This window comes from Agrilactobacillus fermenti, from assembly GCF_021030645.1.
Lineage (GTDB): Bacteria > Bacillota > Bacilli > Lactobacillales > Lactobacillaceae > Agrilactobacillus > Agrilactobacillus fermenti.
The window spans coordinates 1-57,671 of record NZ_JACGCJ010000013.1 but is presented as its reverse complement, the minus strand read 5'-3'; the positions used below and the strand labels follow the sequence as shown (position 1 = coordinate 57,671).

At 40.8% G+C, this 57,671-nt stretch carries 52 protein-coding genes (1 of these 52 running past the window's edge); 44 read left to right on the top strand and 8 right to left on the bottom strand.

Features of this window, described 5'->3' with window-relative positions; genetic code table 11:
• The 18 genes from comGA to FHQ08_RS06160 all read left to right on the top strand — a co-directional run.
• Positions 1-829 carry the 3' portion of a competence type IV pilus ATPase ComGA gene (gene comGA, locus FHQ08_RS06245; protein ID WP_230913538.1) on the top strand. It extends 149 nt beyond the left edge of the window, so only the last 829 of its 978 coding nucleotides appear in the window; the start codon falls outside the window, past its left edge; its stop codon occupies positions 827-829.
• The gene (locus FHQ08_RS06240; RefSeq protein WP_230913537.1) at positions 783-1,814 is read left to right on the top strand and encodes a type II secretion system F family protein; all 1,032 of its coding nucleotides are present in this window, start codon (positions 783-785) and stop codon (positions 1,812-1,814) included. Before comGA ends, FHQ08_RS06240 begins: the two co-directional genes overlap by 47 nt.
• Positions 1,815-2,168 carry a competence type IV pilus major pilin ComGC gene (locus tag FHQ08_RS06235; RefSeq protein ID WP_230913536.1) on the top strand — a complete coding sequence of 118 codons (354 nt, stop codon included), beginning with the start codon at positions 1,815-1,817 and terminating at the stop codon, positions 2,166-2,168.
• On the top strand, positions 2,165-2,590 hold the full coding sequence (locus FHQ08_RS06230; RefSeq protein ID WP_230913535.1) for a type II secretion system protein: 426 nt from the start codon (positions 2,165-2,167) through the stop codon (positions 2,588-2,590). The genes FHQ08_RS06235 and FHQ08_RS06230 overlap by 4 nt, the downstream gene beginning before the upstream one ends.
• Complete coding sequence (locus tag FHQ08_RS06225) at positions 2,574-2,846, top strand: hypothetical protein (RefSeq protein ID WP_230913534.1); 273 nt, start codon at positions 2,574-2,576, stop codon at positions 2,844-2,846. Before FHQ08_RS06230 ends, FHQ08_RS06225 begins: the two co-directional genes overlap by 17 nt.
• Positions 2,836-3,351, top strand: coding sequence for a ComGF family competence protein (locus FHQ08_RS06220; protein WP_230913533.1), 516 nt, complete (start codon positions 2,836-2,838; stop codon positions 3,349-3,351). The genes FHQ08_RS06225 and FHQ08_RS06220 overlap by 11 nt, the downstream gene beginning before the upstream one ends.
• On the top strand, positions 3,348-3,665 hold the full coding sequence (locus tag FHQ08_RS06215; protein WP_230913532.1) for a hypothetical protein: 318 nt from the start codon (positions 3,348-3,350) through the stop codon (positions 3,663-3,665). The genes FHQ08_RS06220 and FHQ08_RS06215 overlap by 4 nt, the downstream gene beginning before the upstream one ends.
• Positions 3,666-3,782: 117 nt before the next feature.
• Positions 3,783-4,796 (top strand): class I SAM-dependent methyltransferase, encoded by a 1,014-nt coding sequence (locus tag FHQ08_RS06210; RefSeq protein ID WP_230913531.1) that lies wholly within the window; start codon positions 3,783-3,785, stop codon positions 4,794-4,796.
• Positions 4,797-4,817: 21 nt separating this feature from the next.
• Positions 4,818-6,014 (top strand): acetate/propionate family kinase, encoded by a 1,197-nt coding sequence (locus tag FHQ08_RS06205; protein WP_230913530.1) that lies wholly within the window; start codon positions 4,818-4,820, stop codon positions 6,012-6,014.
• 388 nt (positions 6,015-6,402) lie between these two features.
• On the top strand, positions 6,403-7,521 hold the full coding sequence (gene ald, locus FHQ08_RS06200) for an alanine dehydrogenase (protein ID WP_230913529.1): 1,119 nt from the start codon (positions 6,403-6,405) through the stop codon (positions 7,519-7,521).
• A gap of 174 nt (positions 7,522-7,695) precedes the next feature.
• Positions 7,696-8,166 (top strand): hypothetical protein, encoded by a 471-nt coding sequence (locus FHQ08_RS06195; RefSeq protein WP_230913528.1) that lies wholly within the window; start codon positions 7,696-7,698, stop codon positions 8,164-8,166.
• A complete protein-coding gene (locus FHQ08_RS06190) occupies positions 8,156-9,532 on the top strand; it encodes an amino acid permease (RefSeq protein WP_407929191.1) in 1,377 nt (458 codons plus the stop codon). Before FHQ08_RS06195 ends, FHQ08_RS06190 begins: the two co-directional genes overlap by 11 nt.
• Positions 9,533-9,617: 85 nt before the next feature.
• A complete protein-coding gene (locus tag FHQ08_RS06185; RefSeq protein ID WP_230913526.1) occupies positions 9,618-9,902 on the top strand; it encodes a hypothetical protein in 285 nt (94 codons plus the stop codon).
• A 323-nt stretch (positions 9,903-10,225) separates the two neighbouring features.
• Complete coding sequence (locus FHQ08_RS06180) at positions 10,226-10,912, top strand: helix-turn-helix domain-containing protein (RefSeq protein ID WP_230913525.1); 687 nt, start codon at positions 10,226-10,228, stop codon at positions 10,910-10,912.
• A gap of 315 nt (positions 10,913-11,227) precedes the next feature.
• Entirely contained in the window at positions 11,228-12,334 is a 1,107-nt protein-coding gene (locus FHQ08_RS06175) for an efflux RND transporter periplasmic adaptor subunit (RefSeq protein ID WP_230913524.1), read from the top strand.
• The gene (locus tag FHQ08_RS06170; protein ID WP_230913559.1) at positions 12,327-13,010 is read left to right on the top strand and encodes an ABC transporter ATP-binding protein; all 684 of its coding nucleotides are present in this window, start codon (positions 12,327-12,329) and stop codon (positions 13,008-13,010) included. Before FHQ08_RS06175 ends, FHQ08_RS06170 begins: the two co-directional genes overlap by 8 nt.
• Positions 13,007-14,236, top strand: coding sequence for an ABC transporter permease (locus FHQ08_RS06165; protein ID WP_230913523.1), 1,230 nt, complete (start codon positions 13,007-13,009; stop codon positions 14,234-14,236). The genes FHQ08_RS06170 and FHQ08_RS06165 overlap by 4 nt, the downstream gene beginning before the upstream one ends.
• A 29-nt stretch (positions 14,237-14,265) precedes the next feature.
• The gene (locus FHQ08_RS06160; RefSeq protein ID WP_230913522.1) at positions 14,266-14,841 is read left to right on the top strand and encodes a hypothetical protein; all 576 of its coding nucleotides are present in this window, start codon (positions 14,266-14,268) and stop codon (positions 14,839-14,841) included.
• 72 nt (positions 14,842-14,913) lie between these two features.
• Here the strand turns inward: FHQ08_RS06160 and FHQ08_RS06155 are convergent, their stop codons facing one another.
• Positions 14,914-16,740, bottom strand: a complete 1,827-nt coding sequence (locus tag FHQ08_RS06155; protein WP_230913521.1) for a monovalent cation:proton antiporter family protein — start codon at positions 16,738-16,740, stop codon at positions 14,914-14,916.
• Positions 16,741-16,791: 51 nt separating this feature from the next.
• Here FHQ08_RS06155 and FHQ08_RS06150 point away from each other — a divergent pair, with 51 nt between their 5' ends.
• Genes FHQ08_RS06150 through FHQ08_RS06140 form a run of 3 tightly spaced genes read left to right on the top strand, consistent with a single transcriptional unit; the run spans position 16,792 to position 19,340 of the window.
• Positions 16,792-17,892, top strand: coding sequence for a YibE/F family protein (locus tag FHQ08_RS06150; RefSeq protein WP_230913520.1), 1,101 nt, complete (start codon positions 16,792-16,794; stop codon positions 17,890-17,892).
• Positions 17,889-18,662 (top strand): YibE/F family protein, encoded by a 774-nt coding sequence (locus FHQ08_RS06145; protein WP_230913519.1) that lies wholly within the window; start codon positions 17,889-17,891, stop codon positions 18,660-18,662. Before FHQ08_RS06150 ends, FHQ08_RS06145 begins: the two co-directional genes overlap by 4 nt.
• Before the next feature lie 6 nt (positions 18,663-18,668).
• Positions 18,669-19,340 (top strand): type 1 glutamine amidotransferase, encoded by a 672-nt coding sequence (locus FHQ08_RS06140; protein ID WP_230913518.1) that lies wholly within the window; start codon positions 18,669-18,671, stop codon positions 19,338-19,340.
• 121 nt (positions 19,341-19,461) lie between these two features.
• Here the strand turns inward: FHQ08_RS06140 and FHQ08_RS06135 are convergent, their stop codons facing one another.
• Positions 19,462-20,328, bottom strand: a complete 867-nt coding sequence (locus FHQ08_RS06135; protein ID WP_230913517.1) for an aldo/keto reductase — start codon at positions 20,326-20,328, stop codon at positions 19,462-19,464.
• A 100-nt stretch (positions 20,329-20,428) separates the two neighbouring features.
• On the opposite strand from FHQ08_RS06135, the gene FHQ08_RS06130 reads away from it, so the two are divergent.
• The 9 genes from FHQ08_RS06130 (at position 20,429) to pgtP (ending at position 31,432) form a co-directional block, all read left to right on the top strand.
• Complete coding sequence (locus FHQ08_RS06130; protein ID WP_230913516.1) at positions 20,429-21,274, top strand: aldo/keto reductase; 846 nt, start codon at positions 20,429-20,431, stop codon at positions 21,272-21,274.
• Between the two features lie 28 nt (positions 21,275-21,302).
• Positions 21,303-22,331, top strand: coding sequence for a matrixin family metalloprotease (locus tag FHQ08_RS06125; RefSeq protein WP_230913515.1), 1,029 nt, complete (start codon positions 21,303-21,305; stop codon positions 22,329-22,331).
• Positions 22,332-22,663: 332 nt separating this feature from the next.
• Positions 22,664-23,311 carry a LysM peptidoglycan-binding domain-containing protein gene (locus tag FHQ08_RS12980; protein WP_269073884.1) on the top strand — a complete coding sequence of 216 codons (648 nt, stop codon included), beginning with the start codon at positions 22,664-22,666 and terminating at the stop codon, positions 23,309-23,311.
• A gap of 133 nt (positions 23,312-23,444) precedes the next feature.
• Positions 23,445-24,074 (top strand): NAD(P)H-binding protein, encoded by a 630-nt coding sequence (locus FHQ08_RS06110; RefSeq protein WP_230913514.1) that lies wholly within the window; start codon positions 23,445-23,447, stop codon positions 24,072-24,074.
• A 59-nt stretch (positions 24,075-24,133) separates the two neighbouring features.
• Positions 24,134-24,577 carry a CopY/TcrY family copper transport repressor gene (locus FHQ08_RS06105; RefSeq protein WP_230913513.1) on the top strand — a complete coding sequence of 148 codons (444 nt, stop codon included), beginning with the start codon at positions 24,134-24,136 and terminating at the stop codon, positions 24,575-24,577.
• Between the two features lie 353 nt (positions 24,578-24,930).
• Complete coding sequence (locus tag FHQ08_RS06100) at positions 24,931-27,021, top strand: heavy metal translocating P-type ATPase (protein ID WP_407929189.1); 2,091 nt, start codon at positions 24,931-24,933, stop codon at positions 27,019-27,021.
• Positions 27,022-27,120: 99 nt separating this feature from the next.
• Entirely contained in the window at positions 27,121-29,595 is a 2,475-nt protein-coding gene (locus FHQ08_RS06095) for a heavy metal translocating P-type ATPase (protein WP_230913512.1), read from the top strand.
• Between the two features lie 50 nt (positions 29,596-29,645).
• Entirely contained in the window at positions 29,646-29,849 is a 204-nt protein-coding gene (locus FHQ08_RS06090) for a heavy-metal-associated domain-containing protein (RefSeq protein WP_230913511.1), read from the top strand.
• Positions 29,850-30,064: 215 nt separating this feature from the next.
• Positions 30,065-31,432, top strand: coding sequence for a phosphoglycerate transporter protein PgtP (gene pgtP / locus FHQ08_RS06085; RefSeq protein ID WP_230913510.1), 1,368 nt, complete (start codon positions 30,065-30,067; stop codon positions 31,430-31,432).
• Between the two features lie 262 nt (positions 31,433-31,694).
• Here the strand turns inward: pgtP and FHQ08_RS06080 are convergent, their stop codons facing one another.
• A complete protein-coding gene (locus FHQ08_RS06080) occupies positions 31,695-32,654 on the bottom strand; it encodes a zinc-binding dehydrogenase (protein ID WP_230913509.1) in 960 nt (319 codons plus the stop codon).
• A gap of 177 nt (positions 32,655-32,831) precedes the next feature.
• On the opposite strand from FHQ08_RS06080, the gene FHQ08_RS06075 reads away from it, so the two are divergent.
• The 6 genes from FHQ08_RS06075 (at position 32,832) to FHQ08_RS06050 (ending at position 38,534) form a co-directional block, all read left to right on the top strand.
• On the top strand, positions 32,832-33,746 hold the full coding sequence (locus FHQ08_RS06075; RefSeq protein WP_230913508.1) for an ABC transporter ATP-binding protein: 915 nt from the start codon (positions 32,832-32,834) through the stop codon (positions 33,744-33,746).
• A gap of 1 nt (position 33,747) precedes the next feature.
• Positions 33,748-35,358, top strand: coding sequence for an ABC transporter permease (locus tag FHQ08_RS06070; protein ID WP_230913507.1), 1,611 nt, complete (start codon positions 33,748-33,750; stop codon positions 35,356-35,358).
• A 43-nt stretch (positions 35,359-35,401) separates the two neighbouring features.
• Positions 35,402-36,043: a TetR/AcrR family transcriptional regulator gene (locus FHQ08_RS06065; protein WP_230913506.1), complete on the top strand. Its 642-nt coding sequence runs from the start codon at positions 35,402-35,404 to the stop codon at positions 36,041-36,043.
• A gap of 144 nt (positions 36,044-36,187) precedes the next feature.
• The gene (locus FHQ08_RS06060) at positions 36,188-36,448 is read left to right on the top strand and encodes a hypothetical protein (RefSeq protein WP_230913505.1); all 261 of its coding nucleotides are present in this window, start codon (positions 36,188-36,190) and stop codon (positions 36,446-36,448) included.
• 373 nt (positions 36,449-36,821) lie between these two features.
• On the top strand, positions 36,822-37,847 hold the full coding sequence (locus FHQ08_RS06055) for an SLAP domain-containing protein (RefSeq protein ID WP_230913504.1): 1,026 nt from the start codon (positions 36,822-36,824) through the stop codon (positions 37,845-37,847).
• Between the two features lie 42 nt (positions 37,848-37,889).
• Complete coding sequence (locus FHQ08_RS06050) at positions 37,890-38,534, top strand: SDR family oxidoreductase (RefSeq protein ID WP_230913503.1); 645 nt, start codon at positions 37,890-37,892, stop codon at positions 38,532-38,534.
• Between the two features lie 84 nt (positions 38,535-38,618).
• Here the strand turns inward: FHQ08_RS06050 and FHQ08_RS06045 are convergent, their stop codons facing one another.
• The 4 genes from FHQ08_RS06045 to FHQ08_RS06030 form a co-directional block, all read right to left on the bottom strand.
• Positions 38,619-39,356, bottom strand: coding sequence for an amino acid ABC transporter ATP-binding protein (locus FHQ08_RS06045; RefSeq protein WP_230913502.1), 738 nt, complete (start codon positions 39,354-39,356; stop codon positions 38,619-38,621).
• The gene (locus tag FHQ08_RS06040) at positions 39,353-40,039 is read right to left on the bottom strand and encodes an amino acid ABC transporter permease (RefSeq protein ID WP_230913557.1); all 687 of its coding nucleotides are present in this window, start codon (positions 40,037-40,039) and stop codon (positions 39,353-39,355) included. Before FHQ08_RS06040 ends, FHQ08_RS06045 begins: the two co-directional genes overlap by 4 nt.
• A gap of 187 nt (positions 40,040-40,226) precedes the next feature.
• Complete coding sequence (locus tag FHQ08_RS06035) at positions 40,227-41,036, bottom strand: transporter substrate-binding domain-containing protein (protein ID WP_230913501.1); 810 nt, start codon at positions 41,034-41,036, stop codon at positions 40,227-40,229.
• A 157-nt stretch (positions 41,037-41,193) separates the two neighbouring features.
• On the bottom strand, positions 41,194-42,225 hold the full coding sequence (locus FHQ08_RS06030; RefSeq protein ID WP_230913500.1) for a DUF5067 domain-containing protein: 1,032 nt from the start codon (positions 42,223-42,225) through the stop codon (positions 41,194-41,196).
• A 348-nt stretch (positions 42,226-42,573) separates the two neighbouring features.
• Between FHQ08_RS06030 and FHQ08_RS06025 the strand changes: the two genes are divergently transcribed.
• Positions 42,574-45,633: a hypothetical protein gene (locus tag FHQ08_RS06025; protein WP_230913499.1), complete on the top strand. Its 3,060-nt coding sequence runs from the start codon at positions 42,574-42,576 to the stop codon at positions 45,631-45,633.
• 163 nt (positions 45,634-45,796) lie between these two features.
• The gene (locus FHQ08_RS06020; RefSeq protein WP_230913498.1) at positions 45,797-47,272 is read left to right on the top strand and encodes a hypothetical protein; all 1,476 of its coding nucleotides are present in this window, start codon (positions 45,797-45,799) and stop codon (positions 47,270-47,272) included.
• A gap of 185 nt (positions 47,273-47,457) precedes the next feature.
• Here the strand turns inward: FHQ08_RS06020 and FHQ08_RS06015 are convergent, their stop codons facing one another.
• Positions 47,458-48,021 carry an ECF transporter S component gene (locus tag FHQ08_RS06015; RefSeq protein WP_230913497.1) on the bottom strand — a complete coding sequence of 188 codons (564 nt, stop codon included), beginning with the start codon at positions 48,019-48,021 and terminating at the stop codon, positions 47,458-47,460.
• Between the two features lie 262 nt (positions 48,022-48,283).
• Between FHQ08_RS06015 and FHQ08_RS06010 the strand changes: the two genes are divergently transcribed.
• The 6 genes from FHQ08_RS06010 to FHQ08_RS05985 all read left to right on the top strand — a co-directional run bounded on the left by FHQ08_RS06010 (position 48,284) and on the right by FHQ08_RS05985 (position 57,471).
• On the top strand, positions 48,284-49,960 hold the full coding sequence (locus tag FHQ08_RS06010) for a glycerol-3-phosphate dehydrogenase/oxidase (RefSeq protein ID WP_230913496.1): 1,677 nt from the start codon (positions 48,284-48,286) through the stop codon (positions 49,958-49,960).
• 387 nt (positions 49,961-50,347) lie between these two features.
• Positions 50,348-51,190 carry a PRD domain-containing protein gene (locus FHQ08_RS06005; protein ID WP_230913495.1) on the top strand — a complete coding sequence of 281 codons (843 nt, stop codon included), beginning with the start codon at positions 50,348-50,350 and terminating at the stop codon, positions 51,188-51,190.
• Between the two features lie 143 nt (positions 51,191-51,333).
• Positions 51,334-53,349 carry a beta-glucoside-specific PTS transporter subunit IIABC gene (locus tag FHQ08_RS06000; RefSeq protein WP_230913494.1) on the top strand — a complete coding sequence of 672 codons (2,016 nt, stop codon included), beginning with the start codon at positions 51,334-51,336 and terminating at the stop codon, positions 53,347-53,349.
• A gap of 14 nt (positions 53,350-53,363) precedes the next feature.
• Complete coding sequence (locus tag FHQ08_RS05995) at positions 53,364-54,806, top strand: 6-phospho-beta-glucosidase (RefSeq protein WP_230913493.1); 1,443 nt, start codon at positions 53,364-53,366, stop codon at positions 54,804-54,806.
• 366 nt (positions 54,807-55,172) lie between these two features.
• On the top strand, positions 55,173-56,600 hold the full coding sequence (nhaC, locus tag FHQ08_RS05990; protein WP_230913492.1) for a Na+/H+ antiporter NhaC: 1,428 nt from the start codon (positions 55,173-55,175) through the stop codon (positions 56,598-56,600).
• Positions 56,601-56,646: 46 nt separating this feature from the next.
• Complete coding sequence (locus FHQ08_RS05985) at positions 56,647-57,471, top strand: DUF975 family protein (protein WP_230913491.1); 825 nt, start codon at positions 56,647-56,649, stop codon at positions 57,469-57,471.
• The last annotated feature ends 200 nt before the right edge of the window (positions 57,472-57,671 follow it).

The window sequence follows — 57,671 nt, the reverse complement described above, 5'->3', positions numbered from 1 at the left end:
TGAGATTTTAAGTGTGTTGAACTATTTGAAATACCAAGCGCAAATGAATATCAGTGAGAATCGTCGTCCACAGACAGGGGTAATGAGTTATCAATTTCAAAAGCATGTTTATCAATTGAGATTATCTACGATTGGTAATTTTGAAAATCGAGAATCAATGGTCGTTAGAATTTTATATCCCCAACAGAAATCAAGTGAATTCTATGTTGCCAGCCAGGAACAAACGTTATTTGAATTATGTCAGCAGCGGGGATTGGTGGTATTGTCTGGACCAACAGGTTCTGGCAAGACAACGACGCTATACCATTTAGCAACGCAATTAAGTGAGACACAAACCGTCATTGCGGTAGAAGATCCAACTGAAATTAAGGACGAGCGTATTTTACAACTACAAGTCAATGAAGCAGCTGCCATGGATTATGTGACTTTGTTAAGTGGTGTTTTGCGACATCGGCCTGATGTTTTGATTGTTGGCGAAATTCGTAATTCGGCAACAGCCCAAGCCGCCATTACGGCTGCTTTGAGCGGGCATTTAGTCTTAACGACACTGCATGCGCGTTCTACAGGAGGCGTGGTAGAGCGATTACTAGATCTTGGGATTACGCCAGTTTTATTAAAAAATGCGCTGACAGGTATTTGCTACCAACGCTTAATTCCTGATACAGATCGTGAATTAAGGCTGCTTTGTGACATTTTAAAGGACAATGCCTTATCTGAACTGATCCAAAACCCTAGACAAGTATTTGTTCAATGGCACTATCACTTGGATCATCTATTACACAATGGCAAAATCACAACGGCAGTTCACAATCTTTTCTATCAAGGCTAAGCGGCCAAGTTTGAAACAACAAATTCAGCTATTCCAAATTTTAGGACAAATGTTGCGCAATGGGTTTTCAATTGCGATTGCGTTGCAATTTATGATGGATTTTTTGCCGGACCAACGAAATTGGCTGCAAGTCTTAAGGAAGCAGTTGCGACAAGGCGATTCATTGGCAAGAGCTTTTAAAAGAATTGGGATTCATCAGGAAATTTTAGATCAATTAGCTATTGCTGATCAACATGGGCAACTAATCGTCAGTTTACAGCGTGTGACTAATTGGCTGGAAATTAAGCAAAAGCAGACTAAGAAGATTCGGCAACTGTTGAATTATCCAATTTTATTGGTTGTGATGCTGTTAGGCTGTTTCTTAGTAATGCGCTTATTTATCACACCACAGTTACAAGATCTGGGCGGAACACCACTGGTATTACCTAAAATGATCTTTTGGGTGCCAGCATGCATTGGAACGATGCTTGTAGTTTTGATGGGGGTTCTTTATTATCGCTATCGTTATTTGAATGCGTATCAACGGGTTTTGTTTAAAGTTAAATTACCGTTGATTGGTCAGATTTATTTACAATATTATCAATATTTAGTTTGTAGTAATTTAGCAGTTTTGCTTGGGAATGGTCTAAATTTATCAGAGTTACTCTTTGCCTTAAGTCGCCTATCTAAGGAGAGTCTATTTTCTCAAATATCATTAGACATAAAATGTAAATTATCGCAAGGTAAAAAACTAGAAAAGATTGTTGCGTTTAATCCTATTCTACCTAACGATTTAATTATCTTTATGAAACGTGGTACAACTCTGTCTTTATTAGCTGAAGAATTAAATATTTATAGTGAATTATTATTTGAAGCTTTAGTTGCACGTTTGAATCGCCTATTGCTATTAATTCAGCCATTGGCATTTTTGTTTGTGGCTTCGATTGTTGTTTTGATTTATCTGCAGTTATTATTACCAATTTATAAAACGATGGGGAATGTATGAATGTTGAAAAACTTAAGTATCAAAAAAGAGTTATTTAAATCGAAGAAGGCGTTTACATTATTAGAAATGGTTGCTGTTATCTTTATAATTGCTTTACTTTTGATCATATTCTTACCGAATATCAATGCCCAGAGAAATCATGCCAGTAGCCGCGTGGATGCTGCTTTTGAGAAAACCATCCAGACCCAAGTCGATATATATACGGAGGACAATGACGTTGCCAATTTAAAAGTTGATCCTTGGCAAAAACTGAAAGAAGCACAGCTTTTGAATGAGAGTCAGCGTAAGCAAGCTGTCGAAAAAGGATATACCATTGATGCCAATGGGCAAGTTAATCTACCTAAGAAAGAATGAAACATCAAGGTTTTACTTTTGTAGAATCAATTATTGTGATCTTTATTTTAAGTTTAATCGTCGCAATGAGTTTTACAATTGTACCCGCCATTCGCGTTAAGCAAGAGCAACGTTATTTCTTCAAAAATTTTGAAGCGCAATATATGCGTTATCTAAATGAAACCATGTTAACGCACCGGGCTGCCTGGATTAGGGTCGACCCGCACCAAGTGGTCTTTATCATCGAAACTAGACCCAAGCAAGCAATTCCATTACCAAAATCGATCACCAAAGTTAAAATTTCTTCAAAGGATAGGCTAATTGCAATGAGTGATGAAGGTATAACTGCGCCGAGAACGCTATCTTTTACCACAGAATCGGGGCAAATCTATACATACAAGATTCAAATAGGATGGGGTATTTTACATGTACAAAAAACGTAGTGCGATTTTGCTTGCTGAAAATATGGTAAGTCTAAATTTGATATTTCTTGGCTTATTAGTTTTATTAAGCGTCTTTTTAAGTACGCGACACCAATTAAAAATTGCAAATCATCAGGTGACGCGAACTTTTCAAGCAGTGAATATTTTGCGAGGTGCTCAACCCACAATGGATCGTCCAGAACAAATTTACCACAATGATAGCGGCATAAAAATTCAGTGGTCAGATGGTGACCGAGTTGAGTGCTATGTGTTCTAAGCAAGCTGCTTTTACATTAGTGGAAATGGTGCTTAGTCTGTTTGTGCTTTGCTGTTGTGTCATATTGATCCAAACGACACTGTTAGCTAAACATCATATGGAGATTGCAACCTTAAGTACACAAGAATCTTGGCGTGTACGCTTAGCTTGCATCCAACTGGATCACTATCTCGAACGCTGTGAATTTGTATCGATCAATTTGGTTAATGAACAACTAAATACTAAGTATAAAAGTCAAGAATTGCGAATCTGGCATCATGATAAAAACACTGGGGTGGGGGAGTTGCGAGAAGTAGCACCATATTATCCCAAAAATAGTAACGGTAAACTAACGATTTTATTACAAAATTTTGAATCTAAAGGTTACATGCCATTGTTAGAAAACTGCCGCCAGATGCGGTTTGAATATCATCAACCTTATATTTTAATGCGGATACGAATGGCATCTGGACAAGATTATCAATATCAATTGTTTTGTCCGAAAGTAAGGAGCAGTTCAAGTTGAAGTGGAAGCAGCCGGGTTATATTTTCGTAGTTGTTATATTTTTACTGAGTTTGATTGGTTTCATTTGTATCCAATGTTTGAATACCTATCATCAACAGATGATTATGTTACGTCAATTTCAACATCATCAAGAAGCTGTAATCGTTTTTGACTTGACTAGACCAATTTACCAGGATCAGCATGTTTCTAAAATTGAGACAAGTTTGGGTAATGCGATTTTTACTAAAAAGGGGTCGTTTGTTTACTGTGAAGTTCAATTAAAGAATACGAAATCTAGAGAGCGCTTTAAATATATTGATACTGCAAACAAATAAAATGGTTGGGACTCAATGTGGGACATATTTTTTCTAAGTAAAAACATGAAATTAGTTGCCAAATAATTCAGCTATCGGTACAATAAACTAGTATGATTTTAACCTGAGGTGATGAATTTGACTGAGCGACCAGTCAAGCGACTTTTTGATTTACTAGACCAATCTAACGAATTTTTACGAAAAGATTTAAATACGACCTATTTGGATGCTCTGGCTGAAAATTTAGGTAATATTTTAGATCATAAAAACGTAAAGGTAGAAAATGAGCGACCGACAAGTGAGACAATTGCAAAAATTAAAGCGCTTTATCAAAAGCTGGATTTAGATCAATTTGACTTGCAAACACGACGACAAACTTTGCAGTTATTGGCTTTTAAGGGTATACAAACGGATAAAGTCGAACCAAATAAACAAATAACACCAGATGCCATTGGAGCATTAATTGCCTTTTTAGTGGATGAATTAACTGCTCTACCGGATCAAGGACATGTATTTGATATTGCTGTTGGAAGTGGCAATTTGATATTGACAGTTATGCAGCAGTTACAGCAAGATCAAGATATTTCTTTGCAGGGCATTGGTATTGATAATGACGATCTACTTCTTGAATTGGCTGCTGTATTTAGTCAATGGCTGCTGATCAATTTAGATTTATACCATCAAGATGCTATTATGCCAGTTTTGGCGAAAGATGTTGATTTAGTGGTATCGGATTTACCAGTAGGCTATTATCCAATTGATGCAAATACTAAAAACTTTAAAACTCGCGCTAAAAGTGGTCATGCCTATGTTCATCATTTGATGATTGAGCAAAGTATCCATGCACTAAAAGCGGGAGGATTGGGCTTTTTTGTAATTCCAACAACTATTTTTCAAAGTGATGAAGCCAAGCAACTAACTGAGTTTTTAACAACGACAGCTTATTTTCAAGGTTTATTAAATTTGCCAGCCAAGCTGTTTCGTGACGAAGCCAGTCGCAAGTCGATATTGATCGTCCAAAAGCATGGTTCTGACGCGCAACAAGTAGGACAGGTGCTGCTTGGAGATTTGCCAGATTTTAACGATAAAGCGGGTTTGCAAAAGTTCCGTCAAGAATTGATCGCTTGGCGCCAAAAATATTTTAGTAAATAGAGAAAGAATAGAGGGGTTCATATGTCAAAGATCTTAGCTGTCAATGCCGGTAGTTCGACATTAAAATGGAAGTTATTTACCATGCCCGAGGAAACAGTCATTGCTGAAGGAATGGTTGATCGATTAGGTTTATCAAATTCAGTTTTTACCGTTAAATTTAATGGTAAAAAAACTAAAGAGACCGGTGATATTCCTAATCAAGAAATCGCTGTCAAAAAGTTAATGGATACGTTGATCGATCTAGATATTATTAAAGACTTTTCTGAGATCAATGGTGTCGGCCATCGAGTTGTTGCTGGCGGCGAATTTTTCAAATCTTCTGCATTAGTTGATGATGAGAATTTGCAAAAAATTAAGGAACTTGCAGAATATGCCCCGCTACATAATCCAGCTGAAGCTAAGGGTATTGAGGCTTTTCGCAAAATCTTACCAGATGTTCCTGAAGTCGCTGTCTTTGATACATCTTTCCATACAACGATGCCAGAAGAGAACTTTTTATACAGTATCCCTATGGAATATTATAAAAAATATGGGGCTCGTAAGTATGGTGCCCATGGGACGAGCCATCGTTACGTCAGCCAGCATGCTGCTAAATTGTTGAATGTACCTCTAGCATCACAAAAAATGATTACGCTCCACATGGGCAGTGGGGTGTCAGTGACGGCTGTTAAAGATGGTAAATCGCTAGATACTTCGATGGGTTTTACGCCATTAGCTGGAGTTACAATGAGCACGCGTTCCGGTGATATTGATGCTTCTTTAGTTGCCTTTCTGATGCAAAAACTAAACATTACTGATCCCGAAGATATGATCGATATTTTGAATAAAAAATCAGGCCTATTAGGCATTTCCGGTTTATCACCAGATATGCGTGAATTGGAAGAAACTCGTGATGAACGTCCTGAATCAAAACTTGCGATTGATATTTTCGTCAATCGTATCGTTAAATACATTGGTTCCTATGTTGCTATTATGGGTGGCTTAGATACATTGGTATTTACAGCTGGCATGGGTGAAAATGATATTAAGATGCGTGCTAGAATCGTTGATAAACTAGGCTTTATTGGTGCAAAACTCGATGCCGACCGGAACAATATTATGGCCAAAGATCGAATCATCAGCGCTGATGATTCTAAGATCAATATTTTGTTAGTCCCAACTAATGAAGAGTTGATGATTGCTCGGGATACAGTTACTTTAGGAAATATCAAAGCATAGGAGACTTCTAAAATAAACGGAAGTGAGATAAATGCCTTCAGTGATCGGGCAATAACAAGGGTCACACTAATAGTGGCCTTTTCCATTTGAGCGATTCATCGTTAGGTCGCTGCTCTTTAAAACACATTTAAACAACAAATAGTCGTGTGGCTGAGACAAAACTAACGTTTTGTTTTCAGCCACTATTTTTATGATCATGGTATTGAATTTAAACTTAGCTTTAAGATTACGCTCATGAGGTCGAATGCAATATAAAATTCCTTGAGCGTATGTTTTGTAAAATAAAATGGGCTATAATACAATGAATTTGGTTGAAGATTAGAATTATCGTATTATAACTTTTTTGTTGGTTTTGTTGTTGAACAAGCTAGGAGAGGAGTTTGTTATCATGATTATTGGCATTCCCAGAGAAATTAAAAATAATGAAAATCGAGTTGGCATTACGCCAGCCGGTGTCACGAATTTAATTCATGCTGGTCAGGAAGTTTTAGTTGAAACTGGTGCTGGCATTGGCGCTGGGTATTCTGATGATGCTTATAAAGCCGCCGGTGCAAAAATTGTTTCGGCAGCTGATGCTTGGCAGGCGGATATGGTCATCAAGGTCAAAGAACCGTTAGCTGAGGAATATAAGTATTTTCGACCTGGCCTAATTCTCTATACTTATCTACATCTAGCACCTAATCCAACTTTGACAGATGCGTTATTGGCTGCTAAGGTGACTGCTATCGGCTATGAAACGATGGTTGGGCGAGATGGTGGGTTACCAGCCCTGGTCCCTATGAGTGAAGTTGCTGGACGGATGTCGATTTTAATTGGAGCTCAATTCTTACAAGAACAGTATGGTGGTAAGGGTTTGCTACTCTCTGGTGTACCAGGTGTCCGTAACGGACGTGTGACAGTTATTGGGGCTGGTACTGTTGGCTTCAATGCTGCGAAAACAGCTTTAGGCTTAGGCGCGGACGTTACAATTTTGGATATTAATCCTAGTGCTTTAGCGCGCATTGACGATTTGTTTGCCGGTAATATTAAAACATTATTCTCTAATCATGCGAACATTGCCGAAACTGTTAAGCGGTCAGATTTAGTTATTGGGGCTGTTTTAATTCCGGGAGCTAAGGCACCTACGCTAGTAACAGAAGAAATGATTGCAAGCATGGCGCCTGGATCAGTGATCGTAGATATTCCAATTGATCAAGGTGGGATTTTTGAAACTACCGATCATGCTAGTACTTTTGATGATCCTATTTATGTTAAGCATGAGGTGTTACATTACGCGGTTGCCAACATTCCTGGTGCCGTACCTAAAACAGCGACAGATGCTTTAACCAGTGTCACGATTCCGTATGCTGTCCAAATTGCCAAACAGGGTATTGTTGCTGCGGCGCAAAATAATCCAACTATTTTAACCGGGATCAACACCTATGATGGCCACATTACAGATCAAGCTGTGGCTACCAGCCTCGAGCGGTCTTATATTCCTTTTAATGAATCCGCTGTCAAACAATAATCGTAGCATTCTAAAACTGATTTAAGAAACTCTTTTATCTTGCCTTATTATTAAAATTTAATAAAGCAGTAAAAGAGTTTTTTCATTTATACTATTAAATGATTAAAAGTTGCTGTAAAATTACTCTTTGGTATGTTTTTTTAATTTAATTGATTGGATGAGAACATGGGAATATTGGATTATGTTTATTTATTGATGTCAGTTGTTTTACTGGTGATTTTGGGCCTTGATTTGTTGAAATTAAAATTCCGTAGTCGAATGAATTGGCTTAGATTGACAATTGGTATTATAATTGCTGGGCTTTCGTTTGGCTCAATCAAATATTTTAATACTGACCTCATAGATGCTAGCAGCAATATTTTTATCGGCATCGCTTTTTTAGTGTTTGCTTGTTGGCAAAGGGGTTTATCGAATTGGGGCGTCATTGGTGGTCTAAACGCTGTAAAACCCTACCCACTAGTGACCCATATCCAGATCATTCAACTAAAACCGCAAGATACTCAGGTTGTTTGTCAGTTTGGAACTTTGCAGCGAATAAAATTACGCTTCAAAGCTTCACCGCAAATGTTGCAGCAATTCTTAAGGGAACATAGCATTCCAGATAAACGAATTGAAGTGGAAATGATGGAGGAAAATCATGATTGAGCATAAACAAGAGCCAGAGATGGCGCGTAACTTAAAGAATCGGCATGTTCAGTTGATTGCCATTGGCGGGACGATTGGGACTGGCTTGTTCTTAGGTTCTGGTAAAGCAATCAATTATGCTGGGCCCTCGATTGTGCTGGCTTACCTGATCACGGGGATTGCCTGTTTTTTTCTAATGCGGGCATTGGGTGAATTATTACTTTCTAATTTAAACTATCATTCTTATGTTGAATTTATTCGTGAATACTTGGGTGAAACAGCTGGCTTTGTTGCGGGGTGGACTTATTGGTTTTGCTGGGTCGCAATTGCTATGTCCGAAATCACCGCTGTGGGTTTGTATATCAAGTTTTGGTTGCCTCAAGTGCCGCAGTGGTTACCGGGTTTGATTTTACTAGCAATTTTATTGTTGCTGAATCTGATAACCGTAGGCGCTTTTGGGGAGACAGAATTTTGGTTTGCACTGATCAAGATCGTTGCAATTTTACTATTGATTGGCGTGGGTCTATTCATGATTTTTACGCATTATAAAACCAATGCTGGTCATGCCAGTTTTAGTAATATCATCAATTATGGTGGTTTTTTTCCTAAAGGTTTCAAAGGCTTTTTGTTTTCGTTTCAGATGGTAGTATTCAGTTTTGTTGGGATCGAGTTAGTCGGTCTGACTGCTTCTGAAACTCAGGATCCTGATAAGGTATTGCCAGTGGCGATCGATAATATTCCGATAAGAATCATTTTGTTTTATGTTGGTGCTTTATTTGTTATTATTTCGATCTTTCCTTGGAATCGGGTGTTACCAGATCAAAGTCCCTTTGTGCTAGTCTTTCAAAATGTTGGGATTCGAGCTGCGGCTGATATTATTAATTTTGTGGTCATCACCGCGGCTGCTTCTGCTTGCAATAGTGCTGTCTTTAGTACTGGACGGATGCTTTATTCTTTGACTTATGACACCAAGTCTAAGTTGTTAAAACCATTAGGGACATTATCCAAACAAAAGGTGCCTGCTGTTGCCTTAATTTTTTCATCAGTGGTTATTGCGATTTCAGTTTTGTTAAACATTGTAATTCCTGAATCTGTTTTTACTTTTATTACATCGGTGGCGACAACAACTTTCATTTTTATTTGGGGTAGTATTGTTGTCACGCACTTGCGTTACAAACATAGCGCTAATTCAGCTAAAAGTGTTTTCAAATCGCCGCTATTTCCGTTTGCTGATTATTTTGTGCTGATCTTCTTAGCAATTGTCTTAGTCGTTCTCTTGATCAATCGCTCTACTTTGACGGCAGCAATAGCTTCCATTATTTGGCTGTTGATCATGATGCTGCTAGGTATACGACATACCCATATTTTAAAAAGAGAACAGTCTTAATTCGAATTGAAACTTTTAAACTTGCCTTTATTTTAAATATGCCTATAATGCATTTAATAAGTAAATTGCAGGGGGCATATGAATAATGCAAGCATGGTTAGGTTCAGTGGGTTACAAATCAAGTTTTATTTTTAGTGATGATCAGCAAAAAGCAGAAACACAATTAAGAAGTGATTTAGGCGCTAATGTAGTTGATACTAATGAGTATGAAGATTTTAAAATGAAGCATGTTGCGTTTTTAGACGGGGATGAAGCCAAAACACCGACAACAATTCGCGCAAAACTGTTGGCACATGACGTGTTGACTGAGGTAATCGATGAAGTTAATGCCGATGAAAAACATCAGGCATTAAATAAGCCTGTTTATTAATTTAATAATGAAACTTTTGTGAAGCTAGTGTGTTGGTTGATCTGACATACTAGCTTCTTTTCTTGATATTATTAATATAATTTGATGTTTTAAAATTGTACACAACTATATTTTTATATAAAATGTTAAAATATAATATTATTATTGATTTTTTTGGCTAAACTATGTTATTTTAGTATGTGCGTTCAAATTTATATTTTCGGAGGTGAAAATAGAATTTGCAACGGGTGATACAAGTCAAGTATCATTAATGAAGTAATACAAATTAACATCAAGATTTTCTGTGACACAATACAAGAAACATTCATAGGATGTGGAAAACTATGACATTAGGAGAAACACAACAAGTGGATTATAACAATTTAGTAGAATATATCGGTAGAATACAAGGTAGAAATAGTGATATTATTTTAACGGGGCTGAGAACAGGTGATTTTCCAGTTGTTCAGGTGAAAAATGGCAGTATCGTTGATGCGCGTGAAGGTGATAAGACGCCAGATGTCATACTTGACCGTATTCAAGCAGCAGTAAATAGTGGCTTGAAGCAATTCCATGAACAGTTTAATTTGAAACATAAAACTGTTAATTTATCAATTTTATTAATGGGACGAGAGCATTCAGAATTTGCAATTAGTGTGATCACAGATGTATCCCCATTTATGTCACTTTTGCGTGTAAGTACAAATCTGGCTAAACTATATCAATTGGATGCTGAAGTTGTGAATAGCTTGAGCAATGAAGTTGCTATAGGACGTAAAGCCAAAAAGCAAGAAGAGCTTAGTTTTGCAGATAAGGTTCACCAGATGGTTCGCGATAAAATAGATCAAATTGTTTTAAGTTATGGCATTGATCAAGAGAATTTTAAGGCACGTGACCGTCGTAAAATTGTTGCGCAACTGAATAAAGAGGGCGTCTTTAATATGAAGTACTCTGTATCTGATGTTGCCCGTGCTTTACAGGTTTCAGAGCCAACAATCTATCGCTATATTCAAGAATTAAAGAGCAGATAATCAAACATCACTGTGTCAATCCAGCAATAGGCCAAGGGGAAATCCTTTGGCTTATTTTTTTCGTGATGCCCAAAGATGGATCGTTCGATCTTTGATAAGTGAATACTTAAGCAAAGGGTCAGCATTTAGTGATTTTAATGAACATGCATACTTTGACGATAATGACAAAAAAATATTTTTTTGTTGCGATTTGGTGATAAACGTATTTTAAGCCTGAAAAATTCAAAATTATTTCGAAATTCAATGACAGATACTATTTTTTACTGTAATCTAGAACAAGAATACATTGTAGATTAATTTATGGAGGCAACATTGATGAAGTCAGTTTTTAAAAAGCGCGGATTTATTATTGGATTGGTGATTGTGGTGGTACTTATCATTGCAATGATTGGAATTGGTATTGCTCGCAGTCGTTCTAGCAACCACACAAATTATCAAATCGTAACAATCAAGCGTGATTCTCCATTACTACTCAAGGGACAAATCGCCTCAGATAATACGGTGGATGTTACGACACCAGTATCTGGCACTTTAACTTTATCGCAGATCAACGTTCAAGATGGACAGCATGTTGAAGCTGGACAAGTCTTGATGACATTGCATGATAGTTCAGCTGAAGACCAATTATATGAAGCACAAGCTAGTTTAGCCAAAGCACGTTTAGCCATGCAACAGGACCAACAAGCTTTGAACCAGGCACAGCAAGCGACAGCTGGTGCTCAAGATCAGTCAGGCATCCAGCAAGCGCGGAACCAATTATCCCAAGATGAATTAGCCGTTTCACAAGGCGAAACTCAGGTAAGTAATCTCCAAAATCGGTTGAATCCGATTGTAAAAGCTTCTATTTCAGGCACGATTTCACTTGATGATACCGCTAACACAACAACAGGGATGCCATCAATGAAAATTATCAGTGATGGTCAAGTAATTAATGGTCAGATTTCTGAATACGACTATGCCAAAATTCGCCCACAGACACAAGTGACTGTATTGCCAATTAGTTCAGGTGCTAAATTGAAGGGTACGATCTTAAGTGTTGATAACGTGCCAACTCAAAGTGGGGCTGGTTCAAGTGCTACAGCTGCAACTGCCGGTGGTGCGGGTGCCGGGACTTCAAGTAGTAGTGTTTCTTACTATAAATTTACGGTTAAAATTGATCAACGCTTGGTCAATGGCTTCAATGTTCAAATTAAGGTACCACAAAATACCATTCGTATCCCGAGTGCCGCAATTGTTAAAGAAAAAGGTAAGAGTTATGTTTATCGAGTTGTCAAAAATAAGGCAGTCAAAACTGAAGTCCGTGTCAGCAAAGACAATGGTGTCACTTACTTGGATAACGGATTAGATTTGAAAGATAAAATTGTGGCCAATCCTGATAAGAATATGAAATCTGGACAGGAGGTCAACAGTAGTGCTGATTAACCTAAAAAATGTAAATAAATACTACCAAAATGGGGATAGTCAGTTTCATGTGCTCAAAAACATCAATTTGAGTATTGATTCCGGAGAGTTTGTTTCAATTATGGGACCTTCAGGCGCTGGTAAGACGTCGTTGATCAATGTGTTGGGCTTTATTGACCGTTCATTTGAGGGTGAATACCAATTCGATGGTCAGTCATACGATACAATCGATGACCGAACCTTGTCGCGTTTACGTAATCAAAGTGTTGGTTTTGTTTTCCAAAATTTTAAATTGATCCAGAACAATACAATCTTGGAAAACGTTGAATTGCCGTTGCTATATGGCGGCATGTCTAAAAGAGAGGCCAAACCGATTGTTTTAGAAGCTTTAGAAAAGGTTGGATTACCGAATAGTGCCACTAAGATCCCTAATGAATTATCAGGGGGGCAGCAGCAGCGGGTAGCCATTGCACGGGCTATTGTGCATAAACCTAAGTTTGTTTTGGCTGATGAACCCACCGGTGCATTAGATTCAAAAACATCTAGTGAAATCATGGCAATTTTCAAAAAGTTGAATGAAGATGAAGGCACCACAGTTTTGCTTGTAACCCATGATAAACGTGTATCAGAATACGGCGACCGGTTGATCACAATTTTTGACGGTGCAATTACGTCGGATAAGCAGGTGGAAGTATGAGATTTCAAGAAGTATGGGAGACAGCATTACGGTCGATTTTTAAAAATAAGCGGCGTAGTATCCTAACCATGGTCGGCATCGTTATTGGGATCGCAGCTGTTGTCACAATTTTGGCAATTGGCCATGGGTTTTCAAATTGGACGACTAAACAACTGACGAGCAATGCGCGTGGTGAAACTCAAGGCACGATTGTTTTTACGCCTAACAATCAGTCTGATGATGAGGTTAGTTCTTCAATGGTGGGCTTTGATCAGTCTGATGCTATTTTGGTTGAAGGCATCTCTGGTGTTAAAAAGGCAAAGATTGAAAAAGAAACGGATCAGAATATTTTTGAACAGACATATAATGTCAATGGTAAGATGCAGTCGCAAGTTATCGGTTTGGTCAGTAAAAAAGGTACTGCTGTTAAATATGGTCGAGCTTTAAGACCACAGGATGATCTTTTACAACGGCAAGTTGCTGTGATCGATACCGATTTAGCCAAAGGTGTTTTTGGGAATAGCCGTGCTGCTCTTGGCCGGGGGATTGATGTAGATGGAGAACTGTATGAAGTTGTTGGTGTACGGGAACCTGTCAATTTTTCTTTTAATCTAAGTACGTCCACTGAGAGTCAATTGCAGTATGCCAATATTCAGGTGCCAAAACAGACTTATGCTCAGTATAGCCGTGGTAAAGGAAATACGAGCAACACCTTATCCATTACAATTACCAAGGGGCAAAAAACATCTAAAGTACTCAATGAAGCCGTTAAGCAGCTAAAAGCAACAGGGACGCAACGGAATAGTGGTAAGTATGAAGCAAATGATCCTTCACAGGCAACTGATAGTATTGGGAAAGTCTTAGGGGCAGTGACAACGTTTATTGCAGCTATCGCAGGGATCTCACTATTTATTGCCGGTGTTGGGGTCATGAATATGATGTATATTTCTGTTGCTGAACGAACGACTGAAATTGGGATTCGTCGAGCAATGGGTGCGACACAAAGTAATATTAAAATGCAATTTTTATTGGAAAGTGCAACTTTAACAATTATTGGTGGTCTGGTGGGGTACCTATTAGGGTTAGCCATTGCTGCTCTGATAGGATTAGCACTACCATTCCCGATCAGTGTTGATTTTAGTTCCTTCTTACTTGCATTTGGGGTTTCCACGTTCGTTGGGCTTGTATTTGGGGTCATGCCAGCATCTAGTGCCAGCAAGAAAGATTTGATCGATATTATTCGTTAAGATTTACCCAGTACAAAGGAGCGTGTTCCATGAAAAAATGGTTCAACAATGCATCAGTATCAGATACACGTATGTTTATGATCATCATGGCTTTGACAAGTTTGTTGACTTTGTTCTTTTCCTTATTTCTATTTCCCGATCCTAAAGTTCATGAAGCGTTAGGTAAAGTAGGCAGTAATGGTGGAGCAATGATTGCTGTGATTGGTTCAATAAGCGGTGCGATCGGGATTGTCATTGGTTTATTTGTGACCGTGTACTTACAATTCCTACTGTATTATATTGTAATGTCGATCAAAAAAAGGACCATGACTAAAGAAATCAATCAGCTCGCTAAACGTAGCTTTTATATTAGCACCGCCATTTCTTTGATTGTTTCACAATTAATCAATATTATTGCCATGCTGATCGAGCAACATCAAATTGTGGATACTACATTTACAATAGTGGTCACGGTCATTCAAATTTTGGTTACGATTGGTTTATTGTATGGCTTCTTCAAATATTTAGTAAAGGACCTACAAGTTGGCTATTGGATTATCACAGTAGTGTTTGTTGTCCAACTGGTAATTGCTTTAATGCCAATCTTTAGCAAGTATTCACTTTAAAATGACAAAAGAAGCGTTCGGGTACAAGACTAATGCCTTGTTTCCAGACGCTTCTTTTTTAGCTGGAGAAATTTAATTTTCAATCTCTAATTGTTGTCGAATATTACGAATTATAGTTTTGTTACCGGTAAAAATCAGATGATCGCCTTGTTGAAGTTCTGTATCACCATGAGGTGCAAAGAACTCATGATTGCGATAAATTCGGGCAATGGTAATATCATTAATAAATGGTAAATTCTTGATCTCCAGACCTGTGAAGCGTCGGTTATTAACGGTGACTTCAAAGAGACCTGAATCGGTATCCGTAATGATTTTAAAGGTCGCAGGGGCTTCGATCATGCTTCGTAACATGGAAATATTAGCTTCAAAAGTATTGAAAACTTCCACGCCTTGTTCTGTTAAGCGATCATATTGATCATTTGCGACATTTTTAGTTTCGAAGCGGGCGATGATACGAGGGACATTTTCATCTAGAGCCCATTGCGAGAGCTCATAATTTCGTTCATGATCGGCATAAGCCATCACAATAACATCGGTATCAAAAGCCTGGTGTTCAATCAACGCGGCTTGAGTTAAGTTGTCTAAGAAAACAATATTGGCTTCAGAATTGTAAGTCCGGTAATTATCTTCACGGTCGGTGAATAACGTAACATCATACCAACCCTTGATCAATTGCTGAGCAATCGGCACGGTAATCAAATTGGCACCAATAAAATTAACCTTTGTCTTCTTAAGGTCCTCTGGTTCTGGTTGATGAAATTTGTTAAACAAAACTGGAAATAGGACACAGACAATAATTGCAGCTAACGTGAAGGCACCAGACTGGGCTTCGGTGATTACTTTTAAATTCCGACCTACTTGTAAAGCAGGCAAGACGATCGTAATCGTCGTGGTACTTAGAAAAGTACCCGCCCAGGCGTTACTATTTTTAAAGCGCCGTCGTAAAATCCAATAAATCGGTAGCTTAGCTAACATGAACCCCAGTAGGAAAACTGGAATCAACGTCAAAGCTTGCGGATCAGCAAATAGGGCGCGAATATTTAACTTGACGCCAGTCATAATGAAAAAAATTGGAATGAAAAAGCCATAGCCTAACGAAGTCAGTTTGTTTTGCGTTTCCTCCTTTGGTCGTAAAAGTTTCATCACGATCCCAGCTAAAAAGGCTCCCAGGATATTTTCAGCACCCACACCTTCAGCAATAGAAACTAATGCAATGATCAAGAAAAATGCCAGTCGAATATCTAATTGTGTCGTCGATTTATCAATAGCTTCAAAGAAATGGTAAATTCGACGCGAACGGGCCAGCAGAAAAATCGCGGCCAAAAAAATTAAGGCGATCAGCCAGACACGTTCTGCGTGGGCACTGTGCAGGGAAGCGTAAATCGTGAGGGCTGTCAGGGGAATCACTTCACCTAGGGCAGCAATCAAAAGCAGCGTCTGTCCTAGCGGTTTACTTAATAGTTCTTGTTCCTTCAAAGCGGCAATCACAATACCAAGGGCAATCGTGGCAAAAATAATGGCCGCTAATGGCAATTCTGTAAACAGGCCCAAAAGTTTTAAGATGTATGCTAGACCAGTGGCTAGGACAACAATGATTATAAAGCTGCTGCTGGCGATTTTAAGTGGCGTCCAAAATTGTTTATCTTTACCGACTTGCGGTTTAAATAAGGTAAAGTCGATTTCCATACCGCTTAAAAATAATAGAATTATGACACCTAATGATGATAATTGATTTAAGGTGCTGTTCACGTGTATGATATTTAGTAGACTTTTACCGAGAATAATCCCAACAAGAATCTCGGCAACAGCCGTGGGTAAATTTGAAATGTGGAATTTAGCTAACAACAATGGGGTGGCTAAAGCCGTAAAAATAACGATTAGAAATGATAGATCTTCCAAAATGAGCCTCCTTTAGGTATGCAATTAAATATTTCGGAAAGAAGCGAAGCAATGAAGCAGACAAAAAAACAAATCAATCTTTGGATCATTGCACTTGTTTTAGTAATGGGCATTGGCCTGACGATTTTTATGCGCCATAACGCTTTTTTATACAAATATACAGTTGCCCAAGTCACAGCGACCCAAACATTGAGCAAACATAAAAATGAAGATACCCATCAAAATGTAGACTATTCTACGACGCAAAATATTACCTTAAAAATATTGAATGGGCAACATAAAAATAAAAAATTTAATTTACATAATACCTATACTTATTCTCAAGCATTAGACCAGAAGTATCATCCGGGGCAACAAGTTTTGGTTACCTTGAATGCTAAATCACCTAGTAAATCCGTCATTATTGGCCAAAAACGCGATACGTTGATCGTGACATTGATTTGGCTGACCATTTTGCTGATTTTAGTGATTGTCCGTAAAAAAGGTGCCCTATCTATTTTAAGTCTATTGGTCAATGTTTTGTTATTTATTTTGGCGATTCAATTAGAACTACGCCATAACGGGAAGCATCTGCTGCCTATTTTTGCCGTGTTAGTTGTTTTGTTTACGTTATTTACAATTGGTTTGATTTTTGGCCTTAATGCGGAAATGTTTGTTTCATCGGTAGCCACAATTACAGCGACTTCGGTCAGTTTTTTACTGTTTTTACTCGTTTTAAAATTGACTCATGAGCAGGGGATACATTATGAAGCTGTGAGCTATGCCGTGCAGCAGCCTAAAACAATCTTTTTGGCACAGGTTATGATTGGGGTGCTGGGTGCAATTATGGATGAGAGTACTGATATTACTTCAGCCATGCATCAACTTAAATATGAAAATCCAGGATTGCCCTTTCACAAGGTGTTTCGCTCTGGTTTAAATATGGGTAAGCAAATTATTGGTCCGTTGATCAGCATCTTATTTCTAATTTTCATGGCGGATACGATTCCAATGGCCATTTTGTATTTGCGAAATGGCAATAGCATTGTCGAAACCTTCAACTGGACCATGTATCTCGGTTTAGTACAATCACTAGTTAGTGCCATCGGTATCGTATTAACTGTACCGTTGACCAGCGCACTAGCTGGCCGATTTATAGGAGGTAAACGATGAGTTTAGGAGTCGTCAGTGCCTTAGCACTTATTTTGTTAGTTTTATTGTTATTAGTCACTGGTAAAGATACCTTTAGTATTTTTGGTGGGATGATTCTGAATTTTCTAGCTATTTTCTTTGTGATCTTACTGATTGCTTTAGGCACACCACCCTTAGCTACTGCTTTTATCTCTGGCTTAGTGATTCTGGCAATCATTATCTATTTCAGTCCGGTGGGTTTGAAAACCGGGACAATTGCTTATATTGTTTCCGTGTTGACGATCGTGTTACTAGTCTTATTAATTTTGCCAGTTCAGTATTTTGGGCAGTTACAAGGCTTCGGGAATGAGACAAATGAAGAATTAGGTGTTTTTTCCGTACTGATTGGCGTGTCCTTTGGCCAGGTGGCGACTGCGATGCTGCTTATGAGTGCGTTGGGGGCCATTGCGGAAGCTAGTATCGCGATGGTCAGTGCCTTAAATGAATTGATTGAAGAAACGCCAGATCTGACGGATCAACGGCTATATCATGACGGTCGAATCATCGGTGGTAAAATTATGGGCACGGCTTATAATACTTTGTTCTTTGGCTTCTTTGGAGGTTATTTAGCTTTATTCATTTGGTTTATCGAGCTGAAATATTCGCCAGCTTTATTGATCAATGATAAACTATTTATTACTGAGGTGGCGTCAGTGATCCTATCCATGATTGCTGTGACGTTAACGGTACCATTTACTACGTTCTTGGTCGTACGCTGGCGTCACCGCATGATTTCTAAAAGTAAGAGGTGAATACGTGTGAAAATTGATATTATCATGCATGTGCCCCACGAAGGTCCGGGTTTGCTAGAAACAATCGCGGCACATTTTCAAGATCAATTGATTTACCATCGGCTATATGAAGAGCCAAATGCAATTCAAAAGATTGACCCAAAACAAGTGACATTCCTAATTGTGATGGGTGGTCCAATGAGTGCCAACGATGATTTACCTTGGCTGCCATTGGAGCGGCAATTGATCAAAGCTGTTTATCAAAATGGCGGCCGAGTACTTGGGATTTGTTTAGGTGCTCAGCAAGTGGCCCTAGCGTTTAATGGTCGAGTTGCACCTATGCGCTATAAAGAGTTAGGGTGGTTCCCAGTCGCTTCAACTGTTGAAGACCTGCCCAGTGGTTTAGTTTTTCATTGGCATGGTGAAAAAATTGAATTGCCAGATATTGCCCAGCAAATTTATACCAATGATCATTGTCCTGCGCAAGGGTTCCGTATTGGTGATCGTGTCTATGGATTACAATTTCATCCCGAGATGACGCAGACTGGGTTAGACCAGTTATTAGCCGCGGATGCCGCCTACTTAGATGAACCCAGCGAAACGGTTCAAAGTCTAGCTCAGATGCAAAAGTTTGATTGGCGGACGAGTACGGGTCAGCGCATCACCGAAATGATTTATGAAGCGATTCGCAATAGCTGAGCGTGTGATAAAAGGTGTTGCCTTTCGCACACGTTTAAAATTTAATTGTTCGTACACAAAAAGTGGCTGCAAACAAAACATTAGCTTTGTTTATAGCCACTTTTTTAATCAAGTGTCATCATTATTTTAATTGACTAATGGCGTCAAAGTCAGCTTTAGCTAATTTAATATTTGCGGCACTGACATTTTGCTTCAAGTGAGCCAAATTGGCTGTTCCTGGAATTGGCAAAATAACTGGCGAACGTTGTAGTAACCAAGCCAAAGCAATTTGAGCTGGTTGAGCCTGGTATTTTTCAGCAATCTTGCTTAGCACACTGCCGGGCTCTGCAAGCTTACCAGTCGCTAATGGAAACCAAGGTACAAAAATTTGCTGATGGGCTTCGGCATAATCTAAAACAGCCTCATCTGTACGGTCAATCACGTTGTAGCGATTTTGAACGGCATCGATTTTAACGATCTTTTCAGCGGCTTCTAGATCAGCAACACTAACTTGGCTGAGGCCAATGTGTTTGATCTTACCCTCGGCTTGCATTTTTTTAAGTTCACCCAGCTGCTCAGCTAAAGGCACCTTGGGATCAATCCGATGTAAAAATAACAAATCAATGTGATCGACACCCAAAGACCAGAGATTTAATTCGACTTGTTGACGCAAGTAGTCTGGCCGGCCATCTGGTGTCCACAAGTTAGGTCCTTGGCGCGTCTGCCCCACTTTGGTGGATATAAATAAATCACTATATACTCCCTGGTAAGGTGCATAGGCTTTTTTCATTAACAAGTTGGCGAAGAAGGGCCCATAGGCGTCGGCGGTATCAATAAAATTGATACCCAATTCGACCGCACTTTGTAGGACTTTAACGGCATTTTCGGGGTTTTCAGATGGACCCCAAACACCTTTTCCAGGTAATTGCATGGTCCCGTAGCCTAAACGATTAAACGTTCGGTCGCCTAATGATAAGGTGCCCGCGTTTTTTGCATTGATTTCAGCCATAATTAGCAGCACTCCTTTATTTGAATTTCAATGGTATTTTAGGAGTTAGGTCATAGGAAAGTCAAATATTTATTTTATAATAGTTCTTGGAGATGATGATATGAAACAATTAAGTGTTCAAAATCATAAGCTTACAGAGATCGGTATTGGCACGTGGTACCTAGGTGAAGGCTCACAGGCACAAACAAATCAAGAAATGGCAGCAATTAAAGCTGGGCTGGATCAAGGCATCAATGTGGTCGATACTGCGGAGATGTATGGGAATGGTCAGTCAGAGACATTGGTTGGTCAAGTACTTAAAGATTACCAGCGGACAAATATTTTTTTGATTTCCAAATTTTTACCATCTCATGCAACGCCAAAAGCGATGAAAAAGAGTTTAGAACAATCTTTACGCCGGTTACAGACAGACTATCTTGATTTATATCTGTATCACTGGCGTGGTGGGACACCATTGGCAGAAACATTAGCTGGCATGCAGGCTTTGCAAAAAGCTGGCTATATTAAGCATTTTGGTGTCTCAAATTTTGACGTTGCTGATTTGAAGGCACTGTTAGCTTTACCTGGTGGTCAGGACTGCTTTGTCAATGAGGTGTTGTATAATATTCAAAGTCGTGGGATCGAGTATGATCTATTGCCTTATCAAAAATCTCAAGGAATTGCTTGTATTGGTTATTCACCACTTGGTTCTTCACAGGGCCATTATCTTAACCAAAAACCAATTTTGGCAGAGATGGCGGCGGCAAAACATATTTCTGTACAACAGTTATTAATTGCATGGGTTTTACGGCATCATGAAGTAATTACGATCCCACGTTCTGGTCAAAAAGCACATATGTTAGCGAATGTTGCTGCAGCTGACATATCTTTTACAGCTGATGAACTGGCACAGTTGGATCAATATTATCCAGCACCGACACACAAACAACCTCTAGAAATAATTTAATTGAAGATTATATATTAAGGATGATCGAATGCACATTTTCGGCCGAAGCTTAAAATTTGTCCTGTATTTAAGCCTGATCGTATTTTTCGGTTTAATGATCCCCAAAATTTATCAAGAATATCATGATTTTACACAACGTCAACAGATCTTTAGCCGGGTGCGCGAGGCGCAAAATCAAGTTTCCAATCAAGCAGCGCCAGCTAATTGGCAGTCCCTTAATAATTGGTGGCTGGTCAATCAGGAAGGGGTTTTATACTACAACGATAGCTATTTAAATACGCAGCAGCGTGCGCTAACTCGACAAGCCGCTGCCTGGTGGAATCAAGCAGCTGGTCAAACGCTGATTCAGCCACAGCCTAATAATGTAAGCAAAGCCGATGTTTACTTGGCTTATGTTAATGATGATCTGCTGAATTATTCTGGATTGACAGGGACAAATCACTTATTGCTGCTAAACCAGGCGGATATGACTAGGGCAAATAATGAGAATGATACTTTAAATGTGATCATCCATGAATTTGGTCATGCTTTAGGCTTAGCCCACGCCCCTCAGTCCTATCATGATGTCATGTCGCCTAGTCAAGTTGCCACAGGACAAGTACAACAAGCTTCTAATTATGATATTCAAGCTCTCAAGGCTAGTTTGGCGCGTATGCAATCTGCGCTGCATCAAAACATGACCATTGAAAGTTATCAACAGGTTGCCGGACAAACGCCTTATCCTACTGATTTAACTGCTTTGGCTGATCCACTACAAAATGGTCGGGCGTCGCTGGCTGCAGTGATCACTGGGATGATTCAAAAAGTTAGTCACCGTGATAATCTGACGGCACAACAAACGCAAATTTTGCAGCGCACGAAAACCAGCGTTAAAACGATCACCAATAATGAAGCTGCTAGTGATCAACAAATTCGCAAAGCTCGTGCAGATTTTAAGCAATTGATTACTGCTTTCAATTTACAAAATTATTTCCCACAAGCCTATCCTCAGGCACAATCTCAAGAAGAAGGGCAGCAGATCAAAGCCTTTTTTCAAAAAATTCAGGGTAGTTTCTGATAATTTAAAAATAAATTCTTATTGAGATTAACATCTACTTGTAACATTGGTAACTGTTTTGTAATAACCCCAGTGTTATACTCTTCCTAGATTATTAGAATAATGTGATCCATTGAAAACATTTTTAGGAGGATTTGCTTTTTATGCGGGGAAACAAGAAACTCTCATCATCTGTAATGGCAGCAGCGTTTTTAGCGTCAGTGGCGGCGCCAACTGTTGCCAGTGCACAACAAGTGACCGTTAAATCGGGGGACACTTTATCACAAATTGCGATCGACAATCAAACAACGGTGGCTGACTTAGTTCAAACGAACCAAATCAAAAATCCCAACTTGATCTACCCAGGACAAAAAGTTGAGACTAGTGCTGCAGCTGCACCCAATACCCAAACACAGACCCAACAAACAAGTACACGCCAAGTGACCTTGCAGCAAGGGGATTCTTTATGGACGATTGCGCAGCAGTACGGCGTCTCTGTCCAAGCATTAGCACAAGCTAATGGCTTGTCTAGTATCTATGCGTTGATTCATCCAGGGCAAACGTTGACGATTCCAGATAATAGCCAAGCGGCTGCGACTCAGGTAAATACGACAGCGCCAGCAGCTGAACAGACAAGTGTGACACAAGCCCCTGTCGTTCAACAACAGTCAGCTCAAACGACGCCAGCTGCACCAGCAACTCAAAGTACACAAACAGTCGCTCAGTCTGGTCAAGATCAAGGCACATTTAAGTTATCTTTTTATGATCCTGCTGTCTTAGGTTCGAATATGGGTTATGGTGGTGTGGCTGCCAATCTATCCGTCTTTCCAAAGGGCACCCGCTTAAAGATAACGTTATCTGATGGCACTGTTTGGTATCGGACTGTTAATGATACCGGTACTTTTGCATATAGTAACTCACGCCAGTTGGATGTTGCGATGCCAAACGCACAAATTCCATCTGCTGGTATCATGTATGCTAATGTTCAAGTTTTAAGCTAAGATAACCTAAAAAATTATAATAACGTTTTTAAAAGCCGATAACATTGAATTCTAAATGTTAAGGCTTTTTTTAACGTTATTTATAAAAATACGGTAGAATGATAAATGAAGATTATAAATACGGAGGATAATTATGTTAAAAGTAGGTATTATTGGCGCGAATGGTAAAGCTGGTGCATTGATCGCTAAAGCAGCGGTAAATCGCGGTATGGCAGTTACGGCCATTGTTCGTCAAGAAACTGATCAAGATCAAGGCTATACGATTTTAGTCAAAGATTTATTTGCTTTGACCCCAGTTGATGTGCAAGCACTGGATGTCTTAGTTAGTGCGGTTAATTTCCCAGACGATAGTACTAAATTTGATGCAGCTACGCAGCACTTGATCAAATTGGTACGGGGGACTCAGATCCATTTAATGATCGTCGGTGGGGCCGGTAGCTTGTGGCTTGATACTGCCCACACGCAGCAACTTAAAGATGCACCTGATTTTCCGAGTGCTTTTAAACCAACTGCAACGGCAATGGCTCAATCTTTAGCGACCTTGAAGGCTGCTAAAGATGTGAATTGGACTTATGTTTCACCAGCGGCTGATTTTAGTTATATGGGTGGGTTAACTGGTAAATATGTGATCACTGATGATGTTTTTGCGACTGATGATGACGGCAAGAGTTTCTTAAGTTACAAAGACTATGCCCAAGCTTTTGTCACAATTATGGCTAAAAAGATATATCGGCAAAAACATGTCGGCGTTCATCATGTTTAAACTTGTACTTTAGACTAAATGCTGTTAGCATATGGTGCACGTAAGGATAGGTGAACAGGATGCAAGTGGAACAAAAAATAGAAATAAGCGATGCTGAATGGGAAGTCATGCGGGTCGTTTGGACGCTAGGCACTGCCACGAGCCGGACTTTAATCGATGTCCTGCAAGAAAAGATGTCGTGGAAGGCGCCAACTGTCAAAACGCTGATTGGTCGGCTTGTCAAAAAAGGTGCATTAGTCACTGAAAAAAAGGGTCGGGCATTTATTTATCGGCCAACAATTGCGGAGCAGCGGGCAATTGATGAGGCGACGACGACACTGTTCAACCATCTATGTCAGATGCGTCGTGGCGAGGCCGTGCACCATCTATTAGGCGAGTTAACGCTCAGCCGCAGTGATATTGAGAAGTTACAAGCACAACTAGCTGAAAAAATCAAAACAGCGCCAGAGGCAGTGGCCTGTGATTGCTTACCCGCTGATTTTAAGTTAAAGGGTGGCGCGTGAGACAAAGGCGGTCAACGACTAAGTACTAATAAGAAGCACGATAAATGGCGGCTTTTCCATTTGAGTGATTCGGGTTAGGTGAGGTCGTTGCCTTGTGAAACACGGTTAAATTTAATTGGTTCTAAAGCTGACGGGTGGCTGAGACAAAATTAACGTTTTGTTTTCAGCCACCTATTTAATTATGACTATTTATGGTTTTAAAAACCCTTTATCCCATGCGCTTTTTTTACATAGCGGGTTATTGAGGAAATTTACGAATTGCGTTCAACTTAAATTTAAGACTTGCATTTTTACAATTACAATTGTAAACTTAAAATGTAAATTAATGAAACAAGGTTATAGGGGGTAGCGTAATGACAAAAGATAAGCTGGCTTCAGAAATGGGGCACGATCATAAAATGGCTATGTCACATATGGATCATGATATGGCTGATATGGATATGGACGATATGGGTGGCGACATGATGATGCATGGGGGACATATGATGCACATGGGCAACTTGAAACAGAAATTTTGGGTTTCCCTTGTGCTGACTTTGCCCATTTTGTTGCTGACGTCGTTCATGGGGTTGACACAGCCATTGATCACTTTTTCAGGTAGTGAATGGGTCGTTGCGGTTATCGGAACCGTGCTGTTTTTCTATGGTGGTAAACCTTTCTTCTCAGGTGCTATCGGTGAATTAAAAAGTAAAGCCCCAGCAATGATGACTTTGATCACCATGGGCATCGGGGTTGCCTATATTTACAGTATTTACTCAGTGATCGCCAACAATATTTTTCATGTGACTCCAATGGTCATGGATTTCTTTTGGGAGTTGGCAACTTTGATCGATATCATGCTGCTGGGCCATTGGATCGAAATGAATGCGGTAATGAACGCTGGCTCAGCTTTGGATGATCTTGCCAAATTATTACCAAGCTCGGCACACAAGCTGGTAGAGGGTGCCACGCAGGAAGTACCGATACGTGATCTCCAGGAAGGCGATCATCTGCTGGTCAAAGCTGGCGAAAAAATTCCAGCTGATGGCACGATTGTTGAAGGGACATCTAATGTGAATGAGTCCATGGTCACAGGTGAGTCTAAACAGATCACCAAGCACGTTGATGACAAAGTATTTGGTGGCTCAGTTAACGGTGATGGGACTTTTCAATTAACTGTGACGGGTACCGGGAAGAATGGTTTTTTAGCGCAAGTTATGAAATTAGTCAATTCAGCCCAACAAGAAAAATCAGCACAAGAAAATTTGGCAGATAAAGTTGCTGGTTGGTTGTTCTATGCCGCTTTATTTGTTGGCATTTTGGCCTTTATTATTTGGCTGTTTCAAACAGATCTGGCTACTGCTTTGCCGGTGGCAGTGACTGTTTTCGTCATTGCTTGTCCGCATGCTTTAGGCTTGGCAATTCCCTTAGTCGTGGCTCGGAGCACATCGATTGCCGCTAAGAATGGGTTATTGATTCGGAATCGGAATGCGTTAGAACAAGTTAAAGATTTGAAATATGCGTTGATGGATAAAACTGGAACATTGACTGAAGGGGACTTCAAGGTCAATGCCTATGACACACTATCTAATCAGCTGACTAAGTCACAAGCTTTGCAGATTTTTGCCAGCCTCGAAGCGGGGTCCTCTCATCCTTTAGCTGTTGGTATCGTGAACGCTGCCAAGGCTGATCGAGTTACTTTCACCAAGGCTCAAAATGTTCAACAATTGACTGGGGTCGGTTTGTCAGGCGATGTGTCTGGTCAGACCTATCAAATTGTCTCAATGGCTTACTTAGTTCAGCAAAATATCCAGTTTGAGCAAGCTAAATTTGAGCAATTAGCTGCCAATGGGAATTCGATCAGTTTTCTCTTACAGGATGGTGATGTTTTAGCTTACGTTGCTGAAGGGGATGCAATCAAACCAGAAGCTAAGCATTTGATCGCTGCTTTGAAGCAACAAGACATTACCCCAGTTATGCTGACTGGAGATAATGCCCAAACAGCGCAAAAGGTTGCACAAACACTTGGCATCACGGAAGTCCGAGCACAATTATTACCAGAAGATAAAGAAAAATTAGTTCGCGAATATCAAACCAAAGGTAAAGTTTTGATGATCGGGGACGGGGTCAACGATGCGCCTAGCCTAACTCGGGCAAATATCGGGATTGCAATTGGCAGTGGGACTGATGTGGCCATTGAGTCTGCCGATGTGGTTCTTGTAAAAAGTAACCCCAATGACGTGGTAGAATTCTTAAATTTGGCGCGCAAGACCACCCGTAAGATGACTGAAAACCTCTGGTGGGGGGCTGGTTATAATATTCTAGCAATTCCATTAGCCGCCGGTGTGTTGGCCCCAATCGGCTTTATTTTAAGTCCAATGGCTGGTGCCGTGCTGATGTCTTTAAGTACGGTGATCGTCGCCATTAATGCGTTGACTCTAAAACTCGGCGAGACCGAAGATTAAGGCAAAACCCTAATTTATTAAATTATTATTTACATCTGTAAACGATAATGTTGCTTTTAAAACGTAATCATTTTATTAAATAGAAATTGAGGTGAGTTCATGAGCGAATGTCGCTTTAATATAGATGGTATGATGTGTGCCAGCTGTGCCCAAACGGTGGAAAAAGTCACTAAAAAATTACCCGGTGTCACTGAGGCTAACGTGAATCTAACGGCTGAATCGATGCAAGTTGATTTTGACCCCAATGTGACCCCTGTGGCTCAAATTGAAACAGCCGTTGCTGATGCCGGCTATGGCGCCAATGCCCAGTTGACCACGGAAAACTTTGCGATCGATGGCATGGTATGTGCCAGCTGTGCTCAGACGATCGAAAAAGCTGTGAAGCAACTGCCTGGAATGATCGAGGTACAAGTCAATCTAGCCGCAGAAAAAATGCGGGTTAGCTTTGATAATTTTGTTACCGACAATGCGGCCATTGAACAGGCTGTCACTGATGCCGGTTACGGCGCCACACTGGCTGACGAAGTGGCTCATCCAGAGCAAGCCGAAGCCTTGGCGGAGAAGAAAGATCATCAACTAGCTGATCTAAAACAACGCTTCATCTGGTCTGCTATTTTCACAATTGTATTGCTATACATTAGCATGGGCCATATGTTGGGCGCTTGGCTGCCTAGCTTCTTAGAACCAACTTTACATCCAGTAACGTTTGCACTGACCCAATTGATACTTGTCTTACCGGTGATGTACTTAAACCGTAGTTATTACTCGGTGGGCTATAAAACTTTATTTAAGGGCCATCCCAACATGGATAGTTTGGTAGCTGTTGGTACTTCTGCGGCTTTTATTTACAGTTTGATCAATACCGGTTTGATGATGATGACCAGTATCGGCTTTCATGATCAGCTATACTATGAAGCTGCGGTTACGATTTTAACCTTGATCACACTGGGGCGTTATTTTGAAACCAAGTCCAAGCAGAAAACAGGGTCGGCCATTACTAAATTAATGGACTTAGCGCCTAAAACAGCGTGGGTTCAAAGTGGCGATACCTATATAGAGCAGCCAGTTGTTGATCTACAGCTTAATGATATTCTGATGATCAAACCTGGTGCTAACATTCCCGTGGATGGTCAAGTTCTTTCCGGCAGCAGTAATGTGGATGAATCCATGCTAACCGGTGAAAGTATGCCAGTGGCAAAAGCTGCCGAAGATGCAGTCACTGCGGGCACGTTGAATCAAACAGGCCAATTATTGATCAGAGCAACACGTGTAGGGAATCAAACAACATTGGCGAAAATCGTTAAACTTGTTGAAGATGCTCAAGCCACCAAGGCACCCATCGCACGATTGGCTGACAAAATTGCAGGTATCTTTGTCCCAACAATCATGATTTTAGCTACGCTGGCAACCATTGCTTGGCTATTAACTGGGCAATCATTAGCCTTCGCATTGACGATTTTCGTTTCTGTTCTGGTCATTGCTTGTCCTTGTGCCCTGGGCCTGGCAACGCCCACTGCAATTATGGTGGGGACTGGTCGAGGCGCTGAAAATGGGATCCTGGTAAAAAATGGTGCCGCTCTGGAAACAGCCAGTCAAATCGATACCATCGTTTTTGATAAGACCGGTACGTTGACAAAAGGTCAGCCAGAAGTCACTGATTGGTACTTTCCAGGATTATCAACGGCGGAAAAAACAAAGTTACAAGCACAAATTGCCAGTATTGAACAAGGTTCGGAACATCCTTTAGCTGCCGCTATTGTAGCCGCCGCGAAACAAGCAAAACAAGCCTTACCAACTGCAACGGCATTGCATTTTATTGCGGGTCAAGGGGTCACCGGTCAAGTTGTTGGTCACGAGTTAGCCATTGGCAACCAGAAACTGATGGCTGAGCGGCACTTGTCAACTACTCTAAAGCAACAACAAAGCACGTTTGCCCAACAAGGTAAGACGGCCATGCTGATTGCCAAAGATAACGAAGTCCTGGGCATTGTCGCTGTTGCTGATCAAGTCAAACCCGATGCTAAAGCGGCAATCCAACAATTAAAAGCGATGGGTGAAAAAATTGTGATGCTGACGGGTGATGGGGCGGCCACCGCTCAAGCCATTGCAGCTCAATTAGGCATTGATCAGGTGATCAGTGACGTTTTACCCGACGGTAAAGTGGCTGCGATTCAATCGCTACAAAAAGAAGCTCAAGTCGTTGCCATGGTTGGGGATGGCATCAATGATGCACCTGCTTTAGCCCAAGCTCAGGTAGGTTTCGCCATCGGTAATGGAACGGATATTGCCATTGATTCTGCTGATATTGTCTTAATTCATCAAGATCTGATGACGGTGGCAACGGCCATTGATTTAAGCCAGCAGACCATCAAAAATATCAAGGAAAACCTGTTTTGGGCTTTTGCTTATAACGTGATCGGCATTCCGATTGCCATGGGCTCACTGTACATATTCGGTGGGCCATTGTTGAACCCAATGATTGCTGGGGCAGCCATGAGTTTCAGTTCCGTTTCAGTTGTTTTGAATGCCCTACGTTTGCGGGGCTACAAACCCAAGTTTCAACGAGCTTTATAATTAGGTAACAAAGATTAAAAACTATTCTAAATTTAAAGGAGCGATTTTTTATGACAAAAACAGTTGCAATTAAAGGTATGAAGTGTGAAGGTTGTACGGAGAATGTTGCCAAAGCATTTAATGCTGTCGCTGGTGTTGACTCAGTCAAAGTTGATTTGGACAGTAAGCAAGCCGTTGTTACTGGCGACCCCAAAGATCAAGATTTGATCGATGCCTTGGCAGAAACACACTACAGTGTTGAAAGCATTCAGTAATTTTTACTTGTGAAACAAATTTGATGTTAATAGAAGTAATTTAATAGATCGGTCTCAAAGCGACTGCGACAAAAGAAATCTTTTGTTTGCGGCCGCTTTTCTTGTTTACTGAGACCAATTAGTTGCTATCGCCAAAAGAGATTGCTATGATATTTCAGGAAGCGCTTTCTTTATGATAAGTTTCCGTTTATACCAATAGAGTGAGGGTGAGTTTTATGCAATTATTAAAGCCGCATATTGCGACGACTAAGGTATCTGCAGATAAGGTGGATCAAACTTATAAGCGATTACGGCTGCAAGTATTCTTAGGTATTTTCATTGGTTACGCCGGCTATTATTTATTGCGCAATAATTTTTCACTGGCGATTCCCCAGTTGACTCAGGAAGGCTTTTCCAAGGGGCAATTGGGCTTGGCATTATCGGCGGTCTCATTAGCTTATGGGATCAGTAAATTTGTGATGGGGATCGTTTCGGATCAAAGCAATGCTCGTATTTTCCTCCCATTAGGGCTACTATTAGCCGCTTTGGTCAATTTTGCTTTTGGCTTTATTCCGTTTCTAACTTCAAGCATTACTGTGATGTTTGTTGTTCTGTTCTTACTTGGCTGGTTTCAGGGGATGGGTTGGCCGCCGTCTGGCCGTGTCTTGGTCCATTGGTATTCGATTAATGAACGGGGCAGTAAAACGGCGATTTGGAATGTAGCTCATAATGTCGGTGGTGGCTTTATGGCGCCCATCGCCACGGCGGGCATCGCTATGGTGGGCACTTTCTTTGCATTTGGCGGTATAAAGTCATATCACGGGGCCTTTATTCTACCGGCAATTATTGGTGTTGTCGTTGCTGCAATTGCTTTTTTATTGATTCGAGACACGCCGGAATCGGTTGGCTTACCGCCAATCGAAGCTTACCGCAACGATTATCCCAATGAAGAACATCAACTGTTTGAAAAGGAACTGACAACTAAAGAAATCTTATTCCGTTACGTGCTCAACAACAAATGGATCTGGGTCATTGCCATTGCTAATATTTTTGTTTATTTAGTTCGTTATGGGGTTGAAAATTGGGCGCCAACTTATTTGACCGAAGTGAAGCATATCACGTTAGCTAATTCCAGCTGGTCTTATTTCTGGTACGAAATAGCTGGCATACCAGGGACATTGATTGCCGGGTGGCTTTCAGATAAAGTCTTTAAAGGTCGGCGTGGTCCAGCCGGTTTTGTATTCATGTTAGTCGTATCTGGCTTTGTAGTTCTATACATGAATGCCACGAATCTATGGTTGATCAATTTTGCCTTGATCATGATCGGTTTTTGGATTTATGGGCCAGTTATGTTGATTGGACTGCAGGCGTTAGACCTTGTGCCTAAAAAAGCAGCCGGGACTGCTGCCGGTTTGACAGGTCTATTTGGCTACTTCTTTGGCTCATTTTCGGCTAATGCCATTATTGGCTATACCGTGGATTGGTTTGGTTGGCAAGCTGGGTTTACTTTGATTTTAATTGCAAGTCTTTTAGCCGCTGTCATGTTTGCTTTAACTTGGCGGATTCGTGGTCAAGAAGTTCAGGCACAACATCATAAAGCGTAAACGCAACCGCTTCATAGGGGTATTTCAAATTAAAATATAGATAAAAATAGGTGATACTAAGCAAATGTTTTGTACCACCTATTTATTTACGGAAATTTTTGGTTTAAATGTATTCAAAAACCACCCGATGATTCTCGCACTGTGTTTTAAACGCGCTCAAAAGGGCAACGACTTTGCTTAACATCGAATGTCTCCAATGGCAGGAACGCCATTTGTCACCATTCTTGTTAATGCTCAGTCGCTAAACGCCCTTTCTCGCACTCTAGATTTTAAATAAGATTTTTCCGGTGCTTTTACCTGATTCTAATAGTTCATGTCCTTTTTTACCATCGGCTAGCGGTAAGATCGTTGGGGCGGTAATTTTGATTTTATGATCTATGAAATATTGAAATAAGCGGTGACTGCGTTGTTGCCGGATCTCAAAACTCGTTAAAAAGTGCCAGAGATCACCAGTTAGAATACTTTTAGACTGGTTGAGCAATGTGACCAGGTCTACTTTTGGCGGTTGCCCACCGGCCATGCCAAAAAATACGACTTTTCCCCGTTGGTGAATGAGTTTTAAGCTGGTGGGGATTGTCACGCCGACACCGTCATAAACGGTGTCAAATTGATTGGTCCAGTTAGATTGCCAATCGGTTTGTCGGCTTGGAAATACGGCTTTAACACCATGATTAAGGGCTAGTTGCCGCTTTTGGGGTGTGGATGCGGCACCATAAACATCGATGCCGTCAGCAATCAGCATTTGGGAAAGAATTTGCCCGACACCGCCGCTAATACCAGTGATAAATACTTTAGCGCCAGCTTGATTTTTCCCGAGATCGTGGGCTAAAAAGTCGGCTGTTAGGCCCTGCAAACCAATGCTTGCAGCAAGTTCAGGCTTGATTTCTGGTGGCAAAAAAATGGCATGATTACTTGGGACAACAACATATTCAGCATTGGCTAAGGGCACGTCAACAAATAGAATCAGCTGACCAATGGCAGCTTGATTATTTGCGACCCCTGACCCTATCGCTACGATTTCACCTACACCTTCATAACCGTCTATATAGGGTGTGTGCGGTTCGAGGTGATAATTACCGCGGCGACGATAAATATCGGCAAAGTTAAGACCGATATAGTGCATTTTGACCAAATAATCTTGAGTACCAATTGTTGGCGTGGGTAAATCACTATAAGTTAGGACATCGGCCCCACCAAATGTATTGAAATAGAGAGCTTTCATTCCGATACCTTCTTTGTTTTTGACATAGGTTCATCATACCACTTAAAAATTTTGGGCTTATCTTTAATAATGACTGACTGGTTATTGACTTATCAGTCATTAAGTCTATAATACAGTTGGATTCACATAGAAGTGTATTTTTTAAGTAATTGGTAGAAGCAAACTAGGAGGCCAAATGTGATGGCTCATGTGATTGAGATTCAGCACTTGCAAAAGCAATTTGGTAAATTTACAGCATTAAAAGACATCAACCTACAATTAAATGAGGGTGAGGTGCTAGGTTTTATTGGTCCTAATGGTGCCGGAAAGTCAACGACTATTCGAACGATTCTAGGACTGATCAAGCCTACCGCTGGTCAAGTCCAGGTGTTTGGACAAGACGCCTGGCAAAATGCGGTCACGATTCATCAGCAGTTGGCCTATGTGCCTGGAGATGTTTATCTTTGGCCGAATCTTACTGGGGGGCAGACCATCGATTTATTATTGCGTATGGCTAAACGGACCCATAACCAGCGGACTGATCAGTTGATTCAAGCATTTGGTTTAGATGTGCGCAAAAAGAATCGAACGTATTCAAAAGGCAATCGACAAAAAGTTGCCTTAATTGCGGCACTAGCAGCAGATGTCCCTCTATATATTTTTGATGAACCGACTTCTGGCTTAGACCCTTTAAATGAAATGGTTTTTCAACAACAGGTGGCTCAGTTAAAAGCTCAAGGTCGGAGTATCTTGTTGTCCAGTCACATTCTATCTGAAGTAGAGAAAATGGGCGATCAAATTGCGATCATCCGTCAAGGTGAAATTATTGAAGCGGGTTCATTAGCAGAGATGCAGCATTTGACACGTAATCAGGTCACCGTAACAACAGCCAAGCCAATGCTTGAGTTGACGCAGCAGGCGCATGTCCATCAAGTACATTTCAAAAATCAAACAAAAACAAGTGCTGAATTTTTGGTAGCTGATACAGCTATGAATACCGTTTTAAGTTATTTGACGCAGCAGCAGATCCAAACTTTAAGAACCACACCGCCGACTTTGGAAGCTTTATTCTTACGTTACTATGATACGAATCAAATAAAGGCAGGTGTTTAAAATGCGGCAATTGTTACAGTCTAGCTTAGTTTTACGGGCAAATTTGCGTCGTGACTGGATTAAGATTCTCATTTGGATAATCGTTTTAAGCGGTCTATTTATTACAGTTGCCGCCAAATTTAAGACGCTTTATGGTACTACGGCTCAGATTGAAACTATTGCGCGCACGTTACGCGCTCCAGCTATGATTGCTTTGTTCGGGCCTGTACCCAAAGGTGGCACGTTAACCACAGCGACAATTTTTGCCACAGAAATGTTGATTTTTTGGAGTTTATTTTTAATCATTTGTAATCTATCATTAGCCATCAACGCCAGCCGCACCCAAGAAAGTGCTGGCTTAACAGAGTTGATCCTTGGCGGCTATCCAGTCGGCCGTTTAGCGCCTTTAAATGCAGCGGCGTTGGAATTAACAATTGTTGATGGAAGCTTTGCATTGATCACTGGCTTGGGCACGACATTAGCTGCCATGCCAGGTAGTGATCTTGAAGGCAATTGGTTGTTTGCTTTGACGTTAGCCGCAGTTGGCTGGGCTTTTGGCATGATCACGCTTGTCTTTGCTCAGTTAGTTGTTGATAGTCATACAGCTAATATTTATGGGTATGCATTTTTAGGTCTAGCTTATGTTATTCGCATGCTGACCGATGTTCAAAACTCAGATTGGACTTGGTTATCACCTTTAGGCTGGATAGAAAAAAGTGCAATTTATACACAAAATCATTGGCTGCCCCTGGGTCTGCTCATTGTTTTAGGCGGCGGTGCTTTGATTTTAGCGTTTTGTTTAAATGCCCATCGAGATTCAGGCACTGGTATTTTACCAGAACATGCTGGACATCAGCGGAGTCGATTTTTACGGGGGCCCTTAACGTTATTATTGTGGCAGCAACGGACAACAAGTCTATTTTGGTTATTAGGTTTATGCTTGCTTGGTGTGAGTTACGGTTCGATTTTTGATACATTAGGCCAGATCGTGAATCAGTCGCCCGTCGTTCAGCAAGTGCTAGGTACAACTGGCATGCACCATCTTGCTCATTTACAGCTGCTCCATTTTATGAACCTTTTAGGTGTTATTTTTACGGTTCTAGCCAGTATTGCTGGCACCTTTTGCTTAAATCATCTGTACACAGATGAACGGAAGGGCTATTTACAATTGGTACACACACGGACAATCACCCGTGCTCGATTATATTGGGTTTACTTGGGGTTTGCGCTGGTCTTAACAGCCAGTCTGATCTTTGTTGCTTTAATGGGTACGATGCTTGCAGCAAATCAAGTCTTAACACAGCCATTAGCTTTTCACTATTTTGCAAAAGTATGGTTGGCGATGTTACCCATTAGTTGGGGCTTTTTAGCTATTGCTGCGGTTGCGATCGGTTGGCTGCTGCTGGGCCGGCAACTTATCTGGTTTATCTTAGGCGGCAGTTTTGTCATTACTTACTTTGGCCGTCTATTGAATTTACCCCACTGGGCCTTAAATTTGTCGCCGTTTCATTGGTTTGATCAGATTCCGCTGCACACGATCAATATCAGTCGAAGCATGGCGGTACTTTCATTTGGCCTAGTTGTGATAGTATTAGGCTTGATTGGTTACCGTCATCGTGATCTACAAGATTGACTAGTTGGCGGCAATAGATGTTAAAATAAATTGAGGTGAAAATATGGCCAAACGTTTACCCCAGGATCCTAAGAAAGTACAAGCGATTTTGAAGGCCGCTTTACATGAATTTGCGGTTCATGGTTTTGATCGAGCCAGTACGGATCAAATTGCTGCTGAGGCCGGGGTTTCTAAGGGATTGATCTTTCGATATTTCAGTCATAAAAAGAATCTATATATTCAAACAGTCAATCAGGCATTGACAACAATGGTTCAAGTTGCTGATTTTGATGTCTGGCGTGACGCACCTGATTTGGTGCATATGATCATCCAAGCCACGCAATATAAGCTTGAATTAGCCCAACAATATCCTGATGAATTTACTTTGTTACTAGCTGTTTATCGACAAGATAACCAGATCCCAGTAGAATTACGGCAGCAGGTTTTTGACATCTTTGACCAATGGGCAAAAGCTAATGTCAACAATCTAGTAGATCCGGTCATTAAGCGGCTAAATTTGCGGCCTGAATTAGATCCAGCTGATGTTAAGACGTTTTTGCAGCTCTTCATCAATCAGATCAGCCAGATCACCCAAGAATATATGCAGGCACATCCCCAGGTTAAAACGCTGGCGGATATGTCAGAGCTTATTCAACGAATTGAAAGCTATATGGACATGATGGAACATGGTATCATCGCCCACTGACTGTTCCCACGGTACTTTGTGCCAGTAATTAAAAAAGCAGCACCTTAATTATTGGAAATATGTTAAATATTTTTAATCTGCCTTGACCTAACTGAACAAGCGTTCGTATAATAGGAACTATCAGTTTAGGGAGGGCGTGTATCTATGAATCGTTTTAAAAAAATAGATCTCTTGGAAGAAAATCGTATTTTCTTGACTAAAGAGATCTTTTTGTATGTGCAAGCATCGGGGCTATTGCGGTTATATCGGCGAATCGATCACGAAAGCCATCTATTGACTTCACTAAATTATCGGGCGCACGCAGAGGGCTTTGCGCAGTTTATTTTTAATGCAGCGCCAAGTTTAACTTTTGAAGAAGTACATACATTAGCACAACACTTGAACCGTTATTATTTTCGGGCATAAAAAAAGGCCCAGCAGGCAGTGAAATGAATCATAATCCGTTCACATGTGAGGCCTCAAAGCCGAATGCTTTTGGGTGATTGACAGTTACTAAAATACACATAAGCAAATAAGCAAATTCAAATTGAAACTACTTTAATTTGAGTGATTGTATTTATAAAGCCTGCTGGGCGAAGTGGAATCAGAAGTACTTTTTAGTAGGCTAGCCACCTTGATTCCATCTAAAATATAACAGCGAACCACAAGAACAGCAAGAAAAATGTTTTAATAGCATTATTAGGTTTCTTTAAGTTTTTATAAAAATACTTAAATTCTTTTCCGTTACGGCTATAATTATAAGTAATAATTAAACGTTAAACAAATTTGGAGGACAATTGTGAAAAAAAATCGTAAACTTCAACGGGTGCTCATTTCAGCATTGATTTTATTAAGTGCAACTTTCGGTGGTTTTTTTGCGAATAATCATCATGCTAAGGCAGCTACTCAGATCGGTGTGGTTGACAATCCGATGGGCGATGGATCGGTCTATGTTTATGATGCCCCAAATGGCAAAGTGATCAGTGGCCGGACGTTACCTAATAAATCTGAGTGGCAAGTGGGACAACGGGTATCTGTTTCAGGCAGTGGCGTATGGTATGAAATTGGTCAAAATGTTTGGATCAATGATTATGTTTTGAAAGTCAAGGACGCACCAACAACACCAAGTCAAAATCAGAATCATACAACAACACCAACTACCAATAATGGGATTGTTACAGCTGGTGATAACGCTGTTGTTTATAATGCTATCAATGGTTCTGCGACGGGACAAACGTTGCCTGCTGGCAGTCAATGGCGTTATGGCAGTCAACAACAAACCGCAGATGGTTCGACTTGGTATGAAGTCGGTGCTAGCCAGTGGTTGAAAGTTCCGAGTACCAATACACCTGAAACACCTAACATGAATCCTTCAGATCAAACCGGTATTTCAGCTTCAGGGATTGTAAAGATTAGTTTTACCGGTGCCAATTTACGCACCGCTCCAAATGGTCAGATCGTTAGCTTTTTGAATCCCGATACGCGCTGGAAAGTATTGGCTGCACAACGGGTCAATGGTACTTTATGGTATGAGCTCGGCGAGAATCAATGGATCAGTTCTACAACCGTTGTGACAGATCTGAACCAAGCCAATCCCGATGTTGTGACCGTGAATGAGAATAACATTTCAGCGACACTAACTTTAACATCTAATGCGAATATTTATAATGGTCCTGCCCAATTAGGCGGCACATCGATTGGCCGTTCATTATTAAATGGGACTGCTTGGCATGTCAGCCGTTTAACGACCGTGAATGGAACCAGTTGGGCTGAAGTTGGGCCTAACCAATGGTTGAATGCACATAATGGTCAATTATCCTATTAAAGGTTACAATTAAAGGGTAATCTTAATTTAGGAGGCCATTTGATGAAGGTATTTGTAATCGGAGCCCACGGTAAAGTGGGACAGTTGTTATTACCAAAGCTACAACAGGCTGGCTATGAGGTGTTTGCGGGTATTCGTGATGAAACTCAAGCCCAGACAATCAAATCATTGGGTGCGACACCTGTTCATGTGGACCTGTTAGCTGATGTGTCAGCTTTAGCACAGACATTGCAAGGCATGGATGCTGTTGTTTTTACCGCTGGATCTGGTGGCAGTACCGGCGATGACATGACTTTATTGATTGATTTAGATGGTGCAGTTAAAGCGATGGAAGCCGCAAAGACAGCTGGCAGCCGTCGATTTGTCATTGTCAGTTCAGCAGCTAGCAACCACCGAGCAACTTGGGGCGATGTCATTCGACCATATATGGCAGCCAAGTATTACGCTGACCGGGTATTGAAGACTTCTGGGTTAAATTATACGATCGTTCGTCCAGGTATTTTGACAGATGATAATGAAACCAAACGGTATTTTGTAGGGCCAAGAACTTTAACGGCTGAACATAATACGATTGCCCGCGCTGATGTCGCTAATTTTATCGTGACTGCACTTGGAACACCAAGTACGATTCGGCAGGAATATGATATTTTCAATGGCAGTGAACCACTAGTAAATGTTTTAAATTAAAATTGTTCACAAACTAAAAGAGTCTAAAAACAAAACGGATGCTTTGTTTTTAGACTCTTTTTTATGGTAGGTGTTGTAATGTGGTTATCCCAAAGTAATGGCTTCTAAGAATTGTTTGATTCGACCCGATGGTGCTGCGAAAAATGCTTTGGCAGCACCATCATATAGTACTTCACCATCTTCAAAGAAGACGATTCGATCAGCGACCAAACGGGCAAAATCCATGTTATGGGTGACCACGATCATTGCTTGGTGTTGCGCCGCTAAATCTTTTAAGACTCGGAGTACTTGAGTTTCTAGTTCGGGATCTAGGGCACTAGTTGGTTCATCTAACAAAATATACTCTGGATCCATAGCTAAAGCTCGACAAATAGAGATACGCTGTTGTTGACCACCAGAAAGTTGATTGGGGTACCGTTTACCAGTATCTGGCAGCCCCACCAGTTTAAGTAGTTCTTGGGCACGTTGTTCGCTTTTAGCCTTGGACTGATGCAAAACAACGCGCGGGCCCTCCGTGATATTCTCTAAAACGGTTAGATGTGGAAATAAGTTCCAATTCTGAAAAACCATACCTGACTTACGGCGTACAGCAAACTTAACTTTATTCGTTAATGGTTTGCTGAAATCCACGTCTAAGTCATCAAATTTTAAATGGCCTGTTTCAGGATGCTCTAACAGATTGATTGCGCGCAATAGAGTAGATTTACCCGAACCGGATGGGCCAATGATGACTGTAGTTTGATTCTCCGGAAAATCAAGGGAGACATCTTTTAAGGCATGGTGCTGTTGGAAACGTTTGTCTACATGTTCTAATCGGATCAATTCATCACACCTTCTTTGGAGACATACTTGGAGGTCCGTTTTTCAAGATAATGCTGCAGCCAAGTCAATACCGAACAAATGATAGCATAAAGAACAGCAACGATGGAATACATCAATAACGGTTGGTAGTTTTTGGCCGTAATTTGCTGGCTAACGGTGAACATTTCCAAAATGGTAATTGAACTTGCCAACGATGTATCTTTTACGAGGCCAATAAAAGAATTGGAAAGGGGCGGGATCGCAATGCGCATGGCTTGTGGAAAGATAATTTTTCGTAAAACTTGCGTACTGGTCATGCCTAATGTATAGGCTGCTTCCCATTGGTCTTTCGGCACAGAATTGATCGAGGCACGAATTGTTTCTGAAGCATAGGCCCCCGTGTTTAGAGAGAATGTAATAATGGCCGCAAGAAAGGCAGGTAGTTGAACCCCTGCATTGGGTAAGCCAAAGAAGATAATAAATAGTTGAACCAACAACGGGGTCGACCGGAATAACCAAACATAGAAAGAAAAAATTGCCTGTAAGATCTGCCACCAGAAAGCCGCAAAGTTCGACTGTGGTTTAGGGATCAGTTTAACCACCGCAGTGAGAATGGCTAATAGTAAGCCAAACACAAAGGAAATAATGGCTAAAGGAATGGTGTATTCTGCGCCAGCTTTGATCAAATCTGGCAGTGACGTCATAATCGTATGTAACACCAAAATCGCCTCCAATGAACTAATTTAAGTTGCTTTAATTGCTTTGTTTCAAAAGACAGCGACCATACTTAATCTGCCATACTTGAATGAATCCTTTAATTCAAGTTTTCAGATTAGCGTTTGGTCGCTGAATGTTTGCTATCAAATATTTAGAATAAATATAATGAACTCATTATTTGGTAATATCAGCCCCAAAGTACTTAACAGATAACTTCTTCAAAGTACCATCTTCACGCAATTGTTTCAATGCTGTATTGACTTTCTTTTGCAAAGTCTTCGACTGCTTATTGTACATGATTGAAACTTTAGCGGCTGGGATCTTATCTTCTGGAACTAATTGATGTTTCAAGCCTTTTGATCCGTTTTCTTTGCTGTAAGCCAAGAATGCTTCACGAGAGTTCAAGGTTGCTTCAGCGCGGCCTTGACGCACGAGGGCTAAAGAGTTCTCAAAAGCATTAGAAGGGACGATCTTAGCCCCATATTTTTGGGCATTCGTTTCATTCTCTGTGCCAGTTCCCACGGCAACTTTTCGATTCTTCAAGTCATTGACCGATTTAATGGTAGTGTTATCCGACTTAGTGATTAAGAAAGTCCGTGAATAAATATATGGCGTGGAGAAAATATATTGTTTTTGGCGTGCCGGTGTCACAGTAATGTTGTTCAAAACGGCATCAAACTTTTTACTGCCTAAACCAGCGATCAATGAGTCCCATTTGGTAGGCACAAATTTAGCTTTCAGATCAAGCTTTTTAGCGACTGCCTTACCTAGATCTACTTCAAAACCGGTCAGTTTGCCGTTGTCACGATAGGAGTATGGTGCAAAAGTACCTTCTAAACCAATGGTCAATTCACCTTTAGTTTTTAATTCAGAGCTGACACTGTCGGTTTTACCGCCAGCTTGCTGATTGCCACAAGCACCTAAGATCAAGGCTAGCCCCAAACTTGCTGTCAGTAAACCCAGTACTTTGGAAAATTTCTTCATATTATATAGTCACCCTTAAAAAGTTATTTAATTCAGAAATACAGACATGTTAAAAATTACCATTTTACTAACTTATTGTCAATATAAAGCCAGGGGAACAAAGCTTTAAGATTGGGCATTAAGTGTGTTTTGCACGTCTGCTGGCAACTGCTATAAGTTAAGGTATTTGAACAGTTTGAGCGGGAACGTCTTTAGGCGTGATCGTGATCGTAAGTGGATCATTACTATTTGTCAATTTAAACAAAAGGGTGATGGGAATCGTGGCTCCAACTGTATTTTGAAATTGTGGTAGTTGATTCGTATTCGTATCATCGTTTTGAACATTGTCTAGGCTTTGTCCATTTTGCGATACAGCTACGCTTGAAATGAGGCTGTTAAATGTTGGTGCTTGTTGATTGGCCTTATTGACCCAATTAAGAATGACTTTGACTTGCCCATTATCGACCTGTGTTTCTACAGTAGTGATTGTCGTACTATCAAATTCAAAATTGATTGTTTTGGTCGCTGCCAAGGGACTGTGTCCGTTATCGGCGGATTTATCTTGACTTGCAGCCTGCTGATCATCTGGTGCGGGCGCACTATTGCTCGATTGTGCAGCCGAGTCACTGCCAGTATTAGGCATTGTAGCGCTATTACTTGAACTGGAATCCACCCGATTACTGGACCGGCTTGCCGATTTATTGAAATATTCAAGATAGGCGCGGCTTGGCACAACAGCCGCTTGTTTACTTTGCGTCGTGCCGACAAAACTCCGGGCAGTCACTTGGATCGTTTGCGTCTGTGGCGTGTCTAACTTATATTTGAAATGAAATTTACCATGTTTATTGACAGTTGTTTGTTTTTGATTATCTACATAAATGGTTGCAGCGGCTGCACCTTTACCAGTCACGGTAGCAACACCATGTTTGTTTGTTAAAAATTGGGTTCGATCTAATTGTAAAGTGGTTTGCGGGGTATTTGTTGCCGTAGTTTCCTGGCTGCTGGTCTTTAATGTGGTCATCAGTGAAAAAAGCACGCCAAAAAGAAGCAGGCCAAGCAAACACCAAACCCAGACGTGCTTGAAAAAACGCTTTTTAGGTCGCTTTGGTTTGATTTGGCGGCGATCACCCCGACTGGTTGCTGCTATTGGCGCTGTTTTTTTTGCTTTGGTTTGTCGTGACCGATTATTTGATCGTTGCTGTCGCTTCATATTAAGACCCCAATAAGTATTTACTGACTTAAAGTATATCATGATTCCATTGATCTGTATGGGTATTCGCCCTGAGCAATATAAAATAGTCACAAATTGGGAATTTAATTTATACATCTTACTAATATTCAAATAAATATATAATTATTATCCGAAATTGGTGCCGTTGTTTTAGCTAGCTTCGATATAATAGAATTGAATAATATTTAAAAGAGCTGTAAATTAGTTTGATAGTCTTTTAAAAATAAATAATTTTAGATTTAAATCACAAACAAAAATTGGAACAAACCAAAACGTATTTCTAAAAAGTGGGTTTTTAGTTTTTCATTCTAGGGGGAGACCATTATCATGGATTCAACACGGCGTAATGATAACCATGCACCGTTGGTATTATTATTAGCTTTTTTGGGTATTTTTGTGATGCCTTTTGCACAGTCAAATGTACGCGCGTTTGCGGCTAGTGATCAGCCAACGACAACAACAGTTAAGAATAACACAAAAAAAGCAGCGACTAGTGCTTATCCGGCATGGGTGTATCAGGCTATCGTGGGGACGCCATATTCCGCCCAACAATTCGTTAATTTACCAAGCGCCAAACAAGTATGGTTCTTAAAGACACTGCATCCCGAAATCAATCCTAATGTGGTTTCACAAACAGCCCTAAGTCCAGCACTAGCCAATACGATTCCGACACAAAACGCCAACCAATCACTGACTACTAGTGGTTTCACGAACTTCACGACTATGGCTGCGGCAGCGACGACACCAGCACAAAGTTACATTGATGAGGTACCAGAAGGAACTGACACAGGGACAGCGGCGGCTACTTTTGCGTCCACAGCAACTAGTGGGATAGCTACTGCTGAGCTTAATCCTGGTGGGATTGATCCAGCAACACTGACTAGTAGCGATTTCAAATTAGATTCGGCAAGTGAGTTATCGAGTAATGACGTGACTTTAGACTATGATGCTAGTGGCAAAGCTGTGACCCTATCAGTCAAGAAAATGTCTGTATTAGATTATAATGGTAAAAAAGTGATTTATAATGTTACCAAAAATGGTCAATCGTTAAAAATCACCTTTAATTTGTGGCGGCCAGATATTAATCGCGTTCATGCTAATATAGAAACTCAAAAGAAAAATCAAATTGCTTTGCAATATGCTTATGGTTATATCTATACACCTAATAGTACTGATATAAATGGTGATCCAACGCCTAATACTACTGAAACTCATAAAATGCCAGAATTCGCTTATAATATGGATATCCCTAATGTCAATATTGTTATCGGTGGCAAAACAAGAATTGTCTCTACCTTTGGGGATAGTGGTGAACCACCACTAGATGATTACGACGAGTATCAGACTACTTCGGGTTTATTGATTGGTAATAAAAATGGGGAAGCAGATATCAGTTCGTTACAATCAAGTGGAAGTGTTGGTGGTGGGTATCTAACCGCGGGGTTTGATGATGTCAAGCATATTCACATGTGGCCGGATACTGATGATAATGATACGATTTATTTGAGTTACGATGGCTACATCACAGACCCTAATAAATTGAGCAGTTATAATATGCCTACTGATGAGCCTATTATCTTACATGTTGAGAATACAATTAAACCTACGGATGATCAGCAGCAGATGGCGATGAGTGAGGTTGTAACAAATCCAAAAACAATTTATGGTAATCAAACGAATACAAAGGATCTTTCGAACTTGTATTTTACCCGTGAGTACGATACAGCTTTAGGACATCCCAATAATGACGATGGTTCCCCCGATGATGGTGTTCCCATTCGTTATTCTGGCATAGGTACGTCAGGACCACGAAATGGTAAAATTGAGGGTTTGGTGATTCGCCCTTCAGATTTAACAAATAGTGATTATAAGTATCAAGTGGCTTTTAATTTTAATAGTGATTTCGCGCCTGATGGGTGGATGGGCACTACTTTTACGACATATCCCACGGGCGGAAGTATGCAGAATGGGGCAGCTGTGCAGCCAAATGCTTTTATGGTATCTGAAGATGGCACTGGGATATTTTACAAAAAACATCCAGACACTGGATCACAGGTATGGTCAATTTTTAATAAAGCAGATGATGTCGGTATGGCAAACACCGATCCTGATAAGGCAAACACAATTGCTTTTGGCAGCAAGACAAAAAATAATGCCTATGACACCTCAATTTTGATGAAATGGTCGCCGAATTATGTGGGGGACTTTAAACCAGGGAAAAATGTTGTGATGGGCTTTAATGCAGATTTGGGTACAGCATTAGCTCCCGGATTAGAGGCAGATAAGAGTTATTTGCGCATGGATAACACCCGTAATGAGGTGCCAGTAAGTTTGCAAGATTTAGATAGTACTAATGTATCCGTGCGCTATACGATTGATACGCCATTGGACTCGAAACATATTACAGGGGATGATTCTGATGGCTCTAAGAAATTATTATCAGCAACTGGTGTGTCAAGTGACTATACCCCGTATACTGGTAAAATTACGGATACCTCTGATCTTCAAAAGCTACAGACACCACAAGAGGGCGGGCATACGCTCTACCTCTATGCGGTGGATGATACAGGTTACGTTTCACGGATAAGAACCATTACAGTAAATAAGCCAATTTATTTCAACCTTCAAGCAACGGTTCAGGCAACTGATACAAGTGATAAATTAATTCCGGACACAAAAGTGCAGCAGTATTATGCTTTTGCAGGTGATTCATATAATTATATTGATGGTACTAAGAATTTATTTGACCCGGCGACCACTGATTGGACTTACGCAACGGCTGGTAATGCACCAGACACGTTAACAGTAGATGACCATAATTATAAAAAGACGGGGACGCCAAGTAATGCCTCCGGGTCGTTAACTCCAACACAGACTGATGGTGTAACGGCTAATAAGCCAATTACAATTAATTATCACTATATAGATCAAGGTTATTTGAAATTAACAGTACCGAATGTTAATTTTGGTCAGCATAAAATCGGTATGCCAGGGCAATACTATGCTGAAACTCTGGATGACCCTAAAGGTACAAAAGGTGATAATCAAGGACAGTTATCGTTTGAAAACACCACACCGAATAAGAACTTAAGTATTTACTTAAAGGCTACAAAGCCACTAACCAATATGCAGACGCACCAAAGTATTCCGGACGGTTTGGCCTTCCAACCAGCTAAGAGTGGTACCACTGCTGAGAGTATTACGGATAATTCCGTTTTGATTTACAAGACCAGTTCTGATACCTCAGCAGTAATATCGGATACTTGGAAAACTAATGGTGTTTATACTGCCGGTCCGGTGCTAACAGTAACAGATAAAAATGACGGTGTGGGTCAAGGTACCTATACGGGGGAACTTGAGTGGACTATGACAACATCTACTAATTAATAATAATTTAAATATCATTGTTAGTGATTAATATTTATTATTATTATTTTAACAAAATCAGAGGTTATCAATTGCTTTTTTTATTGAAGTGGATTAAATTTAATTATATAGGAATAGTTATTACTAATTCCAATAAATTTTAATTATACTGGGAGGAACAAAAATGAAAAGTTTTAAAAAATATAGCTTATTGGCTGTATTAGCTCTAGGTCTTGGTGTTGGTGGTGCGATTAGTATTGGCAGTCCGAGCCAATTAGGTGCAGTTCAATCCTCAACTGCTATGGCTGCCGCAAAACAAATTCAGTATGACTATGCTGCTTTTGATAGTGTCAGTCGCCAAGCATTACCTGCCGATGTTACAAGCGGGTTACCTACTAATATTACTGGTACACCAAGACAAAAGATTGATTTACAAAAGCTACCAGAATTGGTAGGCTATAAGATTGATTCGGTGAATCCAGACGGTTTTCCACTTAAGAGTCAGTTAATTAAGGGGTATTACAAACAGATCACAGCAACTTCTACCATTAATATCAAATATATTGATGCAGCTACTGGTGACCAAATAGGTAAGTTACAGCCTTCAGATGCTTATAAATACAATGAAAGTGGTAAGCTAACGTACAAACTGCCTGAAAAAGCTATTGACGTTAACAAGGTTGAAGTTAAAACCCCAGTTGATGGTTTAGAGTTGGATACTACTAGTGACAAGACTACTTTAGGCGTTGTGAACCATTCTGAAGCTGGAGGCACTGCCGAAGTTGATGTTTATGTAAATATGCCAAAGCAGGCAACTGTAAATATCAATTATTTGGATGAAAAAGGGAATCCGATTGTTGTTAACGATAAACCAATGACAAAAACTATTTCTGATGACACAACTAAAATTGGTAATGCTTTTAGTTATGATGATGTAAATAGTTTTACAAATGATAGTTGGAACTATACACCAGATCATTACACGGTAAATGGCGGCGCCATTCAACAAATAACTGATGGTAAACTTAATATTGATAAGTTGGCTGAAACTAACGATGTCAATGTTTACTTCAAAAAAGATGTTGTTGCAAAATCTGATAAGACGAATGTACCTGGTGTGTATGCTGAAGCTGGTGCTAAAGTTGCGTTAGATGCTAACCACTACACGATTGTTTCAGCTGGCGCTGGTGTTGGTATTTTAGGTGCCACAGCCCATGGTGAGATTTCCTTCTCTGGACCATTTGGTTTGATGCAATGGAAGGTTGGGGCTCAAGTTTATGTTGGTCCTTTAGGTGTTTGGGTCGTTGCTGGTATTACACCAGATAAGAAAGTCGTTGTTACACCATTAAGTGTTGATGCACATGCTTCTGCTGCAGTTGCCGGTGTAGATACCGCCTTATCTGCTGGTGCCACAGCTAATGCCAGTGTCGCTAATGGTTCTGGTGCTTCTGCTGCTGCCGGGATCACAACACCAACGACAACGACACAAAAAGTTGTCAGCACGGGTAACGAAAAGACAGATACCCCAAGTGGGACAGTACCTTCTGTTTCCAAGCAGAACATCATTGGTACTTTAACTGATGCAACAATTAAAGCAGCTAATGGTATTGTGAATGCTGTCAGCGGTGCTATCCATTCTGTACTTGGCTGGATATTCTAGCGGCTTAGATTAAAGTATCAAGCAACATGAATTGGTGATGACTATTTCAAAATGAACAAGAGCGCGACAAAAGAGTGTTGCCTTTTGAAACACGTTTGAACTAAAATTCTTCACAAACAGATAGAGGGCGTTGGTACAAAACACTTGTTTTGTACCAACGCCCTCTTTAACTGCGGTATGAATGACTATTTAATCGTACTGCTAAGACCACTGCGTTTTAATAATGGGTGTAAGGCAATATAGATGATTGGCAGAGCAATCATCATTAAGATACCGGTGATCACATCGGCCGGGAAACTAACAAAAGCTTGTTGTAATGCCCGTGAAAGACTGAGGCCAAAATCAACCAGACTTTCCACCACATAGCGGAAGTAGCCAGTGACGGCTTTCGTCAGTCCAGCGGTAATGCCGATAGTAATGATAGCTGGGACCATGGCAACGTGGCGTAAAGCCCGTGCCAAAAGACTAACGACCGCGACCAAAACGACAACTTCCAAGACGGTCAGATAAGCGTGGTTGGCATAGCCTTGGGTGATGTCAAAGAGACCCAAACCAATGACACCAGCTAACGTGCCATATTTCCAGCCTAATAATAATCCGCCTAGCGCAACAAAAGTAAAGCCGAGATCCACAAAGGGGTGCCCGACTGGCGCGGGGATGCGAAATTGAAATAAAGCCATAATGTAACTAAAGGCCGCAAATAAAGCGGTTTGAACGATCAATTTTAACTGGGTACCTTGATGGGACATAATTTCACCTTCTCAATGATTTAATACATTATAGAATGATGAGAGACAAATTACAATGGCAAGGTGCTTTTGAAACCGTTATCACTTATTGATTCTAAGTCAGATAGATAACATAACGGCGATTATGATGTTTATTGTGATTTTATACACGATTAATGCTTTATTAGATTGAGTTTCTCAAGACTTTTAAGTTGTCGTCTATGTTATTTTTTGTTAATATGTAACAAGAAAGCGTTAACAAAAATTTATTGGGGGTCTTCTTATGACAGAATTAAATTACGAAACACGGTTAACTGATTTGAATAAGATGCAAACTGAAGACTTAGATCTATTAGTAATTGGCGGTGGCATTACCGGAGCTGGCATTGCTTTAGATGCCCAGACACGTGGCTTAAAGACAGGACTTGTAGAGATGCGTGACTTTGCCTCCGGAACTTCCAGCCGGTCAACCAAGCTGGTGCATGGCGGCTTACGTTATCTAAAACAATTCGCGATTCATGAAGTCGCTGAAGTGGGTACGGAACGGGCAATTGTCTATGAGAATGCACCACATGTGACGACGCCCTTAAAAATGATGTTACCTTTTTATGCCGGTGGGACTTTTGGCAGCTTTACCACCGCAATCGGCTTGGATGTCTATGATCGTTTGGCTCATGTACGCAAGAGTGAACGCAAATTTATGTTGAATAAAGAGGCTTCTCTTGCTCGCGAACCTTATTTGAAGGCTGCTGGTCTCAAGGGAACAGGGGTCTATGTTGAATATCGCACCGATGATGCCCGTTTGGTCATGGAAACGATCAAGAAAGGCCATGAAGAAGGCGTCTATTTAGCTAATTATGTTCGAGTTACGGGTTTGACTTATGACGCTAATGGACAAGTGAACGGTGCTGAATTTGTGGATCAAATCACGGGTGAGACAGGCACCATTCACGCCAAACGGGTGATCAATTCAGCTGGACCGTGGGTGGATGAGATTCGAAAGATGGATGGCTCTGATACTGGTAAACATCTACATTTAACCAAGGGTGTCCATTTAGTCGTTGACCATGATAAGTTTCCGGTTACCAACGCAGTCTACTTTGATACGCCGTTCGGAGACAAACGCATGATGTTTGTCATTCCTCGGGAAGGGAAGACTTACTTTGGCACCACGGATACTACTTATGAGGCTGATCCAAAAGAACCCAATGTCACAGCTGAAGATGTGCGTTATATCGTTGATGCAGTGAATGGCATGTTTGATATTGACCCACTGACACCAGACGATATTGAGTCAGCTTGGTCTGGTGTCCGGCCATTGATCCAAGAGGAAGGGAAAGATCCTTCTGAGATTTCACGTAAAGATGAAATTTTCCATTCTGATTCTGGTTTGTATTCTATTGCTGGCGGCAAATTAACTGGTTATCGTAAGATGGCAGAGAAAATTGTCAACCGGGTGTTAAAAGACATCGTAGCGACGTATCCAGGGTATACCTATACTGGTACTAAGACCGAGCATTTACCATTATCCGGCGGTGATCCTAAGGGAAGCGATGGCTTCAAGGTATTCATTTATGGTGCGGTTGAACGTGGTGAAGCAAAAGGTCTGTCTAAGGCACAAGCTGAAAAGCTAGTGCATCGTTATGGAGATAACGTGGATGCCGTGTATCGTTATTTGGATAAGGCCCAAGCAGCTGAAACAGACCTAGCCCCAGTGGATTATGCCCAGTTGCATTACGGCTTAGATGAAGAGCTGGTTATGCATCCAATCGATTATTTGTTACGGCGCAGCAGTCAAATGCTCTTTGATTTTCAACATATGCTGGCTGTAAAAGACGCCGTGGTTGCTGAAATGGCACGGTATTTTGGCTGGGACGAGGCAACTAAAGCAAAGATGGCCCAGGAAGTTGACGATCAGATTGCCATTCGGCAACAGTTTAAAGAGAAGACTACAATTTAATTGACAAAGTATATTTAAATTATAGTGTTCGTCTGGTTTGTTTATATAATTAACAATTTGAATAAAAGTGTAAAAAGATGCATTTTGACAATTTTTGGCGTTGAAAAGCGTTAAAATTGAAACTTTTTCTATTAAAATAGGCGTGACAATGGGACGCTTATTTTTTTAGTCATTTTTAATTTGAAATCAGTTAACCCAAATGAAACAAAAAATAACAAGTTAATTGTTGACAGCGGTTTCAAATTTGCTATACTTATCTCATAAGTTAAGCGTGTTACTGATTCGATCAGGCATAACCTACTTATATCTCATGAAAGTAAGAGCTGCATAAGCTATACTTAAATTAAAGGGATATAGTAGGTTTTTTATTTGCTGGGAGTGGTTTGAGTGTTTCGAATTGTTCAGAGTTTTAATAATAACGCTGCTCTAGTTGAAGATGATCAACACGCAAAATGGATCGTCATTGGAAAAGGCATTGGCTTTGGCTTGAAGAAAGGTGATGTTGTTAATCAGCAGGCAATTCAAAATTGTTATCGCGCAGTGGATCAGGAAGACTTTGAAGTCATGCGTACCATTGATCCCAAGGTCGTTAAGCTGACTAATGAAATTTTGACATTTATCAGTAAGCAGCTGCACCAAGAAGTCACTGGAAATGACTATGCTAGCTTAGCGGATCACTTAGCCTTTGCTTTGCAGCGGGCAAAGGAAAAAATTGACTTTGATGATACGTCAACTCGGTGGGAAGTAGCTCAGCTTTACCCAAAAGAATTCAAGCTGGCTCAGGAACTTTTACCTCGAATTGAGCATGCTTTTCAAGTCAGGCTGCCTAAAAGTGAAGCCGTGTTTCTGACATATCATTTTGTGAATACAGAAGATGCCAGTTCACTGCAAGATACGATTTATTTGACGAAACTGATTCAAAAGCTAATCAATATCGTGCAGTTTCGATATAAAGTCCAATTAGATCCAAAATCATTTAATTATAGTCGTTTTGTGACCCACTTAAGATTGTTTTTGATTCGTCATATGAAAGGCACCCAAGAGCATGTTCATCCGTTAGACGAGGCTTTTGTGACATTAACAAGGACAAAGTATCAACGTGCTTTCGAAGTGGCTGAGAGTATGGTCCATTATTTACAGTCAGAGACGCAATGGCAGATCAGTGATTCGGAGAAAGTTTATCTCGCCTTACATTTGATGCGTTTGATACAAGATAAGCAACAGCAATAAATTAGCGCTTAGGTCGCGTGTTACTGGGTCAACCAGGCATTAGCTCAACTAAGCTTTGAAGAAGTAATGACATTTTTTGGTCATTTCTTTTTGAAAGCTTAGTTGGGCTTTTATTTTGAATAAAATTCAAGGAGGTTTTACAGATGAAAAGCTACGATGAATTAGCCAAGGAAATTGTCAAAGGTGTCGGTGGTGAAGACAATGTGAATAGTTTGATTCACTGCGTCACGCGTCTGCGGTTCCGCCTAAAGGATGAAAGCAAAGCACAAAAAGAACAATTAGAGCATCTTGATGGCGTTGTCAGCGTCGTCCAAAGTGGTGGGCAATACCAAGTGGTGATCGGCAATGAAGTTGCTGATGTGTATGATGCCGTTTTACAGAACAGTCATATCAACCAAAACGACGCTAAAGCGGCAGATGACCGTAACAATGGTGAAAAGCAAACGATTTTAAATCGCTTCATTGATCTGATTTCTGGTATTTTCTCGCCCTTATTAGGTTATTTGGCTGCTACTGGGATGCTGAAAGGGTTCCTAGCCTTATTTCTCCAGTTCGGTTGGTTAGCTGAAAAATCTGGGACTTACCAAGTACTTTATGCGATTTCTGATAGTTTCTTTTACTTCTTACCAGTTATGTTGGGTTACAGTGCCGCTAAGAAGTTCAAAGTTAGTGAATTTCTTGGCTTGACGATGGGGGCCATCATGGTTTATCCATCAATTGTCGCCATGGCACCAACCAATATGGGTAAGATCAAACCACTATTTACCTTATTTGCAGGGACACCATTTGCTTCACCGGTGCATGACACTTTCTTAGGCATTCCGATGATCATGATGAGCTATACTTCATCGGTCATTCCGATTATTGTCGGGGTGTGGTTTGCTTCATTGATCGAGAAACGGCTGCAAAAAATTATTCCGACCGTGGTTAAGGCATTCTTAGTCCCATTATTCACTTTAGTGATAGCGGTTCCAATTATGTTTCTAGTCATTGGCCCGGTCACAACTTGGGTGGCACAAGGGTTAGGCTTTGGCATCAGCAGCTTGGTTAAATTAAGTCCAATCGTAGCAGGGATCGTTTTAGGATCGCTCTGGCAGGTTATGGTCATGTTCGGACTCCATTGGGGCTTGATTCCAGTAGCTATCAATAATATCGCCCAAAATGGTTTTGACCCGATTTTGGCATTGACCTTTGCGGCTTCTTGGGCACAAATTGGGGCTGTATTGGCAGTTGTTTTACGTACCAAAGATAAAAAGACCAAAGGTTTAGGCATCTCTGCCTTTATCTCGGGTATCTTTGGTGTCACAGAACCGGCTATTTACGGGATCACCTTGCCAAGAAAGAAACCATTCGTCGTTAGTTTGATCGGTGCTGGTATCGGCGGTGCTTTAATTGGCCTCTTCGGCACGGTTGCTTACAATATGGGGGGCTTAGGCGTCTTTGCAACTTTGACGTTCTTCAAACCTGGACAAACCATCGGTATGCCATTTTATGGGGCAATTATCAGTGCTTTGATTGCTTTCGCCATCAGTTTTGCGGCGACATTATTTGTTGCCAAAGATGCTAAGACCGAAGCAAAAGTAGCTGCCAAACAAGACACGGCCTTAGCTGCAGCTGAACCAGAATTAGAAGGTGCTAATGTGCAAATGATCAATGGCACCAAAGCACCAGCTACCGTCACAAAACCAGAAATCGAGTTTAATACACCCGAAGTATTATTAAGCCCACTATCGGGTCGGGTCATGAAATTAGAAGACGTTAAAGATCCGGTATTTTCTTCTGGTGCCATGGGTAAAGGCGTTGCCATTGAACCAACAGAAGGCAAGCTTTATGCCCCCGTTGCCGGTACAGTCAGTCTATTGTTCCCAACTGGTCATGCGATTGGCATCAATAGTGATCAAGGGGCTGAAATATTATTGCATATTGGGATGGATACCGTTTCGTTAGATGGCAAAGGCTTTACACCAAAAGTGAAACAAGGCGATCGCGTTGAAGCTGGTCAATTATTATTGGAATTTGATATGGCTACCATCAAAGCGGCTGGTTTAGAAACGACCACACCGATCATTATTACCAATAGCAATCAATATCATGACGTCAAACCAGTGGTTGTGAATCAAGCAGTCACTGCTAAAACCGATATTTTGACATTAGATTAAGGAGTGAAAGTTCAATGACAAATTTTCCAAAAGACTTTTTATGGGGCGGCGCTGTAGCTGCTAATCAATGTGAAGGTGCTTATCAAGTAGATAGCAAAGGTTTATCTTTGGTGGATATTTTACCTGATGCCAAACAAGGGCGGTGGGATGCCCTGATGCATCCGAAAGCAGCAGCTCAAAAAACTTATGATTTCTATCCCAGCCATGAGTCGATCGATTTTTATCACACTTATGAACAAGACTTAGAAATGATGGCCGAGATGGGCTTTAAAGTTTTCCGGACCTCGATCAGCTGGCCGCGAATTTTCCCTAATGGCGATGATGCTCAGCCCAATGAAGCCGGCTTAGCTTTTTATGACAAGTTATTTCAAAAGTGCCGTGATTTAGGGATGGAGCCATTGGTAACGATCAATCATTTTGACACACCGCTGGCTTTAATGGAAAAATATAATGGTTGGGCCGATCGCCGTTTGATCGATTTATATTTGCGCTATTGTGATGTGATTTTGCACCGCTATCATAAGCTCGTGAAGTATTGGCTGACATTTAATGAAATCAACATGATTTTGCACATTCCGTTTTTAGGCGGTGGTATGGACGTCAGTGATCTGTCCGCAAAAGAGGCATTACAAACCAAATATCAAGCGGCACACCATCAATTAGTTGCCTCAGCCAAAGCAGTTAAAATGGCCCACGAAATTGATTCTGATATTAAAATGGGCTGTATGCTGGCGGCAGGTGAAGTTTATCCAAATACACCAGCACCGGCCGATGTTCTGGCTGCACTTCAAGCTAATCGGGAAGGCTATTTCTTCATTGATGTGCAGGCTCGGGGCTATTATCCTAACTATGCTAAAGCTTTCTTTAAAGCCAATGACCTGCATATTGAAATGACCGATGCTGATTTGGCTGCTTTAAAAGAAACCGTTGACTTTGTTTCCTTTAGTTATTATGCTTCACGATTGGTCAGTGCAGATCCTGAAGTCGCTGCTGAAAAGGGCGAAGCCAATGTCTTTAATAGTCTGAAGAATCCCTATCTGCCAACTTCTAGTTGGGGCTGGCAAACCGATGGTGTCGGCTTGCGTATCACCATGAATAACGTTTGGGATCGCTATCAAAAACCACTATTTGTCGTTGAAAATGGGCTTGGTGAAAAAGATGAATTAACGGCAGATCATAAGGTTCATGATGCTTACCGGATTGCCTATTTGAAAGAAAACATTGATCAAATGGGTCAAGCTATTGCTGACGGCGTCGTTTGCTGGGGGTATACATCTTGGGGCTGTATTGACCTCGTCTCAGCTAGTACAGGTGAGACGGCCAAGCGTTACGGCTACATCTATGTGGACCGCGATAATAATGGTCAGGGGACTAATGCCCGCTATCGTAAAGATTCCTTCTATTGGTATAAAGATGTGATTGCCAATAATGGCGTGACTGAACCAATTAAAGCTTGACGAATAATAAACGAACGTGTAATCTCTTAGTTATTAATTAAATAATCGATCGTTAATTTCACATTGAAGTAGCGTGTTATCTGGGTGTCAGAAAGTCGGTGGTTGCTGCGAACCGATCAGGATAATATTAGCCAAATACGGTGAATCGATTTGCTGCGGCAAACGGAGACCATTAGAACCGTTAACATCTAGTGAGTGGAAATAACTGACTTAGATTCGTGAGCTTAGTCGACGTTATTTCAAGCTGGGTGGTACCACGGTTTGTCCTGATCGTCCCTATGGCAATCTTTTGAGATTGTTGTAGGGGCGATTTTTTTGTTTCACATTTAAAATTTAATGGTTCGTAAACAAATAGGAGGCTTTCTAATGGCAAACAAAACGCGACAAGTTCATTTCAGCGAGGCATTGATCATATTGATCGTAATGATCGGTATTTTGGGGACAGCAGTCATTAAATTTGGGGTATCCCCACAAACACCAGTGATGTTAGTGATCGCCCTCTTGATCTTATGGGCTAAATTTCGGCGTTACAGCTGGGATCAGGTCCATAATGGGGTGATCAACGGCATTAAAACCGGCATCATTCCCATTGTGATTTTTATTCTAATTGGGGCGTTAATTGCCAGTTGGATTGCAGCTGGTATCATTCCTTCCATGATGGTAGTGGGCTTTCACTTAATCTCCGACCAGTGGTTCGTGCCATCTGTTTTCTTAGTCTGTGCCGTCATCGGCTCTTCAATTGGGAGTGCCTTTACGATTATTTCTACCGTGGGTATTGCATTATTTGGCATGGGGACGACTTTAGGCATTAATCCAGCATTAGTAGCTGGTGCCATTATTTCTGGGGCAATCTTTGGTGATAAAACCTCACCTTTATCAGATTCTACCAATTTGGCCTCGGCAGTCGCAGGCTCTGATCTGTTCAAACACATTCGCAACTTGATGTGGAGCACGATTCCAGCTTTTCTGGTGTCTTTGATGATCTACGGCATTATGGGACATACCACTAAAACTATGCCCGCTATGAAGATCAATGCGACGATTGCGACGTTACAAAATCATTTTTGGATCAGTTGGTGGGCAATCGTGCCAATTATTTTAATGGTAATTTGTGCCGTGATGAAGATTCCGGCAATTGCCACATTGTTCCTAAATATTGGGGTCACCATTGTGATGATTTTCGGACATCAACCGAATTTTTCTATCAAGCGGCTGGCAACTTTATTAGAAAGTGGCTTTGTGGCTAAGACCGGCAATGCTAGTGTGGACGCGTTATTATCTCGGGGTGGCATTACGGCCATGATGGGCACTGTTTCGTTGATCATCTTGACTTTAGCCCTAGGCGGCTTGTTAATGGAATTTGGCATTATTCAAAGTGTGATCACGCCGCTGGCACGCCATCTGCATGGACATACGGCTCTAGTTTTAAGCACTTTACTAGCTGGCATCGGCGTCAACATCTTTGTAGGGGAACAATACCTTTCGGTGATTCTACCAGGCAATGCTTTCAAAGAGACTTTCAAAAAGCAAGGTTTAGATTCCTTAGCTTTGAGTCGTGTTTTGGAAGACGGCGGCACCGTGATCAACTACTTAGTGCCTTGGGGGGTTGCTGGCGCATTTGCGGCCAATACTTTAGGTGTTCCCGTGCTACATTTCCTACCATTTTGTTTCTTTAGTTTATTATCACCCGTGTTCTCTTTACTTTCTGCCATGACGGGGATTGGTCTGAAGCGTTTAGGGACACAGGCAAAAGCAACGAATGCTGCCCAGCCCTTAACACTTGAAAATCGCTAAATCATCAATTTCATACTATAATGGTTTGTAAGAGAGTGAGTTGATGATGATGGTAACACGTGGTGCGCTAAAGGCCGAGGCCAAAACAAGATTAAACCATAATTTCCCGTATTTTTTGGTATTATTTAGTCCATTGTTTCTGTTAAGTTTGGTGAGCTGGGTGACGCAAAACCACTTTGTACATCATTTAAGTACGTGGCTGCGGCCAGATCGGATGATGTGGCGCGGGAGTGATAACTTTTATGCTCATGGTATGTATGGCTATAATTACCGACACCTATATGGGTCACAGATGGCGAATAGCCCTTGGGACCATTTCACTTCAGGGGTAAGTTCTTTATTGATGTTAGCAACCTTATTTATGTTGGTGGGGATCATGTTTGTTTTGATTGACATCATCCGCCGCAATCAGTTTCCAGACCAACCTTTAAAGCAGAGTTTTCGGATTTTAATGAATGGCCAGTATTTCATCGGCACCTTATTGATTTATATCCTGCGTAATTTGTTTCTGATTTTATGGTCACTATTATTATTTTTCCCGGCCGTTATTAAGTTTTATAGTTATTCCCAGGCCTATTTTATTTATCGAGATGGGATTGACCGCGGAGAAGATGTGACTTATTTAGAGGCGATCACGCGCAGTCGCCATTTGATGCAAGGTCACAAAGGGGACTTGTTTGTCTTACATTTGAGTTTTATGGGTTGGTTTATTTTAGCTGGTTTGACTTGTGGCTTATTGTTGATATGGTTATGGCCGTATTTTCGGTTAACATTAGCTAATTTTTACGTAAAGTTGACTGCCGAAAAAGAAGATGAAACAAGTACATCAGAGACACCAACGGCTGATCCATCTACTTCAACTGCGGATTAATTGTCTTTTTGGAGCACAGATAAACCTAAATAATTAGAATAAAAAAGAGCTTGAAAGCAAAAGATTAATTTTGTGGAACTACTCCGTGTCAAGTAGACAACTTAAATAATTAAAATGCTTATGCACTTTTCTTAACGGCATGGCACCCATATTCGTTGGGGGTCATGCCGTTAAGTGTTTCTTGGCGACGTTTGTTGTTA

Coding starts and splice junctions, on each gene's coding strand:
- FHQ08_RS06240 (WP_230913537.1), top strand. CDS start 783: ATGGCAAAATCACAACGGCAGTTCACAATCTTTTCTATCAAGGCTAAG.
- FHQ08_RS06235 (WP_230913536.1), top strand. CDS start 1,815: ATGTTGAAAAACTTAAGTATCAAAAAAGAGTTATTTAAATCGAAGAAG.
- FHQ08_RS06230 (WP_230913535.1), top strand. CDS start 2,165: ATGAAACATCAAGGTTTTACTTTTGTAGAATCAATTATTGTGATCTTT.
- FHQ08_RS06225 (WP_230913534.1), top strand. CDS start 2,574: ATGTACAAAAAACGTAGTGCGATTTTGCTTGCTGAAAATATGGTAAGT.
- FHQ08_RS06220 (WP_230913533.1), top strand. CDS start 2,836: ATGTGTTCTAAGCAAGCTGCTTTTACATTAGTGGAAATGGTGCTTAGT.
- FHQ08_RS06205 (WP_230913530.1), top strand. CDS start 4,818: ATGTCAAAGATCTTAGCTGTCAATGCCGGTAGTTCGACATTAAAATGG.
- ald (WP_230913529.1), top strand. CDS start 6,403: ATGATTATTGGCATTCCCAGAGAAATTAAAAATAATGAAAATCGAGTT.
- FHQ08_RS06185 (WP_230913526.1), top strand. CDS start 9,618: ATGCAAGCATGGTTAGGTTCAGTGGGTTACAAATCAAGTTTTATTTTT.
- FHQ08_RS06180 (WP_230913525.1), top strand. CDS start 10,226: ATGACATTAGGAGAAACACAACAAGTGGATTATAACAATTTAGTAGAA.
- FHQ08_RS06175 (WP_230913524.1), top strand. CDS start 11,228: ATGAAGTCAGTTTTTAAAAAGCGCGGATTTATTATTGGATTGGTGATT.
- FHQ08_RS06165 (WP_230913523.1), top strand. CDS start 13,007: ATGAGATTTCAAGAAGTATGGGAGACAGCATTACGGTCGATTTTTAAA.
- FHQ08_RS06160 (WP_230913522.1), top strand. CDS start 14,266: ATGAAAAAATGGTTCAACAATGCATCAGTATCAGATACACGTATGTTT.
- FHQ08_RS06150 (WP_230913520.1), top strand. CDS start 16,792: ATGAAGCAGACAAAAAAACAAATCAATCTTTGGATCATTGCACTTGTT.
- FHQ08_RS06145 (WP_230913519.1), top strand. CDS start 17,889: ATGAGTTTAGGAGTCGTCAGTGCCTTAGCACTTATTTTGTTAGTTTTA.
- FHQ08_RS06135 (WP_230913517.1), bottom strand. CDS start 20,328: ATGGCTGAAATCAATGCAAAAAACGCGGGCACCTTATCATTAGGCGAC.
- FHQ08_RS06130 (WP_230913516.1), top strand. CDS start 20,429: ATGAAACAATTAAGTGTTCAAAATCATAAGCTTACAGAGATCGGTATT.
- FHQ08_RS06125 (WP_230913515.1), top strand. CDS start 21,303: ATGCACATTTTCGGCCGAAGCTTAAAATTTGTCCTGTATTTAAGCCTG.
- FHQ08_RS06110 (WP_230913514.1), top strand. CDS start 23,445: ATGTTAAAAGTAGGTATTATTGGCGCGAATGGTAAAGCTGGTGCATTG.
- FHQ08_RS06105 (WP_230913513.1), top strand. CDS start 24,134: ATGCAAGTGGAACAAAAAATAGAAATAAGCGATGCTGAATGGGAAGTC.
- FHQ08_RS06100 (WP_407929189.1), top strand. CDS start 24,931: ATGACAAAAGATAAGCTGGCTTCAGAAATGGGGCACGATCATAAAATG.
- FHQ08_RS06095 (WP_230913512.1), top strand. CDS start 27,121: ATGAGCGAATGTCGCTTTAATATAGATGGTATGATGTGTGCCAGCTGT.
- FHQ08_RS06090 (WP_230913511.1), top strand. CDS start 29,646: ATGACAAAAACAGTTGCAATTAAAGGTATGAAGTGTGAAGGTTGTACG.
- pgtP (WP_230913510.1), top strand. CDS start 30,065: ATGCAATTATTAAAGCCGCATATTGCGACGACTAAGGTATCTGCAGAT.
- FHQ08_RS06080 (WP_230913509.1), bottom strand. CDS start 32,654: ATGAAAGCTCTCTATTTCAATACATTTGGTGGGGCCGATGTCCTAACT.
- FHQ08_RS06070 (WP_230913507.1), top strand. CDS start 33,748: ATGCGGCAATTGTTACAGTCTAGCTTAGTTTTACGGGCAAATTTGCGT.
- FHQ08_RS06065 (WP_230913506.1), top strand. CDS start 35,402: ATGGCCAAACGTTTACCCCAGGATCCTAAGAAAGTACAAGCGATTTTG.
- FHQ08_RS06060 (WP_230913505.1), top strand. CDS start 36,188: ATGAATCGTTTTAAAAAAATAGATCTCTTGGAAGAAAATCGTATTTTC.
- FHQ08_RS06050 (WP_230913503.1), top strand. CDS start 37,890: ATGAAGGTATTTGTAATCGGAGCCCACGGTAAAGTGGGACAGTTGTTA.
- FHQ08_RS06040 (WP_230913557.1), bottom strand. CDS start 40,039: ATGACGTCACTGCCAGATTTGATCAAAGCTGGCGCAGAATACACCATT.
- FHQ08_RS06035 (WP_230913501.1), bottom strand. CDS start 41,036: ATGAAGAAATTTTCCAAAGTACTGGGTTTACTGACAGCAAGTTTGGGG.
- FHQ08_RS06030 (WP_230913500.1), bottom strand. CDS start 42,225: ATGAAGCGACAGCAACGATCAAATAATCGGTCACGACAAACCAAAGCA.
- FHQ08_RS06025 (WP_230913499.1), top strand. CDS start 42,574: ATGGATTCAACACGGCGTAATGATAACCATGCACCGTTGGTATTATTA.
- FHQ08_RS06020 (WP_230913498.1), top strand. CDS start 45,797: ATGAAAAGTTTTAAAAAATATAGCTTATTGGCTGTATTAGCTCTAGGT.
- FHQ08_RS06015 (WP_230913497.1), bottom strand. CDS start 48,021: ATGTCCCATCAAGGTACCCAGTTAAAATTGATCGTTCAAACCGCTTTA.
- FHQ08_RS06010 (WP_230913496.1), top strand. CDS start 48,284: ATGACAGAATTAAATTACGAAACACGGTTAACTGATTTGAATAAGATG.
- FHQ08_RS06000 (WP_230913494.1), top strand. CDS start 51,334: ATGAAAAGCTACGATGAATTAGCCAAGGAAATTGTCAAAGGTGTCGGT.
- FHQ08_RS05995 (WP_230913493.1), top strand. CDS start 53,364: ATGACAAATTTTCCAAAAGACTTTTTATGGGGCGGCGCTGTAGCTGCT.
- nhaC (WP_230913492.1), top strand. CDS start 55,173: ATGGCAAACAAAACGCGACAAGTTCATTTCAGCGAGGCATTGATCATA.
- FHQ08_RS05985 (WP_230913491.1), top strand. CDS start 56,647: ATGATGGTAACACGTGGTGCGCTAAAGGCCGAGGCCAAAACAAGATTA.